Origin of the sequence: Micromonospora sp. NPDC047557 (assembly GCF_043205095.1) — a bacterium.
In the GTDB taxonomy this organism is placed as follows: Bacteria; Actinomycetota; Actinomycetes; order Mycobacteriales; family Micromonosporaceae; genus Micromonospora.
This window is the reverse complement of the sequence record NZ_JBIDDK010000003.1, coordinates 282,015-338,764: the sequence shown is the minus strand read 5'-3', so window position 1 is coordinate 338,764 and position 56,750 is coordinate 282,015. Positions and strand designations below refer to the sequence as shown.

At 72.6% G+C, this 56,750-nt stretch carries 49 protein-coding genes (2 of these 49 cut by a window edge); 23 read left to right on the top strand and 26 right to left on the bottom strand.

Annotated elements, in window-relative coordinates:
- From ACGGAQ_RS12005 to mraZ, 5 genes are all read right to left on the bottom strand, one after another.
- Positions 1-890 carry the 5' portion of a UDP-N-acetylmuramoyl-L-alanyl-D-glutamate--2,6-diaminopimelate ligase gene (locus ACGGAQ_RS12005; protein ID WP_393047535.1) on the bottom strand. Its footprint begins 673 nt before the window's first position, so the window shows 890 of its 1,563 coding nt (coding positions 1-890); the start codon lies at positions 888-890; its stop codon lies beyond the left edge, outside the window.
- A 52-nt stretch (positions 891-942) separates the two neighbouring features.
- Entirely contained in the window at positions 943-3,144 is a 2,202-nt protein-coding gene (locus ACGGAQ_RS12000) for a penicillin-binding transpeptidase domain-containing protein (protein ID WP_393047532.1), read from the bottom strand.
- 3 nt (positions 3,145-3,147) lie between these two features.
- Positions 3,148-3,753, bottom strand: coding sequence for a hypothetical protein (locus ACGGAQ_RS11995; RefSeq protein ID WP_355134883.1), 606 nt, complete (start codon positions 3,751-3,753; stop codon positions 3,148-3,150).
- A 59-nt stretch (positions 3,754-3,812) separates the two neighbouring features.
- The gene (gene rsmH, locus ACGGAQ_RS11990; RefSeq protein ID WP_393047891.1) at positions 3,813-4,853 is read right to left on the bottom strand and encodes a 16S rRNA (cytosine(1402)-N(4))-methyltransferase RsmH; all 1,041 of its coding nucleotides are present in this window, start codon (positions 4,851-4,853) and stop codon (positions 3,813-3,815) included.
- Positions 4,854-5,059: 206 nt separating this feature from the next.
- Entirely contained in the window at positions 5,060-5,491 is a 432-nt protein-coding gene (gene mraZ, locus ACGGAQ_RS11985; RefSeq protein ID WP_007463034.1) for a division/cell wall cluster transcriptional repressor MraZ, read from the bottom strand.
- 356 nt (positions 5,492-5,847) lie between these two features.
- Here mraZ and ACGGAQ_RS11980 point away from each other — a divergent pair, with 356 nt between their 5' ends.
- Genes ACGGAQ_RS11980 through ACGGAQ_RS11965 form a run of 4 tightly spaced genes read left to right on the top strand, consistent with a single transcriptional unit; the run spans position 5,848 to position 9,287 of the window.
- Positions 5,848-7,095, top strand: a complete 1,248-nt coding sequence (locus ACGGAQ_RS11980) for a MurT ligase domain-containing protein (RefSeq protein WP_393047888.1) — start codon at positions 5,848-5,850, stop codon at positions 7,093-7,095.
- Entirely contained in the window at positions 7,085-7,804 is a 720-nt protein-coding gene (locus ACGGAQ_RS11975; RefSeq protein WP_357499092.1) for a glutamine amidotransferase, read from the top strand. Before ACGGAQ_RS11980 ends, ACGGAQ_RS11975 begins: the two co-directional genes overlap by 11 nt.
- The gene (locus tag ACGGAQ_RS11970) at positions 7,801-8,484 is read left to right on the top strand and encodes a TVP38/TMEM64 family protein (protein WP_393047527.1); all 684 of its coding nucleotides are present in this window, start codon (positions 7,801-7,803) and stop codon (positions 8,482-8,484) included. The genes ACGGAQ_RS11975 and ACGGAQ_RS11970 overlap by 4 nt, the downstream gene beginning before the upstream one ends.
- A gap of 2 nt (positions 8,485-8,486) precedes the next feature.
- Complete coding sequence (locus ACGGAQ_RS11965) at positions 8,487-9,287, top strand: aminoglycoside phosphotransferase family protein (protein ID WP_393047524.1); 801 nt, start codon at positions 8,487-8,489, stop codon at positions 9,285-9,287.
- Positions 9,288-9,359: 72 nt separating this feature from the next.
- On the opposite strand, the gene leuS is transcribed toward ACGGAQ_RS11965, so the two are convergent.
- Positions 9,360-12,200 (bottom strand): leucine--tRNA ligase, encoded by a 2,841-nt coding sequence (gene leuS, locus ACGGAQ_RS11960; RefSeq protein WP_393047521.1) that lies wholly within the window; start codon positions 12,198-12,200, stop codon positions 9,360-9,362.
- 402 nt (positions 12,201-12,602) lie between these two features.
- Here leuS and ACGGAQ_RS11955 point away from each other — a divergent pair, with 402 nt between their 5' ends.
- The 3 genes from ACGGAQ_RS11955 to ACGGAQ_RS11945 are packed head-to-tail and all read left to right on the top strand — an operon-like array spanning position 12,603 to position 17,446.
- Positions 12,603-13,655 carry a MoxR family ATPase gene (locus ACGGAQ_RS11955; RefSeq protein WP_234590654.1) on the top strand — a complete coding sequence of 351 codons (1,053 nt, stop codon included), beginning with the start codon at positions 12,603-12,605 and terminating at the stop codon, positions 13,653-13,655.
- Between the two features lies 1 nt (position 13,656).
- The gene (locus ACGGAQ_RS11950; RefSeq protein WP_393047517.1) at positions 13,657-14,955 is read left to right on the top strand and encodes a DUF58 domain-containing protein; all 1,299 of its coding nucleotides are present in this window, start codon (positions 13,657-13,659) and stop codon (positions 14,953-14,955) included.
- A 16-nt stretch (positions 14,956-14,971) separates the two neighbouring features.
- Entirely contained in the window at positions 14,972-17,446 is a 2,475-nt protein-coding gene (locus tag ACGGAQ_RS11945) for a transglutaminaseTgpA domain-containing protein (protein ID WP_393047514.1), read from the top strand.
- Positions 17,447-17,754: 308 nt separating this feature from the next.
- Here ACGGAQ_RS11945 and ACGGAQ_RS11940 read toward each other — a convergent pair whose 3' ends face one another.
- From ACGGAQ_RS11940 to ACGGAQ_RS11900, 9 genes are all read right to left on the bottom strand, one after another.
- Complete coding sequence (locus ACGGAQ_RS11940; protein ID WP_234590673.1) at positions 17,755-18,150, bottom strand: DUF3040 domain-containing protein; 396 nt, start codon at positions 18,148-18,150, stop codon at positions 17,755-17,757.
- A gap of 116 nt (positions 18,151-18,266) precedes the next feature.
- On the bottom strand, positions 18,267-19,526 hold the full coding sequence (locus ACGGAQ_RS11935; protein WP_393047512.1) for a DNA polymerase IV: 1,260 nt from the start codon (positions 19,524-19,526) through the stop codon (positions 18,267-18,269).
- A gap of 62 nt (positions 19,527-19,588) precedes the next feature.
- Positions 19,589-20,761 (bottom strand): alkaline phosphatase family protein, encoded by a 1,173-nt coding sequence (locus tag ACGGAQ_RS11930; RefSeq protein ID WP_393047509.1) that lies wholly within the window; start codon positions 20,759-20,761, stop codon positions 19,589-19,591.
- Positions 20,758-21,528: a methyltransferase domain-containing protein gene (locus ACGGAQ_RS11925; protein ID WP_393047886.1), complete on the bottom strand. Its 771-nt coding sequence runs from the start codon at positions 21,526-21,528 to the stop codon at positions 20,758-20,760. Before ACGGAQ_RS11925 ends, ACGGAQ_RS11930 begins: the two co-directional genes overlap by 4 nt.
- Complete coding sequence (locus ACGGAQ_RS11920; RefSeq protein ID WP_393047884.1) at positions 21,525-21,701, bottom strand: hypothetical protein; 177 nt, start codon at positions 21,699-21,701, stop codon at positions 21,525-21,527. The genes ACGGAQ_RS11925 and ACGGAQ_RS11920 overlap by 4 nt, the downstream gene beginning before the upstream one ends.
- A 97-nt stretch (positions 21,702-21,798) precedes the next feature.
- The gene (locus ACGGAQ_RS11915; RefSeq protein ID WP_393047507.1) at positions 21,799-25,176 is read right to left on the bottom strand and encodes an error-prone DNA polymerase; all 3,378 of its coding nucleotides are present in this window, start codon (positions 25,174-25,176) and stop codon (positions 21,799-21,801) included.
- Between the two features lie 219 nt (positions 25,177-25,395).
- A complete protein-coding gene (locus ACGGAQ_RS11910; protein WP_393047504.1) occupies positions 25,396-26,958 on the bottom strand; it encodes a DNA polymerase Y family protein in 1,563 nt (520 codons plus the stop codon).
- A complete protein-coding gene (locus ACGGAQ_RS11905) occupies positions 26,955-27,680 on the bottom strand; it encodes a hypothetical protein (RefSeq protein WP_355134899.1) in 726 nt (241 codons plus the stop codon). Before ACGGAQ_RS11905 ends, ACGGAQ_RS11910 begins: the two co-directional genes overlap by 4 nt.
- 101 nt (positions 27,681-27,781) lie before the next feature.
- Positions 27,782-28,231 (bottom strand): SAV_6107 family HEPN domain-containing protein, encoded by a 450-nt coding sequence (locus ACGGAQ_RS11900; protein WP_393047500.1) that lies wholly within the window; start codon positions 28,229-28,231, stop codon positions 27,782-27,784.
- A 453-nt stretch (positions 28,232-28,684) separates the two neighbouring features.
- Here ACGGAQ_RS11900 and ACGGAQ_RS11895 point away from each other — a divergent pair, with 453 nt between their 5' ends.
- The 6 genes from ACGGAQ_RS11895 to ACGGAQ_RS11870 are packed head-to-tail and all read left to right on the top strand — an operon-like array spanning position 28,685 to position 33,998.
- Positions 28,685-29,173, top strand: a complete 489-nt coding sequence (locus ACGGAQ_RS11895) for a YbaK/EbsC family protein (protein WP_393047497.1) — start codon at positions 28,685-28,687, stop codon at positions 29,171-29,173.
- On the top strand, positions 29,170-29,940 hold the full coding sequence (locus ACGGAQ_RS11890; protein WP_393047494.1) for a monooxygenase: 771 nt from the start codon (positions 29,170-29,172) through the stop codon (positions 29,938-29,940). The genes ACGGAQ_RS11895 and ACGGAQ_RS11890 overlap by 4 nt, the downstream gene beginning before the upstream one ends.
- Entirely contained in the window at positions 29,937-30,488 is a 552-nt protein-coding gene (locus ACGGAQ_RS11885; protein ID WP_354862773.1) for a GNAT family N-acetyltransferase, read from the top strand. The genes ACGGAQ_RS11890 and ACGGAQ_RS11885 overlap by 4 nt, the downstream gene beginning before the upstream one ends.
- Positions 30,485-31,375: a carotenoid biosynthesis protein gene (locus tag ACGGAQ_RS11880; RefSeq protein WP_393047492.1), complete on the top strand. Its 891-nt coding sequence runs from the start codon at positions 30,485-30,487 to the stop codon at positions 31,373-31,375. Before ACGGAQ_RS11885 ends, ACGGAQ_RS11880 begins: the two co-directional genes overlap by 4 nt.
- Positions 31,372-32,499, top strand: coding sequence for a glycosyltransferase (locus ACGGAQ_RS11875; protein WP_393047489.1), 1,128 nt, complete (start codon positions 31,372-31,374; stop codon positions 32,497-32,499). Before ACGGAQ_RS11880 ends, ACGGAQ_RS11875 begins: the two co-directional genes overlap by 4 nt.
- An 11-nt stretch (positions 32,500-32,510) precedes the next feature.
- The gene (locus ACGGAQ_RS11870; protein ID WP_393047486.1) at positions 32,511-33,998 is read left to right on the top strand and encodes a phytoene desaturase family protein; all 1,488 of its coding nucleotides are present in this window, start codon (positions 32,511-32,513) and stop codon (positions 33,996-33,998) included.
- Positions 33,999-34,014: 16 nt separating this feature from the next.
- On the opposite strand, the gene ACGGAQ_RS11865 is transcribed toward ACGGAQ_RS11870, so the two are convergent.
- Positions 34,015-34,701, bottom strand: a complete 687-nt coding sequence (locus ACGGAQ_RS11865) for a CDP-alcohol phosphatidyltransferase family protein (RefSeq protein ID WP_393047483.1) — start codon at positions 34,699-34,701, stop codon at positions 34,015-34,017.
- A gap of 48 nt (positions 34,702-34,749) precedes the next feature.
- Positions 34,750-35,667 (bottom strand): methylenetetrahydrofolate reductase [NAD(P)H], encoded by a 918-nt coding sequence (gene metF / locus ACGGAQ_RS11860; protein ID WP_393047480.1) that lies wholly within the window; start codon positions 35,665-35,667, stop codon positions 34,750-34,752.
- A gap of 804 nt (positions 35,668-36,471) precedes the next feature.
- On the opposite strand from metF, the gene ACGGAQ_RS11855 reads away from it, so the two are divergent.
- A complete protein-coding gene (locus ACGGAQ_RS11855; RefSeq protein WP_393047477.1) occupies positions 36,472-37,248 on the top strand; it encodes a GntR family transcriptional regulator in 777 nt (258 codons plus the stop codon).
- A 279-nt stretch (positions 37,249-37,527) separates the two neighbouring features.
- On the opposite strand, the gene ACGGAQ_RS11850 is transcribed toward ACGGAQ_RS11855, so the two are convergent.
- Both ACGGAQ_RS11850 and ACGGAQ_RS11845 read right to left on the bottom strand, forming a co-directional pair.
- A complete protein-coding gene (locus ACGGAQ_RS11850; RefSeq protein WP_393047475.1) occupies positions 37,528-39,180 on the bottom strand; it encodes a hypothetical protein in 1,653 nt (550 codons plus the stop codon).
- Between the two features lie 1,430 nt (positions 39,181-40,610).
- The gene (locus ACGGAQ_RS11845) at positions 40,611-41,168 is read right to left on the bottom strand and encodes a helix-turn-helix domain-containing protein (RefSeq protein ID WP_393047473.1); all 558 of its coding nucleotides are present in this window, start codon (positions 41,166-41,168) and stop codon (positions 40,611-40,613) included.
- On the opposite strand from ACGGAQ_RS11845, the gene ACGGAQ_RS11840 reads away from it, so the two are divergent.
- Together ACGGAQ_RS11840 and ACGGAQ_RS11835 are read left to right on the top strand one after the other, a co-directional pair.
- Complete coding sequence (locus tag ACGGAQ_RS11840; protein WP_393047471.1) at positions 41,112-41,501, top strand: helix-turn-helix domain-containing protein; 390 nt, start codon at positions 41,112-41,114, stop codon at positions 41,499-41,501. The genes ACGGAQ_RS11845 and ACGGAQ_RS11840 overlap by 57 nt on opposite strands.
- Before the next feature lie 9 nt (positions 41,502-41,510).
- The gene (locus ACGGAQ_RS11835) at positions 41,511-42,593 is read left to right on the top strand and encodes a polyprenyl synthetase family protein (protein WP_393047469.1); all 1,083 of its coding nucleotides are present in this window, start codon (positions 41,511-41,513) and stop codon (positions 42,591-42,593) included.
- A gap of 112 nt (positions 42,594-42,705) precedes the next feature.
- On the opposite strand, the gene ACGGAQ_RS11830 is transcribed toward ACGGAQ_RS11835, so the two are convergent.
- Positions 42,706-43,095, bottom strand: coding sequence for an Rv2175c family DNA-binding protein (locus tag ACGGAQ_RS11830; protein ID WP_354858258.1), 390 nt, complete (start codon positions 43,093-43,095; stop codon positions 42,706-42,708).
- Between the two features lie 201 nt (positions 43,096-43,296).
- On the opposite strand from ACGGAQ_RS11830, the gene pknB reads away from it, so the two are divergent.
- A complete protein-coding gene (gene pknB, locus ACGGAQ_RS11825) occupies positions 43,297-45,285 on the top strand; it encodes a Stk1 family PASTA domain-containing Ser/Thr kinase (RefSeq protein ID WP_393047466.1) in 1,989 nt (662 codons plus the stop codon).
- On the top strand, positions 45,285-46,151 hold the full coding sequence (locus ACGGAQ_RS11820) for a deoxyribonuclease IV (RefSeq protein ID WP_393047464.1): 867 nt from the start codon (positions 45,285-45,287) through the stop codon (positions 46,149-46,151). Before pknB ends, ACGGAQ_RS11820 begins: the two co-directional genes overlap by 1 nt.
- Before the next feature lie 118 nt (positions 46,152-46,269).
- Here the strand turns inward: ACGGAQ_RS11820 and ACGGAQ_RS11815 are convergent, their stop codons facing one another.
- From ACGGAQ_RS11815 to ACGGAQ_RS11800, 4 genes are all read right to left on the bottom strand, one after another.
- On the bottom strand, positions 46,270-47,298 hold the full coding sequence (locus ACGGAQ_RS11815) for a threonine aldolase family protein (protein WP_393047462.1): 1,029 nt from the start codon (positions 47,296-47,298) through the stop codon (positions 46,270-46,272).
- Positions 47,299-47,336: 38 nt separating this feature from the next.
- Positions 47,337-48,743 carry a class II 3-deoxy-7-phosphoheptulonate synthase gene (locus ACGGAQ_RS11810; protein ID WP_393047459.1) on the bottom strand — a complete coding sequence of 469 codons (1,407 nt, stop codon included), beginning with the start codon at positions 48,741-48,743 and terminating at the stop codon, positions 47,337-47,339.
- A 91-nt stretch (positions 48,744-48,834) separates the two neighbouring features.
- A complete protein-coding gene (locus ACGGAQ_RS11805; protein WP_393047456.1) occupies positions 48,835-49,344 on the bottom strand; it encodes a nuclear transport factor 2 family protein in 510 nt (169 codons plus the stop codon).
- A 234-nt stretch (positions 49,345-49,578) separates the two neighbouring features.
- Positions 49,579-51,210, bottom strand: coding sequence for a glycosyl hydrolase family 18 protein (locus ACGGAQ_RS11800; protein WP_393047453.1), 1,632 nt, complete (start codon positions 51,208-51,210; stop codon positions 49,579-49,581).
- Positions 51,211-51,378: 168 nt separating this feature from the next.
- Here ACGGAQ_RS11800 and ACGGAQ_RS11795 point away from each other — a divergent pair, with 168 nt between their 5' ends.
- Both ACGGAQ_RS11795 and ACGGAQ_RS11790 read left to right on the top strand, forming a co-directional pair.
- Positions 51,379-51,873 (top strand): glutathione peroxidase, encoded by a 495-nt coding sequence (locus ACGGAQ_RS11795; RefSeq protein WP_393047450.1) that lies wholly within the window; start codon positions 51,379-51,381, stop codon positions 51,871-51,873.
- Positions 51,874-52,190: 317 nt separating this feature from the next.
- The gene (locus ACGGAQ_RS11790; protein ID WP_393047448.1) at positions 52,191-52,865 is read left to right on the top strand and encodes an NADPH-dependent F420 reductase; all 675 of its coding nucleotides are present in this window, start codon (positions 52,191-52,193) and stop codon (positions 52,863-52,865) included.
- Between the two features lie 27 nt (positions 52,866-52,892).
- On the opposite strand, the gene ACGGAQ_RS11785 is transcribed toward ACGGAQ_RS11790, so the two are convergent.
- Positions 52,893-54,494, bottom strand: a complete 1,602-nt coding sequence (locus ACGGAQ_RS11785) for a glycosyltransferase 87 family protein (RefSeq protein WP_393047445.1) — start codon at positions 54,492-54,494, stop codon at positions 52,893-52,895.
- Between the two features lie 102 nt (positions 54,495-54,596).
- Positions 54,597-54,797 (bottom strand): hypothetical protein, encoded by a 201-nt coding sequence (locus tag ACGGAQ_RS11780; protein ID WP_393047443.1) that lies wholly within the window; start codon positions 54,795-54,797, stop codon positions 54,597-54,599.
- A gap of 250 nt (positions 54,798-55,047) precedes the next feature.
- Here ACGGAQ_RS11780 and ACGGAQ_RS11775 point away from each other — a divergent pair, with 250 nt between their 5' ends.
- The 3 genes from ACGGAQ_RS11775 to ACGGAQ_RS11765 form a co-directional block, all read left to right on the top strand.
- Entirely contained in the window at positions 55,048-55,272 is a 225-nt protein-coding gene (locus tag ACGGAQ_RS11775) for a GntR family transcriptional regulator (protein ID WP_354858235.1), read from the top strand.
- A gap of 196 nt (positions 55,273-55,468) precedes the next feature.
- Entirely contained in the window at positions 55,469-56,323 is an 855-nt protein-coding gene (locus ACGGAQ_RS11770; RefSeq protein ID WP_393047439.1) for a DUF4397 domain-containing protein, read from the top strand.
- Positions 56,293-56,750: the 5' portion of a class F sortase gene (locus ACGGAQ_RS11765; protein ID WP_393047436.1), read on the top strand. It continues 214 nt past the right edge of the window; the window shows 458 of its 672 coding nt (coding positions 1-458); the start codon lies at positions 56,293-56,295; the stop codon falls past the right edge of the window. Before ACGGAQ_RS11770 ends, ACGGAQ_RS11765 begins: the two co-directional genes overlap by 31 nt.

Here is a 56,750-nt window from a genome sequence, read left to right as displayed (position 1 = left end):
CCCTCGCCGTCGACACCGTCGGCCCACCAGGTCGCGGACGGGTCGCCGGCCGCCGAGTAGCTGACCGTCGCCGGCTTGTAGAGCGGCTTGAGCGCCGGATCGTCGTGGTTGAGCACCTCGACCGCGCACCGGCCGTCGAAGAGCTGCGCCTTGGCGGCGAAGTAGTCGGCGCTGTCGGCGTGGAAGTCCAGGTGGTCGGAGCCGAAGTTCGTGTACCCGCCGACGGCGAAGCGCACCCCGCCGACCCGGCCCATGGCCAGGGCGTGGCTGGAGACCTCCATGACCACGGCGGTGACGCCGCGCTCCCGGGCGGTGGCCAGCATCGCGTGCAGGTCGGTCGCCTCCGGGGTGGTGCGCACGCTGTCGATCACCAGATCACCCAGCCGGGTCTCCACGGTGCCGATCAGCCCGGTGGTGTGCCCGGCGGCGCGCAACCCCGACTCGACCAGGTACGCGGTCGAGGTCTTGCCGGCGGTCCCGGTCACGCCGATCACGGTGAGCGCCGCCGTCGGGTCGCCGTACACCGCCGAGGCCAGCTCGCCGAGCACCGCGCGAGGGTCGGGCACCACCAGGGCGGGCAGGCCGCTCGCCGCCGCCAGCTCGGCGCCGGCCGGGTCGGTCAACAGGGCCACCGCGCCGGCCTCGGCGGCGCCGACGGCGAACTCCGCGCCGTGGCGGCGGGCGCCGGGCAGGGCCGCGTACAGGTCGCCGGGGCGGACCTCCTGGCTGGCGTGGGTGGCACCGGTGACGACCACGTCGGCGGCGTCCGCCGGGAGGTCGACGGCGAGCCGGACGGCGAGGTCACCGAGCCGGACGCCGGTCACGGTACGTGGACGTGGATTGCCGGGCACGGCGTCAGACCCTACCCGGTCGCCCGGTTCCGGCCGCACAGCCGCCCCGGTGGTTCGTCGGCACTCACCGATGATGTCGCCCCTCCGCTGGTCAGCGCGGAAAGACCACGAACTTGGGTGCGGAACCACTCGGGGACGGCGGCACGCGGTAGTGACGCAGCGTGAACTGCATCATGTCGCGGAACGCCGGGTTGGCGATCGCCGCGCCCCCACCACCGGGCGCGTACACGAAGACCGCGATCACGTACCGGGGCTTCTCGGCGGGGGCCATGCCGATGAAGGAGGACACCTCGCCCGGCTGCTTCTTGCCGTCCACCAGACGCCAGCCGGTGCCGGTCTTGCCGGCGACCCGGTAGCCGGGGACCGCCGCCAGGGTGCCGGTGGCGCCCTCGACCGTGGTGACCGCCTCCAGCATGGTGCGCAGCGCCGCCGCGTTCTGCGGGCTGAGCACCGAGCGGGTGACCGGCGCCGGCGCGGGGGTGCGCTTGCCGTCCGGGCCGATCGTCTCCTTCACGAGGTGCGGCTGCACGTACGTGCCGTCGTTGGCGATGGCGGCGTACGCGGCGGCCATCTGCAACGGCGTGGCGTCGACGCTGTGCCCGATCGGCACCGACCCGGCCGACGACCCGCTCCACTCATCGGCTGGCAGCAGCCGGCCGCTGGCCTCGCCGGGCAGGCCCTCGCCGGTGGGCTTGCCCAGCCCGAACCGCTTCTGGTAGTCGATCAGCCGGTCCCGGCCGAGCAGGTCGGCGACGGTGATCGCGCCGACGTTCGACGAGAAGGCCAGCATCCCGGGCACGCTCATCTTGCGGCCGTTGGCCGGGTGGGTGTCGGAGAACCAGGTGTCCCCCATCTTGATGCTGTTCGCGATCGGCAGCGTCGTGTCCGGGGTGATCACCCCCTCCTGCAGCGCGGCGCCGTAGGTGATCGCCTTGTGCACAGAGCCGGGGTCGACCACGAAGCTGGTCGCGGCGTCCTCGCGGGCGACCGGGTCGCTGTCTCCCGGCTTGGCGGCGTTGTAGGTGGGGTCGCTGGCCTGGGCCCGCACCTCGCCGGTGGCGACGTCGATGATCACGGCGGCGGCGGTCGCGCCTCGCTGCCCCGCCATCCCCGCGCTGAGGATCTGCTGGCAACGGAACTGCAGGTCCCGGTCGATGGTGAGGGTCAGCGAGCTGCCCGGCTTGGCCGGGGTCGTCTTGCTGTAGCCGCCGGGGATCGGCGCGGCGAGGTCACCGAGGCCGGCCTCGTACACCCGCTTGCCGTCCTGCCCGGCGAGCAGCTCGTCGTAGCGGGCCTCCAGCCCCTCCAGCCCGACCATGTCCTGGCTGGTGAAGCCGATCAGGTTGGCCGCCAGGTCGTCGCCGGGCACCTCCCGGCGCTCGTCGCGGTGCACACCGATGCCGGGCAGCTCCAGCGCCAGCACCTGCTTGGCCGCCGGGATCTCCACCCCCCGGGCCAGGTACTCGAACCGCGACGGGTTGCCGTTCTCCAGCTTGCGGGGCTTCATCAGGTCGGTGAGCTTGGACACCGGAATGCCGAGCAGCGGCGAGAGCGCCTTGGCGGTGGCGGGCCGGTCCTCGATCAGCGTCGGGTCGGCGAACACGTACCGCGCCTCGACGCTGTGGGCCAGCGGCTCGCCCCGGAAGTCGTAGATAGCGCCGCGCGGCGCGGGCAGCTCGACCGTGCGGGTCCGGTCGGCGACGCCACCACCGGCGTAGGCCGGGGTGTCGACCGCCTGCAGGAAGATCAACCGCACCCCGATGACGACGAAGAGCGCCAGGGTGAGCACGGTGCCCAAGCGCAGCCGCAGCCGCGGGTCGGCGAGCTTTGGCGGGCGCGGCGGCTTGCGCGACGGCCGGCGGGCCGCCGGTCGGTCGGCGCGGCCGGGCGCGCGCGGCGTGGTGCGGCGCCGCGGCGGCGGCTCGTCGCCGGCCGGGCCGCGCGGGGTGCGCGGCGCGACGGTGCGCACGACGCCGCCCCGGCCGGCCGCCGGAGCGTCCCGCCGGCCCGAACGGGCGGCGGCCCGGCCGCCGTCGAGCACCTGCAACGCCGGCCGGAACGGGTCGCCGGACCGGGTGCTGCGCGGGGTACGTCGCTGCTCGGCGGCCCCGCCGCGCGCCGGTGTGCCCTCGCGGACGGTCCGGCCCCTCGGGGTGTACGCGCGGGCGCCGGAGATTCCCCCGATGCCCGGCTCGCCGGCCCGCGACTCCTCGTCGGCGGGCCCGGCCGCACGCGAAGAACCGCGCCGGGACCCCTGGGGGTTCCGGCGCGGCTCGTCCGACCTCGGTGGCACCGGTCAGCCTCCCGCGCCCTGGCTGGTGACCGACGGCTGGCCGGTCGCCGGCTTCGGCACGCCGATGGTCTTGCCGTCCGGCATCCGGATGTACGCCGGCTCACCGGCGTCCACCAGACCCAGCCGACGCGCCTCGGCGGTCAGGTTGCCCGGCGCCTCGTACTCGGTGATCTGCTTGTCCAGCTGCTGCTTCTCCAGGTCCAGTCGGGCCTGCTGCTGCTGCAGCTTCTCCAGCCGGAACGCGTTCTCGTTGATCTTGGTGTTGACCGCCAGGATGCCGAGCACCCCGCCGACCACCAGCACCACGATCAGCGCCGCGAACGGCGCACGCGGCACCGACACCGGCGGCGGCGGCGCCACCCGCAGCCGAGGCGAGCGAGCGGTCGCCGCGACGCTGGCCTTCTCGGCCGGACGCAGCGCAGCGCTGCCCTGGGTCGGGAACTCGCGCGCCCCCCGGGCGCGAGCCTCCCCCTGCCGGTTGACTCGATCGATGCGTGGCGTACCGTTCCCCACGCGCGGGGCTCGCTCCGCCGCGGTCCGGCCCCCCGACCGCGGTGCGCGCTGCCCGCCGCCGGTGACGTCCCGGCGGTCGCGCTTGTCAATGTTCATGTCCCCTCCCCCTCTACATCCGTCCCTCTGCCGTCCCGGTGCCCCTGATCCCCCACGGATCAGGCTGACCCAGTGCCCGGTTGGTGCATCCCCTTCACCCTGCGGCGGGACCGTTCGCGGTCGGTCCGCGCCTGTTCTGTCGCGTTCGGGTCGAGTCGTTCCGCGGCCCGCAACCGCACCGAAGCGGCGCGCGGGTTCGCGGCGACCTCCTCCTCCCCGGGCAGTTCGGCGCCCCGGCTGAGCAGCCGGAACGTCGGACCGGACCCGGGCAGCTCAACCGGGAGGTCGATCGGGCCCTTACTGCGGACCCGATCCGCGAGCGCCGCCTTGGTGAGCCGGTCCTCCAGCGAGTGGTAGGACAGGACCACCATGCGACCGCCCACGGTCAAAGCGTCGAGCGCGGACGGCAGCGCCGTCTCCAGCGCTGCCAGCTCTCTGTTTACCTCGATCCGTAAAGCCTGAAACGTTCTCTTTGCCGGGTGTCCGCCCGTTCGTCGCGCTGGTGCCGGGATGGAGTCCCGGACCAGCTCCGCCAGCCGCGCGGACGAGGTGATCCGGGCGCGTTCGCGCTCCCGGATGATCGCCGAGGCGATCCGGCCGGCGAACTTCTCCTCGCCGTACACCCGCAGCACCCGCGCCAGATCCGGATGGGCGTACGTGTTGACCACCTCTTCGGCGGTCACCCCCCGCGTCTGGTCCATCCGCATGTCCAGCGGCGCGTCCTGCGCGTACGCGAACCCGCGGTCGGGCGCGTCCAGTTGCAGCGACGAGACACCCAGGTCGAACAGGATCCCGTCGATGCCCGGATAGCCCAGCCGCTCCAGCACCTCGGGCAGCTCGTCGTAGACGGCGTGCTCCAGGTGCACCCGGTCGGCGAACCGCGCCAGCCGGACCCGCGCGTGAGCGAGCGCCTCGGTGTCCCGGTCGAGCCCGATCAGGACCGTCTCCGGGTGCGCCTCCAACACCGCCTCCGCGTGCCCGGCCAGGCCGAGCGTCGCGTCGACGTGCACCGTCCGGCCGCCCCGACCCAGCGCGGGGGCCAGCAGCTCGAGACACCGCTCGAGCAGCACCGGCACGTGCGTGCCGCGCAACTCCCCCATGTCGACCCCCACTGGTTGAAACGTCCGTTCTTCTCGCGCGCCTGCCGTGGCGACGGCGCTGCCGTCGTACCGCCAGATCCCCATCCGCTCCCGCCGGACACCGGACGCTCGCCCGATGACTGGATCGTGCGCCTGGCACCGGGGAAGGGGTGCCAGGAACTCGAAAGCGGCTGGAGATCTCGCAGTACGTCGGGCGCCGTTCCGCCCTACAGACCGCCGGGCAGCACCCCCTCCTCAATGTCGGCGAAGTCGTCTTCGCTCTCGGCGAGGTAGGTCTCCCAGGCGACCTTGTCCCAGATCTCCACCCGCGTGCTCGCGCCGATGACCACCAGGTCACGGTCGAGCGCGGCGTACTGGCGAAGGTGTGCCGGAATCGTCACGCGGCCCTGCTTGTCCGGCACCTCGTCGTGCGCGCTGGCGAAGAAGACCCGGCTGTAGGCCCGGGCCGCCTTGTGCGTCATCGGCTGCGCGCGCAACTGCTCCGCGATCCGCTGGAACTCGGGTGTCGGAAAGACATAGAGGCAACGATCCTGCCCTTTGGTGACCACGACACCCCCCGCCAGCTCATCCCGGAACCTGGCCGGAAGGATCAACCGGCCTTTGTCGTCCAGGCGCGGAGTATGGGTGCCGAGGAACATCCGGCCCTACCCCCTCGCCCTTGAGCGGCGTTCGCGGCGCCGCTGACCCCCCGGGCCGGTGAGCCCTCCCGGCCTCACCATTGGGCCCCACCTTACTCCACTTCCCTCCACCTGCAACCAGATTCGCCCGCGTGGCGCGGCCGATTCACGCGCAAAACCGCACGTCACACGGGGTGGAGCGGGGTGGAGGGCCGGAGCCCTCCCCCGGCGTGGTCCGCTTTCCGACATAGATCGACTCCGTCCGGTGGAGCGCGAGCCGCCCACCCGCGCCGATGCCACGGCCGAACGGTTCACCGTCGGCGGCGATCTGGTGAGGCGGGCGGTCCGGTAACCTCGCTCGCGTGACGGACGCGAAAATGCCCCTACGGGCCAAGGTGGCCAGCTCCGTGTCACGGACCGCCGCGGCGCTCTCCCGGGCCGCCGGCCGTGGCGACGGATCGGTGATCGGCGGATGGATCGGGCTGAAGATCGACCCGGAGCTGCTGGCGCACCTGTCGGCCGGACGCGCCATCGCGCTCGTCTCCGGCACCAACGGCAAGACGACCACCACCCGGTTGACCGCCGCCGCGGTCGGCGTGCTCGGCCGGGTCGCCACCAACTCCTTCGGCGCCAACATGCCCAGCGGGCACACCTCGGCGCTGGCCAAGGCCGGCAGCACCCCGTACGCGGTGCTGGAGGTCGACGAGCACTACCTCGCCCAGGTGCTGGAGTCGACCGAGCCGCACGTGGTCGCGCTGCTGAACCTCTCCCGCGACCAGCTGGACCGGGCCAAGGAGGTCGCCATGATGGCGCAGCTCTGGCGCGCGGCGCTGGTCCGGCACACCGACGTACGGGTGGTGGCCAACGCCGACGACCCGCTGGTGGTCTGGGCCGCCACCCCGCCGGGCGACCCCGCCCGGGGCATCAACCCGCCGCACGTGACCTGGTTCAGTGCCGGCCAGCGCTGGCACGACGACTCCTGGGTCTGCCCGGAGTGCGGCTCCACCATCCAGCGCTCGGGCGAGCAGTGGTGGTGCACCGGCTGCCCGCTGCGCCGACCGGAGCCGAACTGGGTCGTCGAGGACGAGGGCGTGCTCGACCCCACCGGCGCCTGGCACAAGGTCTCCCTCCAGCTGCCTGGCAAGGTCAACCTCGGCAACGCGGCGACCGCGCTGGCCGTGGCCGCCGAGTTCGGCGTACGCCCGGTCGACGCGGTGTCCCGCCTCGGCATCGTCACCTCGGTGGCCGGCCGTTACGCGCAGGTCGACAAGGACGGGCGCAACATCCGGCTGCTGCTGGCCAAGAACCCGGCCAGCTGGCTGGAGGCCTTCGACATGGCCGACGACGCGCCGACCCTGCTCTCCATCAACGCGCGCGACCCCGACGGTCTGGACACCTCCTGGCTCTACGACGTCGACTTCGCCCCGCTGCGCGGGCGGCAGGTGCTGATCACCGGCGACCGGGCCTACGACCTGGCGGTCCGACTCGACGTCAACGACGTACCGTTCCAGCACGTGCGCACCTTCGACGACGCGATCCGGTCGGTCCCGCCCGGGCGGCTGGAGGTCATCGCGAACTACACCGCGTTCCAGGACATCCGAGCGGAGTTGGACCGTGTCATCTGAGAGCCTGCGCATCGTCTGGATCTACCCCGACCTGCTGTCCACCTACGGCGACCGGGGCAACGCCCTGATCCTCGCCCGACGGGCCCGCCAACGCGGCATGCCGGTCGAGGTGCTGGAGGTCCGCTCCGACCAGCGGCTGCCCGCGACCGCCGACATCTACCTGGTCGGCGGCGGCGAGGACGGCCCGCAGGCGTTGGGCGCCCAGCGGCTGATCGCCGACGGCGGTCTGCACCGGGCGGTCGCCCAGGGGTCGGTGGTGTTCGGCGTCTGCGCCGGTTACCAGCTGCTCGGCACCTCCTTCTTCGCCAAGGGTGTGCAGTGTCGCGGGCTGGAGCTGCTGGACCTGCAGTCCGACCGCGGCGAGAGCCGGGCCGTCGGCGAGCTGGCCGGTGAGATCGACCCCCGACTGGGCCTGCCCCCGCTGACCGGTTTCGAGAACCACGGCGGTCGCACCCATCTCGGTCCGGAGGTCGCCCCGCTGGCCCGGGTCACCACCGGGATCGGCAACGACGGCGCCACCGAGGGCGCGTGGCGTGGCAAGTTGCTGGGCACCTACTCGCACGGCCCGGCCCTGGCCCGCAACCCGGCCCTGGCCGACCTGCTGCTGCGCTGGGCCACCGGCGCACACCAGCTGCCGCCACTGGACGACACCTGGTCGGACCGGCTGCGCAACGAGCGCCGCGCCGCAGTGGCCCCCGCCCGGGCATGATCCGAGCCGTCCGGCGGCTGCTCCGGCAGCCGTCGGCCGCCCGGTTCGCCCTGCTCGTGCTGCTGATCGGCGGCTGCGGGCTGCTGCTGCTCCTGGTGCCCCGGCCGGATCCGGCGCACCTGCCGGAACTGGCCGACCAGTTGGGCCGCCTCGCTCCGGTGGCGGCCATCCTCGGTGGGGCGCTGCTGCTGGTCGCGCTGGTTCCCCGTACCTTCATCACGCTCGCCGCGGGCGCGATCTTCGGCCCCCTGGAGGGCGCGGCGTACGCCCTGGGCGCCGCGCTGGTGGCGGCGGCGATCGGGTTCACGGTGGGCCGGCTGCTCGGCCGGGAGTTCGTCGCCGAGCGGGTCCGGGGCCGACTGGCCCGCCTCGACGGGTGGTTCGCCCGGCAGAGCGTGGTCGGCGTGGTCACCGTCCGGCTGCTACCGATCGCCGGCTTCGGCCTGGTCAGCTACGGCTACGGCACGACCGGCGCCCGGATGCTTCCGTTCCTGGCCGGCAGCGTGATCGCCGCCGCGCCGACCGCCTTCGGCTACGCCGCGATCGGCGCGGCCGTCAGCTCACCCGGCCACATCAACTGGTACGCCGCCGCCCCGGCCAGCCTCGGCCTAATCGCCAGCGTCGTGCTCGTCCAGCAGTGGTGGCGCGGCGAACGACGCCGCCGCCGGATGCCGGTGTGACCATGTCCCGCCCGACCGGCGGCAGCGCCGAAGAGCTGACCAGCGGCGGCGACGCCGAGGAGACGCTCACCGGCGGCTTCGTCGCCGAGGTGGTCCGCGTCGGCGACACGGTACGACGTACCCCGCCGGCCAACCTGGACTTCGTCGGTGCGCTGCTGCACCACCTGGCCGAGGTGGGCGCGGACCTTTCGCCCCGGCACCTGGGCGTCGACGACCGCGGCCGGCAGGTGCTCAGCTACGTCGCCGGACGGGTGCCGTGGCGGGACCGGGAGGATCCGGGGTTCTTCGCCGACCCGGCGCTGATGCGGCTGGCCGAGCTGATCCGGCGGCTGCACGACGCATGCGCCGGCACCGACCTGGCCGGCGACGCCGAGACCGTGTGTCACCGCGACCTGTCGCCGAAGAACACCGTGTACCGGGACTCTCCCGCCGGGCCGCTGCCCGTGGCCTTCATCGACTGGGACCTGGCCAGGCCGGGCCGCCGGATCGAGGACGTGGCGTTCGCCGGCTGGCACTGGGCCCCGCTGGGCGAGGGCGCCGATCCCGCCGAGCTGGGCCGGCGGTGTCGCGTGCTCTGCGACGCCTACGACGCGGCCGGCCCAGGGCTGCTGCCCCGAGCGGAGCTGGTGGACCTGATGCTCGACCAGATCGAGAGCACCTGGCGCACCATCGACACCAGCACCGACCCCGCCATGCGCCGCCTCCGCGAAGCAGGCACGAGCACGCTGATAGCCCACTGGCACGAGTGGCTGCACACCCACAGCGCCGTGGTACGAGGGTCGATCATGGAGTTGTGGTGGTGAACAAACCCCTAGCCAGGGGATGAACCGGCCACCACAACTCCATGATCGACGCGAGCGGGGCTGGGCCCGGAGTTACACCACCACGGAGACCAGACGGCCCTTCACCACGATGACCTTGCGGGGTTCCTTGCCGGCCAGCGCGGCGGCCACCGCGTCCAGGGCGGTCGCGCGGACGGTCTCCTCGGAGGCGTCGGCGGGGACCTCGATGCGGCCACGGACCTTGCCGTTGATCTGCACCGGATAGGTCAGCGTCTCGGCCACCAGCAGCGCCGGGTCGGCGGTCGGGAAGTCCGCGTACGTCAGCGAGGTGTCGTGGCCCAGCTTGCGCCACAGCTCCTCGGCCACGTGCGGGGCGAACGGCGCCACCATCAGCACCAGCGGCTCGGCCACCTCCCGCGGCGTGGCCGACAGTCGGGTCAGCCCGTTGGTCAGCTCAATCAGCTTGGCGATCGCGGTGTTGAACCGGATGCCGTCCATGTCGCCCCGGACCCCGTCGATCACCTTGTGCAGCAGCCGACGGGTCGCCTCGTCGGCCGGGGCCTCGGTGATCCGCAGCGCGCCGGTCTGCTCGTCGACGATCGCCCGCCAGACCCGCTGCAGGAACCGGTACGAGCCGACCACCGCCCGGGTCTCCCAGGGGCGGGACACCTCCAGCGGGCCCATCGACATCTCGTACACCCGGAAGGTGTCCGCGCCGTAGGCGGCGCACATGTCGTCGGGGGTCACCACGTTCTTCAGCGACTTGCCCATCTTGCCGTACTCGCGGTTGACCGTCAGGTCGCCCAGGTAGTAGGCGCCGTCGCGTTCGACGACCTCCTCGGCCTGCACGTAGCTGCCGCGCGAGTCGGTGTACGCGTACGCCTGGATCATGCCCTGGTTGAACAGCTTGCGGAACGGCTCGAACGACGAGACGTGCCCCAGGTCGAACAGCACCTTGTGCCAGAACCGCGCGTACAGCAGGTGCAGCACGGCGTGCTCGGCGCCGCCGACGTACAGGTCGGTGCCTCCGCAGTCGCCCTCGCCGCGCGGGCCCATCCAGTACCGCTCGTTCTCCGCGTCGACGAACCGCTCGCTGTTGGTCGGGTCCAGGTAGCGCAGCTCGTACCAGCAGGAGCCGGCCCACTGCGGCATCACGTTGGTCTCGCGGGTGTAGCGCTTCGGCCCGTCACCCAGGTCCAGCTCGACCTCGACCCAGTCCCGCCGCCGCGACAGCGGGGTCTCCGGGTTGGAGTCGGCGTCGTTCGGGTCGAACGTCTTCGGGGAGAAGTCGTCCACCTCGGGCAGCTCGACGGGCAGCATCTCCTCCGGCAGGGCGATGGCCGCGCCGGTCTCGTCATAGACGATCGGGAACGGCTCACCCCAGTAGCGCTGGCGGGAGAACAGCCAGTCGCGCAGCCGGTAGGTCACCGCGCCGGTGCCGTGCCCGTTCGCCTCCAGCCAGGAGATGATCGCCGCCTTGGCGTCGGCGACCCCCAGGCCGTTCAGGTCCAGGCCGCGCTCGGGCGCGGCGCTGTTGATGGCCGGTCCGTCCCCGGTGTACGCCTTGCCGTCGAAGCCCTCCGCCGGCTGCACGGTACGCACGATGGGCAGCTCGAAGACCTCGGCGAACGCCCAGTCCCGCTCGTCCTGCGCGGGCACCGCCATGATCGCGCCGGTGCCGTAGCCGGCCAGCACGTAGTCGGCGATGAAGATCGGGATCTGCCCGCCGGTGACCGGGTTGGTGGCGTACGCGCCGATGAAGACGCCGGTCTTCTCCTTGCTGTCGGACTGCCGCTCGACGTCGGTCTTCGCGGCCGCCGCCTTGCGGTACGCCTCGACGGCCTCGGAGGGGCTGGCGTGCCCGCCGGTCCAGGCGTTGATCGTGCCGTCGGGCCAACTGGCCGGCGCCAGCGTGTCGACCAGCTCGTGCTCGGGCGCCAGCACCATGTAGGTGGCCCCGAAGACGGTGTCCGGGCGGGTCGTGAACACCCGGATCGGCTCCCGGGTGGTCGGGAAGTCGATGTGCGCGCCGGTGGAGCGACCGATCCAGTTGCGCTGCATGTGCTTGATCGCCTCGGGCCAGTCCAGGCTGTCCAGGTCGTCCAGCAGCCGGTCGCCGTACGCGGTGATCCGCATCATCCACTGCTTCAGGTTGCGCTTGAAGACCGGGAAGTTGCCGCGCTCGGAGCGCCCGTCGGCGGTGACCTCCTCGTTGGCCAGCACGGTGCCCAGCCCGGGGCACCAGTTCACCGGGGCCTGCGAGACGTACGCCAGCCGGTGGTCGTCGACGACCTGGCGGCGCTCGGCGACGCTCAGCTCGGCCCAGGACCGGCCGTCCGGGGTGGAGCGGTTGCCGCCCTCGAACTCGGCGATCAGCTCGGCGATCGGCCGGGCCCTGCCGGCGTCGCGGTCGTACCAGGAGTTGAAGATCTGCAGGAAGATCCACTGCGTCCAGCGGTAGAAGTCGGTGTCGATGGTCGCCACCGACCGGCGCTCGTCGTGCGCCAGCCCCAGGCGGCGCAGCTGCGACTTGTACCGCTCGATGTTCGCGACAGTGGTGGTCCGGGGGTGGGTGCCGGTCTGCACGGCGTACTGCTCGGCGGGCAGGCCGAACGCGTCGAACCCCATCGCGTGCAGCACGTTGCGCCCGGCCATCCGCTGGTAGCGGGCGAAGCAGTCGGTGCCGATGTAGCCCAGCGGGTGGCCGACGTGCAGGCCGGCGCCGGACGGGTACGGGAACATGTCCAGCACGTACAGCTTCTCCGCCCCGGCCCGGGGGTGGCCCGGGTCGGCCAGCGGACCGGTCGGGTTCGGTGCGTGGAAGGTGCCCTCGCGCGCCCAGGTGTCCTGCCAACGGGTCTCGATCTCGTCAGCCAGGGCCGCGGTGTACCGGAACGGGGGGATGTCGCCCGCCGGTGCGGCTGCCTCACTCATCGTTTCTCCTCGCTTCGCTTCGCTTCGTCTCGGCACCGCCGGGCCGGACCGGCGGCGGGCACAAAAAAGCCCCTCGCGCAGGAGGGGCCGCCGTGCTGTCGCGCGTTCAGCGCATCAGCACGGCCCGGTAAGAAGCAGGAAGACTCCGGCCATGTCCGGCAGTGTACCCCGTCGCCGACGGGACCGGAGGAACCGCCGGCCGCGGTCGGGCCGATCCCCCAACTCGGCGAATATCCGTGCGTAAGCGGCGGACTACCTGCGGGGGTCGGCGATAACGACAAACATGGTTAGCCTGAGAGGCCAGTGAGAATCCTGCGGCAAACGAGGCTCGACGTCGCGAACCCAACGGCGGGTCCAGGTGCTCTCTACAGAGCTGCCGTGACGGCGACGAGGAGGAGGCCCGTGACACAACAGACCTGGGACGAGGTGGGCGGCCTGTTGCCGCACGACGAGTTCCGCGCCGCCAGCGAGGCCATCGTGGCCAACATCGAGCAGGTCATCGAGGGTAAGACCGCCACCGTGCGGCTGGCCCTGGCCGTTCTGCTCGCCGAGGGTCACCTCCTCATCGAAGACGTACCCGGGGTCGGCAAGACCAAGCTGGCCAAGGCCCTGGCGCGGTCCATCGACTGCACGGTGCGCCGGATCCAGTTCACCCCCGACCTGCTGCCCAGCGATGTCACCGGCGTCAGCGTCTACAACCAGGAGACCCACGACTTCGAGTTCCGTCCGGGGGCCGTCTTCGCCAACCTGGTCGTCGGCGACGAGATCAACCGGGCGTCGCCGAAGACTCAGTCGGCGTTGCTGGAGTGCATGGAGGAACGGCAGGTCACCGTCGACGGCGTGACCTATCAGCTACAGACTCCGTTCATGGTCATCGCCACCCAGAACCCGATCGAGATGGAGGGGACGTACCCGCTGCCCGAGGCGCAGCGCGACCGGTTCACCGCCCGGATCGCCATGGGTTACCCCGACGCCGGCGCCGAACTGGCGATGCTGGACGGGCACGGCGGCACCGACCCGCTGAACGAGCTGCGGCCGGTCTCCGACGCGGACATCGTCCGGCAGCTCATCGCCACCGTCCGGCAGGTGCACGTCGCGGACGCCGTCAAGCAGTACGCCATCGACCTGGTCACCGCCACCCGCGAGGCCCCCGACCTGCGCCTCGGCGCGTCCCCCCGGGCGACCCTGCAACTGCTGCGCACGGCCCGGGCGGTCGCCGCGCTGGAGGGCCGCGACTACGTCCTCCCCGACGACCTGCAGGCCCTGGCGGTGCCGGTGCTCGCGCACCGGATCATCCCGACGGCCGACGCGCAGCTCGCCCGGCGCACCACCGACGCGATCGTCTCCGAGCTGGTGCACCGACTGCCGTTGCCACACGACAGGCAACGCAGCCCCTACGACACCCGGCCCGCCACCGGCAACGGTCGCGCGCCCTACGAGCCGCGGAGGCCGTGACGTGCGTGCCGGGCTGCGCGGGTTGACCACCCGCGGGCGCTCGTTCCTCGCGGCGGCGGTCGCGGCGGCGATCTCGGCCGTCATCCTGGGCGAGAAGGACCTGCTCCGGGTGGCCGTGCTGCTGGCCATCCTGCCGCTGCTGGCCGCCGCCTACGTGGGTCGCAGCCGTTACAAGCTGGCCTGCAACCGGTCGCTGGACCCGCACCGGGTCCCGGTCGGGGCCAACTCGCGGGTGGTGCTGCGCCTGCAGAACCTCTCCCGGCTGCCCACCGGCACCCTGTTGCTGGAGGACCGGCTGCCCTACGCGCTGGGCAGCCGGCCACGGGTCGTGCTGGAGCGGCTCGGCGCGCACCAGGCCAGCTCCGTGGCGTACACGGTCCGTGCCGACGTGCGGGGCCGTTACGACGTGGGCCCGCTGGTGGTTCGGATGACCGACCCGTTCGGTCTCTGCGAGCTCACCCGGGCGTTTCCCAGCACCGACCACCTGACGGTCATCCCGCAGGTCACGCCCCTGCCGTCGATCCGGCTCCCCGGGGAGTACGCGGGCAGCGGCGACAGCCGGGCGCGGTCGGTGGCGGTGCACGGCGAGGACGACGCGGCGACGCGGGAGTACCGCCGGGGCGACGACCTGCGCCGGGTGCACTGGAAGTCCACGGCCCGCACCGGCGAGCTGATGGTGCGCCGGGAGGAGCAGCCCTGGGAGAGTCGGGCCACTGTCGTCCTGGACACCCGCGCGTACGGCCACCGGGGCGACGGCCCGACGGCGAGTTTCGAGTGGGCGGTCTCCGCCGCCGCCAGCATCGCCGTGCACCTGCGGCAGGCCGGCTACAAGCTGCGCCTGGTCACCGGCTCGGGGGTCGACGTCGACGCCTCGGAGGGCGGCGGCGACGGTGTGCTGCTCGACCACCTGGCCGAGGTCCGTCTGGACCAGCGGGCCGACGTGACCGGGCTGGTGCAGCGGGTTCGGCAGCGCGCCGATGGTGGTCTGATCATCGGGCTGTTCGGCATGGTCAGCGTCGCCGAGGCCGAGTTGCTGGCCGGGCTGCGGGGCAACGGCGCGACGTGCGCCGGTTTCCTGTTGGACAGCTCCACCTGGCTGAGCCTCCCGGAGAAGGCCCGCGCCGAGGCCGAGCACGCGCACGGCGCCGCGGTGCTGGCCATGGTGCGCAGTGGCTGGCGGGTGGTCGGCGTCGACCACGGCAGCCGACTGCCCGCGCTGTGGCCGCAGGCCGGCCGAGGATCTCAGGGCTTCGCCCTGCGCGCCGCGCTGGCCGAGACGGTCGCCGGCGGCGTGCGATGAACGGAAGGTTCCCCTCATGATCGCCAGCCGGAATACCGGCGCGGTGGCGGCCGCCGCGACGCTGCTCGCCGCCGCGCCGCTGTCGGCCATCTTCCAGACCTGGACGTGGCTCATCCAGTGCGCGATCGCGGTAGCCGTGGTGGCCGGGGTCGCCGCGCTGACGCGGCTCGTCCGCGCACCGCTCTGGGGTCAGGTGCTCGGCATGCTGGCCGCCCTGTTGCTCGCGCTGACCTGGCTGTTCCCCAGCGGCAGCGAGCTGCTGACCTTCCTGCCCACGCCGGCCACGATCGAGCATTTCGGCGATCTGCTCGCCGGCTCGATGCAGGACATGCGCTCGTACGGCGTCGAGGTTCCGGACACCGACCCGCTGCTGTTCATCACCGTGCTCGGCGTCGGCGGGGTGGCCGTGCTCGTGGACGTGCTGGCGGTGGGGCTGCGCCGGCCCGCGCTGGCCGGGCTGCCGATGCTCGCGATCTACTCGGTGCCGGTCGCCGTCTACGTGGACAGCGTCCCCCCGGCGCCGTTCGTGGTGGGCGCGGCCGGTTACCTGTGGCTGCTGGTCACCGACAACGTCGACCGGGTGCGTCGGTTCGGCCGGCGGTTCACCGGCGACGGTCGTGACGTCGACGTGTGGGAGGCGTCGCCGCTGGCCTCCGCCGGCCGTCGGCTCGCCGTGGCCGGCGTGGTGGTGGCCGTGGCGCTGCCACTGGCGGTGCCCGGCATGACCGCCGGGCTGCTCGACACGCTCTCCGGCGGCACGGGCAACGGCAGCGGCACCGGCCGGGGCGCGGGCGGCTCGTCCGGCCGGATCGACCTGTTCGCGTCGCTCGCCGGGCAGCTCAACCAGTCCGAGGTGGCCGACCTGGTCAAGGTGACCACCTCCGAGCCGAACCCGTTCTACCTGCGCTACGCGGTGGCCGACGAGCTGCGCCCGAGTGGTTTCCAGGCCCGCAACCCGAGTGGCAGGCCGGCCAACCGGGATCTGCCGGACCCGACCGAACGGGCCGGCCAAGGGGTGCAGCAGGTCCGCTACCAGGCGACCGTCGAGGTCACCAAGAGCCTCAGCATGTCCCTCATGCCGGTGTACGCCGAGCCGGTGCGCACCGAGGACCTCAACGGCAACTGGTTGTACGACCCCAACCAGCAGGTCGTCTTCTCCAACCGGGAGAACTCCCGGGGTCGCAAGTACTCCTTCGACTACGTCCGCTCGACGTACACGCCTGCGGCGCTGCGGGCCGCTCGGCCGCTGCCCGCCGACCATCCGGTCCGCCGCCAGCTGACCGCCACTCCCGTGCCGGTGCCCGAGGTAGAGGAGCTGGTCAAGGGGTTGACCCAGGGCAAGCGCACCGACTACGACCGGGTGCTTGCGATCTACCAGCACTTCTCGGCGGACAACGGCTTCAGGTACCAGCTCAGCACCGAGAGCGGCAGCAGCGGCCAGGACATCGTCAACTTCCTCACCAACAAGGTCGGCTACTGCCAGCAGTACGCCGCCGCCATGGCCTGGCTGGTCCGGTCGGCAGGCATCCCGGCCCGGGTCGCGTTCGGGTTCACCAACGGCAGCAAGCGCGACGGCGACACGTACACGCTGACGAACCTCAACCTGCACGCCTGGACGGAGGTCTACTTCGACGGGATCGGCTGGGTGCCGTTCGACGCCACCCCGGCGTACGGCGTGCCCGGCTCCACCCGGTCGCCCTGGGCTCCGGACACTGACGCGCCTGAGCCGTCCAGCCCGGAGACGGGCGCCACGGACAGCCCGACCGGCCCGGACTCGTCGGCCGGGCCGGCCGGCCCGGACAACGCCGACCGCGACACCGACTCCGGGCTCTCCCTCGGCGGTGAGAAGCCGGCCGAGCAGCCGCCGGTCTGGCCATGGTGGACGGCGGGCGTGCTGGCCCTGTTGGCGCTGCTGGCGGTGCCGGCGCTTCGTCGCCTGGCGCTGCGTCGGCGGCGGGGCGGCCGGGCGGACGCCACGGTGGCCACCGCGACGCCGGACGACACCCCGTCGGCCGACGGCAAGCCGGTGATGGTGGTCGAGGCGGACGCCACTCGCGCTCGCGCGGACGCGCACGCCGCCTGGGCGGAGCTGCTGGACACGATGGTCGACTTCAAGGTCCGGGTGGACCAGACCGAGACGCCCCGGGCGACCGCGGACCGGCTGGTCCGCGATGCCCTCGCCGACGACACGGCGGCGGTCGGAGCGGCACGGCTGCTCGGCCGGGCGGAGGAGCGGGCCCGGTACGCGCGGGACCCGCTGACCGGCGAACCGCTGCCGCCGGCGCTGCGCGCCGTCCGCGGCGCGCTCGCCACCCGGGCGGATCGACGGACCCGACTGGTCGCCACCGTGCTGCCGCCCTCGGTGCTGTTGCGGTGGCGGATCGCCCTGGCGGACGCTTCCGGCCGCCTGGTGGCGCTGACCGGGCGGATCCGCTACCGGCTGCTGCGCTGGAATCCGCGGCGGATGCTGGCCGAGCGAGCGGCCCGCTGACCGACGTCTGTCACGTTCGGGGCGACGGCCGGCGGCCGTCGCCCCGAATGTTTGTTCGACTCCGGGTCGGCGATGTGGGCGGATCCGAGCCTCTGGAAACGCCACATCGGCGACCTGGCCTGGATCTTCGCGCCCACCGAAGACGCGCGCGGAGAGCGGCGTGCATGCGCGGGAAGCGGCGGGCGCGCGCGGGAAGCGGCGGGCAGTCGGAGAGGGTGGCGGGGCGCACGGATACGACAGTGGTCGCCGGGGCGTTCCCGGCGACCCGCTCGTCGCGGTGTACGGCCCGCCTCAGCGGCGGGACGGGCTCAGCGGTGCCCCTCCGGGCGCTGCCGCCACCTGTCTTCCATCCGGTCCAGGATCGACCGGCGGCGACCGGACCGGCCACCGCGGGGACGACGACTCGTCGTGCCACCCACCACGTGCAGGTCAGGTGACTGCGCCCGCCGGTGCGACTGCACCGCGAACGCGGCCGACGCCAGCATGACGACAAAGCCCGCCACCGCCAGCGGTGGAGTCTTGATCACCGCGCCATAGACCAGTAGAGCCAAGCCAGCGATGATCACGCCGGCAGCGACGAGCAGGCGACGCCGCGCGTGGAAGCGCGGATCGCTGGCGCGCACGGCCGAGGCGAATTTGGGGTCCTCGGCAAGCGACCGCTCGATCTGCTCGAACAGCCGCTGCTCGTGCTCCGAGAGCGGCACGGCACTCCTCCCCGGTCACGTTGGTCGGGCCCACTCGGGCCGACAGACCGTGGCAGCCAACCGGCTGCTTACCCGCAAGTCTACGAGGGGGGTCGCGCGTCGGAAAGCGGGACGACCTACGGGTGGGGCGGATTTTCCTTTCGATGGGCGTCACGGTCGCCCATCAGACTGGCCGGACCTATGACGGACCGCCCGAATCGGGCAGCAGCGGCGTCCGCGGCAGCTTCCGCCTCCCGCCAACCGCGCTCGGGCGCGCCGAGGGTGAGCTGCCGGGGAGCGCCCTGCGCCAGGGCGAGCCCTTCCACCCGGACACCGACGAGCCGGATCCGCTCGCCCGGGTCCAGTGCGGTGTAGAGCGCCCAGACCGTGTCGAACATCTCGCGGGCCGTGTCGGTGGGCACGCCGAGGGTGCGGGAGCGGTTGACGGTGCGAAAGTCGGCCAGCCGCACCTTGAGGGTGACCGTGCGCCCGACCTGGCCGGAACCGCGCAACCGGACGCCGACCTTCGCGCTGAGCGCCAGCAGGGCCCGGCGGATCTCCACCGGGTCGGCCACGTCGGCGTCGAAGGTCACCTCGGCGCCGATCGACTTGTCGACGTGCTCGGGGGTGACCCGCCGCGGGTCACGCCCTGCGGCCAGCTCGTGCAGGTGCGCCGCGGACGCCGCGCCCACCGCCCGGCGGAGCATGCCCAGCGGTGCCGCGGCGAGGTCGCCGACGGTGGCCAGGCCGAGCCGGCGCAGTGTCTCGGCGGCCCGCTCCCCCACGCCCCACAGCGCGTCCACCGGTAGCGGGTGCAGGAAGTCGAGGACCTGCCCCGGAGGCACGACCAACAGGCCGTCGGGTTTGGCCCGGGTGGAGCCCAGCTTGGCCACGAACTTGCTCGGCGCCACCCCGACCGAGCAGGTCAGCCCCTGCTCGTCGACGACCCGACGCCGGATCAGCCGGGCGATGGTCGCCGGGGAGCCGAACAGTCTGCGGGCCCCGGTCACGTCGAGGAACGCCTCGTCGAGGGAGAGCGGCTCGACCAGCGGGGTGACGTCCCGGAAGATCTGCATGACCGCCCGGGACGCGGCCGTGTACGCGGTGAAGTCCGGAGGCAGGTAGACCGCGTGGGGGCAGCGGGCGCGGGCCTGGCTGGTCGGCATCGCGCTGCGGACCCCGTACCGGCGGGCCTCGTAGCTGGCCGAGCTGACCACGCCGCGCGGCCCCACCCCGCCGACGACGACCGGCCGGCCGCGCAGCTCGGGCCGGCGGCGCACCTCGACGGCGGCGAAGAAGGCGTCCATGTCGACGTGCAGGATCGGGCTGGCGGAGTCATCGGCGTCCGGCCCGAAGCGCGGATCGTCGCCCCGGGGCAACGACTGGCTGCGACCCATCCCGGCAGGTTAACCCGGGGGTACGACAGCACCACCGGCCGACCGGCCGGACCGCACGCCGCTCAGCCCCGCACGACCAGCAGCGGCACGGTCAGCTCGGCGGCGGTGTCCGCCCCGTGGTACGCGACCAGCTTCGACGCCATCGGCCGCTCGGTTCGGCTGGCCATGACGGCGTACGTGTCGTTGCAGGTCACCACCACGTCGCCGATCCGTTCCAGGTGCTCCTCCGGCACCGGCCCGAACCAGCCGGTGGCCACCACCTCCGCCCGGGTACGCACCCGCGCCGCGTCGCCGAGCACCCCCGACCAGGCGGCCGCCACGTCGTCGACCGCGCCCGGCTCGACGTGCAGGTAACGCACCCGGGCCTCGCCGGCGACCACCCGGACCCCGTCGCGCAGCCGTGGGTCGGTGTCCAGGTCGAAACGGTGCGTCAGGGGCACGTCGAGCTGCCCGTGGTCGGCGGTCACCAGCAGCGCCGCGTCCGGTGGCAGCCCGTCGACCAGCCGGGCGAGCAGGTTGTCCACCTCGGTGGCGGCGACCCGCCAGGGCACGGAGTCGACTCCGCTGAGGTGCCCGTGCCGGTCCAGGTCGGCGTGGTAGCCGGAGACCAGGGTCGGCCCCGGACCGACGGACAGCGCGGCCAGCATGGTGGCAGCCACCTCGTCGGCACCGGCGGCGCCCCGGAAGTCGCCGCCCCGGTTGGCGGCCACTGTCAACCCGCTACCGCCGAACTCCGGCCGGCTCACCACGCTCACCGCCACCCCGGCCGCGCGGGCCCGTTGGAGCTGCGTGGGCACCGGCTGCCAGCGCAGCGGCGACGGGTCGGCGGCCCAGTCGGTGTGGGTGAGCACCCGGTCGGTGCCGGGCACCCGCACGGTGAAGCCGAGCACCCCGTGCGCTCCGGCCGCGACGCCGGTGCCCAGCGTCACCAGGCTCGTCGGGGTGGTGGACGGGAAACCGGCGATGAGCGGTCGACCCACCGTCGCGGCCAGCCCGGCGAGGGTCGGCGCGTGCGGCGCCGCGGTCGGCACCTGGTACCAGCCGAGCCCGTCGATCAGCAGCACGGCGATCCGGCGTACCCCGGCCAGGGCGGGGGCCAGCCCGAGCGGGTCGGTCGACCCGGGAACGCCCAGCACGGCGAGCGCGCTGGGCAGCACGTCGGCGAGCCGGTCCCCGCTGTGCGCCGGGCCGAGGACGGCCAGCGGCGGCAGCCCACCACCCGGCGCGACGGTCATGCCGGCCGGCGGGCGAACAGGTGCAGCTGGGCGGCCAGGTCCCGGTACGGGGACTGCGCGGCCAGCGCCAGTTCCAGCTCGACCAGGGCCGCGGACTGCCCGTCGGCGACCGCGGCTGGCAGCAGGTCGGCCAGTACGCGTACCCCGTGGATCTCCTCGACCGCCAGCCCGGCGGCGGTGAGCAGCGCGGCGGCGCCGAGGGCGTCGTAGCGGCGGCGCAGTGTGTCGCGCGGCCCGGCGGTGCCGGCCGGGTCGGCGGCCAGCGCCGCCGCGACCTCCAGATGGCCGTTCATGGCGCGGCCCAGCACGGCGGCGGCCCGCCCCGCGACCAGGACGCTCGCCGCGCCGGCGGGGCGCAACGCGCTGGCCAGCGCGGCGACCACCGGCGTGGGGTCGTCGACGACCTCCAGGACGGCGTGGCAGAGCACCAGGTCGACGCTGGCCGGCTCGACCAGCCCGGCCAGGGCGTCGCCGTCGCCCTGCACGGCCGCGATCCGGTCGGCGACCCCGGCCTCGGCGGCCCGACGGGTGAGCGCCGCGAGGGCGTCCGGGCTCGCGTCGACGACGGTGACCCGGTGCCCGGCGCGGGCCAGCGGGACGGCGAACCCGCCGGTGCCGCCGCCCACGTCCAGAACCGTCAGCTCGGCGTCGCCGCGCCGGTCCAGCTCGGCGCGGAGCACCGACCAGATCACTGCGGTACGGGGGGTCAGCGGCGGCCCGGCGAACCGGCCTCGGGTCTGCTCCACCCGGTCGAGCCTAGTGGTCAGGACTCGGTGCCCTCGACCGCGTCCTCGGCCCGGGACCGGCGCTCGTTGGCCACCGGACCGTTGGTCACCTCGTACTCGCGGGGGTCGGTGAGGTGCGACGGCATCCAGCCGGAGCCCAGCCGGGTCCTCCGGGAATTGGCGATTCCGCCGCCGGTGTACGTGTGGTTCCCCATCACTTGTCATTCCCCCTCACGGATCACGGGCCGCTCTGCCCGCTCAGGACGAGTCTCCCGCCCGGCGACGCCGAAAACCGTAATGTGGATCACTGGATCAGCGGAAGTCACGGGACGCGGGGCTGACCGGCGGCTCGATCGCGTCCAGCCGGTCGGCGACCAGGTTGGTCACTCCCTCGTGCCGTTGCAGCCGCCCCCGGACCACAAGCGCGGCGCTGGTGCGGGCCACCCGCCGGTAGCGCTGCCACAGCCCCGGTGAGCAGGTGACATTCAGCATCCCGGTCTCGTCCTCCAGGTTGAGGAAGGTCACCCCGCCGGCGGTCGCCGGGCGCTGCCGGTGGGTGACGATGCCGCCGACCCGGATCCGCTGACCCGGCTCCACCCGACCGAGCCGGGCGATCGGTACCGCGCCGAGCACGTCGAGCTGCCCCCGGATGAACCGGGCCGGGTGGCTCTCCGGCGACAACCCGGTGGCCCACACGTCGGCGACCAGCCGATCCACCGCCTCCATGCCGGGCAGCGTGGGCGCCGCCGCGCCGGTCACCGTGCCGGGCAGCCGGCCCGGGCGGTCCTGGGCCGCCGCGCCGGCCGCCCAGAGCGCCTCCCGCCGGGTCAGCCCGAAACAGGCGAAGGCGTCCGCGGTGGCCAGCGCCTCCAGCTGCGCGGCGGTGAGACCGACCCGCCGGGCCAGATCCGGCATGTCGCGGTACGCCCCGCCGGCCGCCCGCTCGGCCTCGATCCGCTCGGCCACCTCGGCGCCGAGGGTACGTACGCTGGACAGCCCCAGCCGGACGGCCGGGCCGCCCAGCCCCCAGGCGTGCGGCGGCTCCCCCGGCCCGCTGCCCCACCGGGTGTCCGGGGTGGACTCCAGCACCGCCAGCGCCCCACTGGCGTTGATGTCCGGGCGGCGGACCTCCACCCCGTGCCGGCGGGCGTCGTCGACCAGGGTCTGCGGGGAGTAGAAGCCCATCGGCTGGGCGTTGAGCAGCGCCGCCAGGAACGGCGCCGGGTGGTAGCGCTTGAGCCAGGAGCTGGCGTACACCAGGTAGGCGAAGCTCATCGCGTGGCTCTCCGGGAAGCCGTAGCTGGCGAACGCGGTGAGCTTGCGGTAGACGTCGTCGGCCAGCTCACCGGTGATGCCCCGCTCGGCCATCCCGGCGTAGAGCCGGTCGGCGATCCGGGTCATCCGCTCGACCGAGCGTTTGGCGCCCATCGCCCGGCGCAGCTGGTCGGCCTCGGCGGCGTCGAAACCGGCCAGGTCGATGGCGAGCTGCATCAACTGCTCCTGGAACAGCGGCACACCCAGGGTCTTCTCCAGCGCGTTGCGCATCAACGGGTGGGCGAAGGTCACCGGCTCCTGACCGTTCTTGCGCCGGATGAACGGGTGCACCGAGCCGCCCTGGATCGGGCCGGGCCGGATCAGCGCCACCTCGACCACCAGGTCGTAGAACTCGCGGGGCTTGAGTCGGGGCAGGGTGGCCATCTGGGCGCGACTCTCCACCTGGAACACCCCGACCGAGTCGGCCCGGCAGAGCATGTCGTAGACCTCCGGGTCGTCCAGCGTCATGTCGCCGAGGTCGAGCCGGGACCCGATCATGTCGTAGCCGTAGTGCAGCGCGGAGAGCATGCCGAGGCCGAGCAGGTCGAACTTCACCAGGCCGACGGCGGCACAGTCGTCCTTGTCCCACTGCAGGACGCTGCGACCGGGCATCCGCCCCCACTCCACCGGGCAGACCTCGATCACCGGACGGTCGCAGATCACCATGCCGCCGGAGTGGATGCCCAGGTGCCGGGGGAACGTCTGCAGCTCGTTGGCGTACTCCACCACCTGCTCGGGGATGCCCTCGACGTCGACCGTGGCGACCGAGCCCCACCTGTCGATCTGCTTACTCCAGGCGTCCTGCTGACCGGGTGAGAAGCCGAACGCCTTGGCCACGTCCCGTACCGCCGACCGGGGCCGGTAGGAGATGACGTTGGCGACCTGGGCGGCGTGCTCCCGGCCGTAGCGGGTGTAGACGTGCTGGATCACCTCCTCCCGACGGTCGGACTCGATGTCCACGTCGATGTCCGGCGGACCGTCCCGCTCCGGGGCGAGGAACCGCTCGAAGAGCAGCCGGTGCCGGACCGCGTCCACGTTGGTGATCCGCAGCGCGTAGCAGACCGCCGAGTTGGCCGCCGAGCCCCGCCCTTGGCAGTAGATGTCCTGCTCGCGGCAGAACGAGACGATGTCGTAGACCACCAGGAAGTAGCCGGGGAAGCCGAGCTCCTCGATCATGTTCAGCTCGTGGTCGAGCTGCGCGTACGCCGTCGGGTGGGCCTGCGGCGGCCCGTAGCGCTCCCGGGCCCCGTCGGCGGTCAGCTTGCGCAGCCAGCTCATCTCGGTGTGCCCCGGCGGCACCGGGTACGCCGGCAGTTGCGGCGCGACCAGTTGCAGGTCGAAGGCCAGCTCGGCGCCGAACTCGGCGGCCCGCGCCACCGCGCCCGGGTACGCGGCGAACCGGGCCGCCATCTCCGCGCCGCTGCGCAGGTGGGCGGTGGCCGCCGCGGGCAGCCAGCCGTCAATCTCGTCGAGGCTGCGTCGGGCCCGGACGGCGGCGACCGTGGTGGCCAGCCGACGCCGGCCGGGGCTGGCGTAGTGCACGTTGTTGCTGGCCACCGTCGGCAGCCCGGCCGCGGCGGCCAGCTCGGCGAGCGCGTCGTTGCGGTCGGCGTCGACGGGATGCCCGTGGTCGGTCAGCTCCACCGCCACCGTCTCCGCGCCGAAGAGCGCGGTCAGCCGGTCCAGTTCGCGGGCCGCCGCGTCCACCCCCTCGGTGAGCAGCGCGCCCGGCACGTGCCCCTTGCGGCAGCCGGTCAGCACCAGCACGTGGTCGCGCAGCTCGGCGGCGACCTCCTCCAGGTCCCCGTAGATCGGGCGGCCCTTCTCCCCGCCGCGCAGTTGGGCACGGGCGATGGTGGTGGCCAGCCGGGCGTACCCCTCGTGGCCGTGCGCGAGCACCAGCAGGTGCGCGCCGTGCGGGTCGGGTTCGCCGTTCTGCGGGCCGGGCAGCCCGAGGGACAGCTCCGCGCCGAAGATGGTCGGCAGGCCCAGCGTGCGGGCCGCCTCGGCGAAACGGACCACCCCGTAGAAGCCGTCGTGGTCGGTGACGGCGAGCGCGGTGAGCCCCAACCGGGCCGCCTCCTCGGCCAGCTCCTCGGGATGGCTTGCGCCGTCGAGGAAGCTGAAGTTGGTGTGCGCGTGCAGCTCCGCGTAGGGCACCACGCCGTCGGGGCGGGGCAGCTCCGGCGGCTGGTACTGCTCGCGCCGGCGACTCCAGGCCGGGGAGTCCCCACCGTCGGCGTCCACGGCGAGCGGGTCCACCACGTGCAGGTGCCGCTCCTCGCGCGATCGCCCGCCGCCGGAGCCGCCGCTGGCCCGGCCGGAGAGCACCCGCTCCAGCTCCGACCAGGGCATCTTCGGGTTGTGAAAGCTCATCCGGCCGCTCCGCCCGCTCGGATCGCGCCACCCGCGCCGCCCGCTTCTGCCGGCCTAGCGGCGGTGGCACGACCGACCAGCCGCCCGGCGGTGCGCGACCCCGCCAGCGGCAACAGCCACCGTGAGCGGTATGACTGTGAGTCATATTTATGACTCACAGTCATACCGCTCATCAGGACATCTGCCTCCCGGCCAACGCCGGTCATGGGCCGACCTGACTCAGTCATAGATCGCCTCCACCAGCCACTGCCCGGACTCCACGGCGAGCAGCAGAGCGGTGCCGTCGGCGAGGCTGACCTGGAACCGTGCCCGGCGGCGAGCCTCGGCCGGCGCCCACCAGCGCTCGTCCACCGGCCACGGCCCGGCCCAGCCCACGATCTCCGCCGGTCGACCGTCGCCGACCACCAGCCGGGCGGGAACAGCGCTCACCGCCAACCGCGCACTGATCACCACCGGCTCACCGGCGGCGTCGTGCACGGTCGCGGCGAGCGGGCTGGGCAGCACCACGGCGGGCGCGGGCGGCGGCAGCCGGCCCGGCCACGGCGGAACTTCGGGGCGGGCGGGGAGGCGTTCGTCGCCCCACGGCACCAGGCGTACCTGGTCGGCCGGGGAACGCCCACCGCCGAGCACCGCCGTGACCACCGCTTCCGGGCCGAGGATGCCCTGCACCCGACTCAATGCCCGCTGCGCCCTCTCCCGCTCCTCGCCCGTCTCCCCCCAGAGGCCGGTCTGCAGGCCGGCCTGGGCGATCACCCCGTCCGGGATCAGCCGCAGCCGGATGATGCCGGCCGTCGGCCGGGCCGGTCGGGCACCGGCGCGGCCGTTGCTGCCGGAGAGCCAGCCGTCGAGCTGCCAGCGCACCCGGTCGGCGATGGCGGCGGCGGTGAGCAGGCCGTCGTGCCGCCACACCCGGTGCAGCTCCTGCCCGTGCTCGGTGACCGCCTCGATGCCGAGCCGGGTGCAGGCCAGCCCGTGCCCGGCGAGCCGGTCGTGCAACTGCTCGGCCAGCGCGCGGGCGGCGAACGCCGCCGCGTCGACCCGGTCGATCGGCTCGTCGTACGCGGAGGTCACCGTCAGGTCGGTCGGCGGCTGCCGGACGGCGAGCGGGCGGTGATCCCGGCCGGCGGCCAGCCGGTGGGCCAGCGCGCCGTCGAACCCGAACCGGGCCAGCACGTCGCCGGCCGGTAGCGCGGCGAAGTCGCCGAGGGTCCGCACCCCCAGCCGGCGCAGCAGATCGGCCAGTGCGGACCGACCGAGCGCCTCGACCGGCATCCCGGCCAGGAAAGCCGGTGTTCCGCCCGGCTCCACCACCCGGCCGGCGCGGGCGGCCAACCCCGCGGCGAACACCCCGTCGGCGATGCCCACCTGGCTCTCCACCAGACAGGACTGGGCGACGTGCTCGATGAGCCGCTCGGCGGCCGCCTCCTCGCCGCCGAGGTAGCGACTCGGGCCCCGGGCGGCGACCGCGCAGGCGCCCGGACGGACCACCTCGACGCCGGCGACCAGTTCCTCCAGCGCGGCGACCACCGGCTCGAACGCCCGGGCGTCCCGGCCGGGGTCGTACTCCACGACGGTGAGCTGCGGGCAACGGCCCTGCGCCTCCCGTTTGCGCAGCCCTCGGCGCACGCCCTCGGCGCGGGCCCGCTCGGAGCAGGCGACCACCCGGTTGGCGTGCAGCACGGCGACCGGACCGGTGGCCGGCACCCCGTCGACGATCTCGGCGGCGAGCACCGGCCAGTCCGGGCACCACAGCAGCAGGGTCCGGATCGGCGAGCCGGTCACCCCGACCCGACCAGGGCGAGCGGCACGGACGGACGGCCCACTGTCGACCGCACCGCCCGGGGAATGACCCGGGTGAGCTCGGCACCGGGAAGCCAGACCTTGATCTCCTTGGGGCGGGCGGCCGCTCCGCGCCCGCGCGCCGAGACGGTGACCTCCCGGCGACGCAGCCGCCCCCGACCCTGGCCGAGCCCTTCCCAGACCCCGCGGACCACCTGCAACGTCACGTCCGCGCCGTCCCACCGGCCGTACGGAACGAGCACGCTGCCGCGCTGCCGGGCCCGCGCGGCCAGCCGGGTGGCGACCGAGGCGGAGACCGCGGCGGGTACGGCGGTGACCACGACGTCCACCCCGTCGATCAACGCGGCGACCACTGTGGCCCACTCGGGGCCGGGATTCGGCACCAGGGCCAGCCGGTCCAGGGCGATGCCCAGCTCGGCTGCCGCACCCGCGCCGAACGTCGGCACTCCGACCACTGCGCACCACGAACCGGCCCGGGACGCCTCGGCCAGCAGGGCCAGCACCAGCGAGGTGCCGCCACTGCGTCGGGGCTGACCGGCGGCGACCGCGATGGTGCTGCCGCGGCGCAGGCCCCGGTTGGGCAGCAGGCCGGTCAGCTCGGGCGCCACCGGTAGCACCCGGTGGCCGCCGACCGGATCGGGTGCGCTCGCCGGGCGTACCAGATCGGCCAGTGCGGCGGAACCGACCACCATGCGGCCCGCCATTGGACCAACTCCCCCGTCGTTGCTGTGGAACAGATCAGGACCGACGCACCGTGACGCCGGCCGCCCGGCTTCCCTTCCAGGCGGTCGGCGTCACGGCGGGCTCATGCGGCGAGGCCGTCCAGGGCCGGTTGGTGTGCCACGCCGAGCGCGCTCTCCACCACCGTGACGAACTGTTCGGCGGCGCGGAGCAGATCGTCGGCCTCCCGGGCGCTGACCACCCGGGGGATGCCGGCTTCGGCGGCGGCTCGCTTGCTGGCCCCGGCGGCGAAGAACCGGGCCCACTCGTCGAGCTCGGGGGCGACGGCGCAGAGCAGGACCCAGACGCTGGTGATCCGGTTGCGCCGGCTCGGGGCGGGCCGGGCCCGGGCGGCGAGCAGGGCGGCCGCCGCACGCAGCGCCGCCAGGTGGGCGGCCGCGTAGCGTAGACCGTCAGGTCGGGTCTGGCCGGCCTCGACCAGCCCACGGCGGGCCAGGGTGAGGAGCTGGGCAGGGGTGCGGTGCGGCAGCACGTGCGCCGGCACCGTCGGTGCCTGAGCCGGGTTGGTCGGCATGGACTGTCTCCTCCACATGGCCGGGGCGTCGGCCGGGGCAGTGGTGCCGCCGACGAGACGCCGAGGTCGGGTGGTGCGGAGGAAGACGCACCGGGGGTGGCCGGCCGGGTGTGGATGCTTCCCCACACCACACCCGGCCGGCGTACCGGCGGGTTCGTCGCCCGCCGCCCGGGGGTCGTGGGCGGCGGGCGACGCTCCTGCCTGACGGGACCGGGCTCGCGACTGCCCGGAAACCCAGGTGCGGCCCGCGAAGCCACACCGCCCGGAGCTGGCGCCGCGAAACACCGCGCTCCGGCTGGTTGGAACGGGCGTTCGAGGCAATCGAACACTCGTTCTAACTGCTCCTGACAGTACACCTCCCCTCCGACGAAAATGCAACGTGTGACGCGCCGAGGCTCGCCGTCCGTACGCACCGGAGTGAACCGGCGCCGGCGGACCGGGAAGAATGTCCCCATGCAGCCACACCCGAACGTACGGGCGGTGCAGGACGCGCTGGACGGCGCCGGTGCGCGCGACGGCGCCGGCCAGCCCAGCACGGTCCGCCTGCTGCCCGACGCGGTGCACACCGCGGCAGCCGCAGCCGACGCGCTCGGCGTCGAGGTCGGCCAGATCGCCAACTCGCTGATCTTCGACGCGGACGACTCGCCGCTGCTCGTGCTCACCTCCGGCGCGCACCGGGTCGACACCGCCGGCCTCGCCGCGTCCATCGGCGTCACCCGGCTGCGCCGGGCCACCCCGGAGTTCGTCCGGAAGCACACCGGGCAGCCGATCGGTGGGGTGGCCCCGCTCGGGCACCCGCAGGCGCTGCGCACCCTGGTGGACACCGCGCTGGCGGCGTACCCGCAGATCTGGGCCGCGGGCGGCGTACCGCAGGCGGTCTTCCCGACCACCTACGCCGAGCTGCTGCGCGTCACCGCCGGCGTCCCGGCCGAGGTGGCGTGAGCGAGCCGCGCGAGCGAACCGGCCGGCACAGCAGCGCCGTACCGGAGCTGGTCACCCTGCACGTGTGGCGGACCTCCCGCGGCGCGCTCCCCCGGGCGCTGACCCGGATGGCGGTGGACCCGCGTCGACTGCGGGCCCTGCCGGGCGTCCGGTTCGGCAAGCTGCTGGGGACGGGGACCGGCACCGGCTTCGGGCCGGGTGACGCCGACCTGACCCGGTGGGCGGCGCTGACCGTCTGGGACTCCCCCGCCGCGGCGGCCGGCTTCGACGACTCGCCGGTCGGACGCGCCTGGGCGCGGATCGCCCACGCCCAGGCCCGAGTCGACCTGCGCCCGCTGAGCAGCCGGGGCGAGTGGTCCGGCCAGCGACCGTTCGGCGAGCCGCCGGGCGGCCGGGTCACCGGCCCGGTGCTGGCGCTGACCCGGGCCCGGTTACGGGCCCGCCGGGCGGCCACCTTCTGGCGGGCGGTCCCGCCGGTGGCCGCCGCCCTGCGCGACGCGCCCGGGTTGCTGGCCCGGTTCGGCGTCGGTGAGGCCCCACTGGGATGGCAGGGCACGGTGAGTGTGTGGCGCGACCCGACGGACCTCGTGGCGTTCGCGTACCGTCACCCGGAGCATCGGGCGGCGATCATGCGAACCCCCACCGCGGGCTGGTACGCCGAGGAGCTGTTCGCCCGGTTCGAGGTACGTGACGTGGTCGGCGACCGGACGGTCCTCGGGTGGGTCGCCGACGGCGACCAGGCGACAGTGAAAGGTGGACGGGCATGAGGTTGGTGCGCTGGACGCCGGACGATCTCGTCCGACGGCTGGACGACGTGGTGGCCGTCTACGGCGAGGCGATGGGGTACCGCACCGACCTGCTGGAGGCCCGGCGCGGCTACATCGCCACCCACGTCCGCCGGCCCGGGTTCCGGGCCGTGGCCAGCCTGACCAGCGAAGGTCACCTCGCCGGCTTCGGGTACGGCTATCTGGGCGGTCCGGGCCAGTGGTGGCACGACCAGGTGCACCGGGCGCTGGACGCCCCGACCCGCAAGCGCTGGCTCACCCACTGCTTCGAGGTGGTCGAGCTGCACGTCCGCCCTCCGGCGCAGGGGCACGGGCTGGGCGCCGGGCAGTTGCGGGCGCTGCTCACGATGGCCGAGGGCGACACCACACTGCTGTCCACGCCGGAGGCCGAGGAGCAGACCTCGCGGGCCTGGCGGCTGTACCGGCGGTTCGGCTTCGTCGACGTGCTGCGCGACTTCCACTTCCCCGGTGACGAGCGGCCCTTCGGCGTACTCGGTCGAGACCTGCCGCTCGAGCCCGCCGCGTCATGACCCGGCGGATCTCCTGGACGCTGCTCGCCGTCCTGGTGCTCGCCCAGATCTGCTACCCGCTGACCACCGGCCCCACCCGGGCCGGGCTGACCGTGGCCACGGTCGTGCTCGGCTGGCTGCTCTCGGTCGGCCACGCGCTGCTCAGCCGGGGGCCCCGGGTGGCGGCGGCGCTGGTCGCGGTGGCCACCGGCGGCGGGTTCGCGATCGAGGCGATCGGGGTGGCCACCGGTGTGCCGTTCGGCAGCTACGACTACTCCGGTGAGCTGGGCCCCAAACTGGCCGGGGTGCCGTTGATCATCCCGTTGGCCTGGACCTGGATGGCCTGGCCGGCCTGGCTGGCCGCGGTCCGCCTGACCGGCGGCAGCGGCACGCCGACCGGCAACGGCACGTCGACCGGCAACGGCACGCCGCCTGGCCACGGCACGCCGACCGGCCGGTGGGTGGGCCGGATCGCGCTGGCCGCGGTGGGGCTGGCCGCCTGGGACCTCTTCCTCGACCCGCAGATGGTCGCCGAGGGCTACTGGGTCTGGCGGGACGCCACCCCGGCGCTGCCCGGCCTGGCCGGCATCCCGGTCAGCAACTACCTGGGCTGGCTGCTCTTCGCGGTGCTGCTGATGAGCGCGCTGCGCCCGCTGGCCGGCCCGGCCGCCGAGCACACCGACCGGCGGGACCACCCGATGCTCGCGCTGTACCTGTGGACGTACTTCTCCAGCATCCTGGCCCACGCGGTCTTCCTGGACCTGCCCGCGTCGGCGCTCTGGGGCGCGGCCGGCATGGCGGTCACCGCCGTGCCGTTGGCGGTGACCCTGCTGCGCGCCCGCCGGCCCCACCACGCGCGCCGAGACGACCACCAACCGCACCGCCCCGGCGTCGACGCGACCAGATGACCGTCCTCTTCGCCCTGCTGCTCGCCGTCGCCGCGCTGACCGGGCACACCTGGGTCAACGCCGCCCGATGGCTGCGCCGACCCACCGATCGGCCGGATGACGTCGACGAGCCGGTGGCCGTACTGCTGCCGCTGCGCGACGAGGCCACCCGGGTAACGCCCTGCCTGCGCGCCCTGCTCGCCCAGCGTGGTGTGCCGGCGCTGCGCATCGTGGTCCTCGACGACGGGTCCACCGACGGTACCGCCGAGGTGGTCCGCGCGGTCGTCGGCGACGACCCGCGGGTCACCCTGCTCAGCGGGGTCGCCCCGCCGCCGGGCTGGCTGGGCAAGCCGCACGCCTGCTGGCAGTTGGCCACCCGGGCCGACCCGGCGGCCACCGCGCTGGTCTTCGTCGACGCCGACGTGGTGCTCGCCCCGCACGCCGTGGCCGCGGCGGTCACCGAGCTGCGCGCCGCCCGCGCGACGCTGCTGTCGCCGTACCCCCGGATCGTGGTGGCGACGGTGGCCGACCGGCTCGTGCAGCCGCTGTTGCAGTGGTTGTGGCTGACCTTCCTGCCGCTGCGGGCCATGGAGCGCTCGCGGCGGCCGTCGCTGGCCGCGGCGGGCGGGCAGTTCCTGGTGCTGGACCGGGCCGGCTACACCGCCGCCGGCGGGCACGCGTCCGTCGCCGACAAGATCCTGGAGGACGTCGAGCTGGCCCGGGCCGTCAAGCGCGCCGGGAGGCGGATCGCCCTGGCCGACGGCTCCCGGCTGGCCACCTGCCGGATGTACGACGACTGGCCGCAGCTGCGCGACGGGTACTCGAAGTCGCTGTGGGCGTCGTTCGGGCACCCCGGCGCGGCGGCCGCCGTGGTGACGCTGCTGCTCCTGCTCTACACCGCCCCGCCGCTGGTCGCGCTGGTCGGGCTCGTGGCCGGCGCGGCGCAGGTGGCCGCCGTGGGCCTGGCGGGCTACCTGCTCGGGGTGGCCGGGCGGGTGCTCACCGCCCGGGCGACCGGCGGCCGGTGGTGGCCCGACGCGCTCGCACACCCCGTGTCGGTCGTGGTCCTCGGCTGGTTGACGCTGCGGTCGTACCATCTGCGAAAGCGACGCCGCCTGACCTGGCGGGGCCGCCCGGTCAGCTAGGAGGGCGCGGCATGGCGCGGATCGTGGTCGTCGGCGCCGGGGTGGGTGGCCTGGCCACCGCCGCCCGGCTGGCCGCAACCGGGCACCAGGTGACCGTCTTCGAGGCCGCGGACACGGTCGGCGGCAAGCTCGGCCGGTACGCGCACGACACTCCGGCCGGGATGTTCCACTTCGACACCGGGCCGAGCCTGCTCACCCTGCCCGAGGTCTTCCACGACCTGTTCGAGGCGACCGGGGCAAAGCTCGATGAGTACCTGGACCTGACGCCGCTGGACCCGATCGTCCGGCACGTCTTCGCAGGTGGCGGCCCGACCCTGGATTCGTGCACCGACCCGGTGGAGTTCGCCGCGCGGATCGGGGCCGCCCTCGGCGACCGGGCGGCGGCCGACTGGCAGCGGCTGTGGCGCCGGGCCGCACGGGTGTGGGAGGCGTCCTCGCGGGACATCCTGCGCCGTACCGTCGACTCCCCCCGCGACCTCGCGTCGCTGGCCTGGCGGGTGGGCGACCTGGCCGCCATCGCCCCGGGCCGCACCCTGCGCGGGCTGGGCCGCCGGCACCTGTCCGACCCGCGGCTGCGGATGCTGCTGGACCGGTACGCCACCTACACCGGCGCCGACCCGCGGCGGGCCCCGGCGGCGCTGGTCGCGGTCCCCTACGCCGAGCTGACCTACGGCGGGTGGTACCTGCGCGGCGGGCTGGGCACGCTCGCCGACGCGCTGCTGACCCGCTGCCTGGACCTCGGCGTGGTGGTGCAGACCGGCACCACTGTCACCCGGATCGACGCCGCGGGCGGCCGGGTGCACGGCGTACGCCTCGCCGGCGTCACCGCGCCGGTGCCCGCCGACGTGGTGGTGGCCAACGTCGACGCGCTCACCGTCTACCGCGACCTGCTGCCACACGCGCGCCGGCTGGCCGGCCTGACCGATCGCAGCCTCGCCGGTTTCGTGCTGCTGCTCGGCGTCTCCGGCAGCACCGGCCTGGCGCACCACAACGTCTTCTTTCCGCGCGACTACGACGCGGAGTTCGACGCGGTCTTCGGCGATCCGGGGCGGGGCGTCCGGGCCCGACCGGCGGCCGACCCGACGGTGTTCGTCACCGTGGCCGACGATCCGATGGTCCGCCCCGCCGGGCACGAGGCGTGGTTCGTGCTGGTCAACGCCGCCCGGCAGGGCACCGCCGGTGGCGCTGTCGACTGGCGACGCCCGGGGCTGGCCGACGCGTACGCCGACCGGATCCTGGATGTCCTGGCCGAGCGCGGCGTCGACGTGCGGGACCGGCTGCTGTTCCGCGAGGTGCGCACCCCCGCCGACCTGGACGCGACGACCGGGGCGCCGGGCGGCGCGATCTACGGCACCGCCGGTGGCCTGCTCCGCCCGGCCAACCGGGGCCCGGCGCACGGGCTGTGGCTGGTGGGCGGCTCCAGCCACCCCGGCGGTGGCCTGCCGATGGTGACCCTCTCCGCGCAGATCGTCGCCGACGAGATCGGCCCCGCCTGGTAAGACCCGTCGGGGCCGCTCAGCCGGCGTCGAGCAGCGCGCGGCGGACGGTGGACAGCAGCTGCCCCAGCCCGAAGCCGGCAAGCAGCACCCACACCGCGGTCGCCATGGTGATGGTGCCGGCGGCGAGCTCCGGCTCGATCAGGCCGGCCAGCCCGGCCACCACCAGGCCCGCCAGCGCGACCGAGACCCGCGTGGGTCGTTCGCCGACGGTCACCGCGCCGATGTCGCGCATCCCGGCGGAGACCGCGCGGGCCCGGACGTACTCGTGCAGCCAGGACAGCGCCCCGGCTGCGACGACCAGCGCGCCCGGCGCGCCGACCAGCCAGAACGCCAGCAGCCACGCCACCTCGCCGAGCCGGTCGGCCAGCGAGTCGTAGACGTAGCCGAGCCGGGTGGTGCGGCCGGTGGCGACGGCCACCGCACCGTCCACGCTGTCGGCCACCGCGGCGAGCAGCACGAACAGCGCGCCGAGGAACGGGCCGTCGCCCGGCCGGGTCGCCAGCAACGGTACGCAGAAGCAGAGCAGCACCCCCGCCACGGTGACCGGGGTGGGGCCGACCCGCAGCCGGCCCAGCACATACCCGACGTGGTATGCGAACCGCAGCCAGGCACGCACCACCGGCGCGGCGACCCGCGGGTCGAACCCGCCGTGCAACCGCGCCCACGCCGTGGCGTACTGGTCCCAGTTCAGCTGTGTGCCCACCTGAGGATCAACCGTCGTGCCGGGCGTCAGGTGTCGCAGAGTCCGCGTTCACACCCGCGCGCCAGCCTTGAGGTTCTGCCAGACCTCTCGGGTGGCGGTGGACCGGTTGAGGGTGATGAAGTGGATTCCCGGAACGCCCTCGTCCAGCAGTCGACGGCACATGTCGCTGGCCTGCTCGATGCCGAGCCGGCGCACCGCCTCCGGGTCGTCGGCCACCCGCTCGAAGCGCGCCGCCAGCGCCGGCGGGAAGGGCGCCCCGGACAGCTGCACGGACCGCTCGATGGTGCCGATCTGGGTCACCGGCATCACCCCGGCCAGGATCGGGGTGTCGCAGCCGGCGGCGGCCACCCGGTCGCGCAGGCGCAGGTAGTCGTCGGCCTCGAAGAACATCTGCGTGATCGCGAACTCCGCGCCGGCCCGGCACTTGCGGACGAACTGTGCGGTGTCGCTGGCCACGTCGGGTGAGCGGGGGTGCTTGTACGGGAAGGCCGCCACACCGACGCTGAAGTCACCGGAGTCGCGCACCAGCCGGACCAGGTCCTCGGCGTAGTCGACGCCCTCGGGGTGCCGGACCCACTCGCCGCTCGGGTTGCCCGGCGGGTCACCGCGCACGGCCAGCACGTTGCGCACCCCGACCCCGGCGAGCCGGCCGATCACGTGCCGCAGCTCGGCAACGGAGTGGTTGACAGCGGTCAGGTGGGCCATCGGCAGCAGGGTGGTGTCGGTGGCGATCCGCTCGGTCACCGCCACTGTGGTGTCCCTGGTCGAACCGCCCGCGCCGTAGGTGATCGACACGAACGAGGGGCGCAGCGACTCCAGCTCGCGGATCGCCTGCCAGAGCAGCCGCTCCCCCGCCTCGGTCTTGGGCGGGAAGAACTCGAACGAGAAGGTCGGCTGGCGGTCACGGATGAGCTCCCCGATCGCCGGCTGCGGATTGGGGAGTACCGAGGGAAGACCGAGCGCCACGACCCGACTCTAGCGGGAGACGCCACCGGGACCCAGGAGCTTCCCACCGCCGTACGGGAGTCGGTCGACCCCGGCCGTGCGGCGCGGCCAAGCCATCTGCGGCGGACTCCACGAACTCAGGTCGGATAAACAGCGAACGTCTGGCGATGGCATCACCTCTGCTGTCGAGCTGGTAACAGTCGATCCAGCACCAACCGTCGTAGGTAACCCAGTCAAGCCTTCTGATGACCCGAACGGTTATCGGGCTCATGAATTGAACGCTGACCTTCCGATCAAGCCGGAGAACGTCACCGGCCTTCACGGCTGCTTCCTCGCTCGCCAGAGCTTCAGGGTCAGTCCAGCGGCCCTGAGCTTTGGACAGCCATCCTGCCGGCAGCGTGGGCAGGTCTTGCGGATGTGCAGATCCACTATGAAGCCGGCCATGATCACGGGGAACGGTGGCTCCGGCCTGATCTCCTCAAGCATCATGGCGATCGTCTCGTTGGTTGCGTCGCTTCACGGCCGGCCGCACGCTGGTGGGATCACCCTGCTTCCGTGGCGGCGCAGGAGGGTCGCACGCCACGGGCTGATAGGCCGAGCGCTCGACGACGTCGACCGACTCGTCAGGACGTTGGAACCACTTCCATCGACGCATGCGCTGCCTCCCGAGACTCCTTGGGTGGCCGACACGCAGTGCCTACCCCTAGATCACTCAGCGTGCCGACCACACTGCAACCGTAGGCCTGTCTAGGCAACCTGTCTAGACAGGTAATGTCGTGTCATGGCGAGCAAGCGGTCGGAAAGATCGGGAGTACGGTGACGGGCGTGCCTACCCCGCACCCACAGCCGCGGCGCTACCGGCAGGTTGCCGACGAGCTACGCCACCGGATCGAGGCCGGCGTCATCGCCCCCGGCTCCTTGCTGCCCAGTGAATCGACCTTGATGGCCGAGTTCGCAGTCGCGCGCGGGACCGTTCGTGAAGCCCTGGCGCTGCTGCGGGCAGAGGGCTTGGTGATGACAGAGGTTGGACGAGGCACCTACGCCCGTCCGATCATGCCCGTGCGTCGACTCGCTTCCGAGAGGTACCGCAAGGAGCTGGAGCAGGTCCGCAGCGGCGAGCTTGCAACGTCCTTCACTGCTGATCAGCAGATCGAGTGGTCTGCCTACAGCCTCGATAGGAGCTTCTTGGAGGTGCCGGCTACCGAGTCCGTGGCCGAACTGTTCGGGGTGGAGCAGGGGACGATGCTATTGGAGCGCCACTTCCTGTTCCGCACTCACGGCGTGCCGCAACAGATGTCCGTCTCGTCGCTGCTGCTCGACATGGTCGCCGGCACCCCGGTAGCCGACCCGGAGAACGAGCCCTGGCCAGGTGGCAACACGTCCCAGCTCCTCAGCCTCGGGCACACCGTCACTGGCATCCGTGAGCGGCCGCGATGGAGGATGCCGACGCCGGATGAGGTTGAGGCTCTCCAAATCCCTGGAGGCGTTCACGTCGTGGTGATCACTCGACAGACGTATGTCGGTGAGCGCGTGGTCGAGGCGGCGCACATCGTCAGGCGTGCGGATCTGGTGGATCTGGATTACTGGATCGACCTCACCTGAACCGATTCCGCTCCTGAGTTGAGGCAATTTCCAACCGGGCGCGGGGAACGGCAGCGGCGCGCACCCGGGGGTCTGACAAGGGAAGTCATCGTACCCCCGGGGGTAGGAAAGACGTGGGGCAGCGGAATCCGGCCGACGTACGGCCGGGTGGCTGACGCTATGGGTGTCAGCACGCGGTCGGCTCAGGACTGAGGCAACCTCTGTGCAGATCGCGAAGGAGGCGCCAGGCGATGGAGCCGGCCATGAGCCGGCTTCATCTTCTGATCTTGCACCGCTCTGCTAACCGCTGACCTCACCTTCGATTGTGTTGCTCATGCTGCGCATGTAGATGTGCTCACCGTCGATGCACTCCCACCGGCCGTCCGGATCAACCCCGGTACCGATGGCTGCTCGTACCTGCTCAAAGTTGGCAAGGCGGATTCTTGGGGCGTAAAACTGAACGCGGCCGACGTCGAAGCGGTTATCGCCAAACTTCATACCGAATGAATCAAACCGAGCCAATAGAGCTCCGCCCTCTGGCGTGAAACTCTCGTCGGCAACGAGCTCTTCCAACTTGTCGTGATGGAACTGCATCTTGACCGTGTGGTACGGCCACTGCGCTCTGCCGTGCCGTACGAACTCAACCAGCGTTTCAAGCTCTTTAAGGTCTTTCCGGGTAAGCCCCTCGGGGATGGGGAAAAGTTGCCCAAAATGCTTTTGCAGCTCGTCGAGCGCAGTGATGAGGCGCACAAGCAAATCTTCATCTCGAAAGATTGGCTCCATGACTTCACATTCGCCAAACGGAATTCCCATGCGTAGCACCATGCGGTTGCCGGGTTGCACGGCGGCGATGAAGTCCGCTACCGGCCGGGTCGCCCAAGGGAACAAGCCAATCGGCGAAGACACCTGAAAGTTCAGCGACGGGCCACTTGCCCGCACATCGGGATGTTCAAGGAGGAACCTAGCTGTGAGCAGGCCAGAAGGATCAGCCCCGGTGATCGTATATCCGCGTGCCCCGCCCACCCGCTGAGAGAGCTGGACAGTAATGGAGGCAGCGATCTTGCCGCCAGGGGTTAGGACATCAAGAGTGCAGGGGATAGGTAGTCCGCTGTTGTCCTCTACGGACTTGATCTGAATCTCTTTGGTTTCAGGCGCCCGGTCCCAGCCGAACGCAAGTCGGGTCTCTTCCGAGGCATCAACGTTGAACTCCTGAACGAACTTTCCTGGAACGGTCACGTCTCCGCCGAAGTCCATTACGTGCCTCAAGTCACGTTCGACTTCGGCTGCTTCCGGGTCGTCTGGCGAGAATGCGAAGACGGGCTTTAGACTGATTGGATCATCTTGAGCCGCTCCGGGATACCGCTCCCGGAAAATGAAGGTCATCCCATCGGGCCCGGAAGCGAAGTCAGCGATCCAGTAGGGTGAGAGATCGCGGGATCTTTGAGTAAGGATGCCAAATCGGCCCGCCAGGTCCGGTAGGCCTGACGCGAGAACGGCCTTCTCCTTGTCGAACTCGCGCGCCAGCTCTAGTAGCCGATACTCGCCACCCTCGACCATCCGTCGAAGGTCCTCTCGCGATGCAAAGTGCCCGTCCAGCCAATCCACTCCCCACCACTCTAGTTGAATTGCAGGGAACTTTCGCTTCAGCTCTTCGAACCACTTCTCCTCCTTCGGAGAGTGATTCAGTGGCAGGATTAGAACCCAGCGATTCGGCTCATGCGCCGCTGCGGCGCGCAGTGAAGCTTCGATTTTTCGTTGCTGTCCCTTCGTTAGCCTCTCGCTGTAGGACTTGATCTCAAAGATGACAAGCCCGTCCTGGGTGCGAAGCGTGCTGTCGCGTCCGCCATCTCCGCCGGAACCATCCATCGCTTCCGCGCCCGGATAGGTGCTGCGGAGCAACGCCTGAACCGCGCGTTCAAACTTCCTCGGGTCTAGACGGTGCCACTGGATCATGACGGTGCTCCCGGCGCACAGGCGTTCGAAGGCTGAGTGGACACTTTACCGGGGAGTGCTGCTGCGATCACTGACTGGCAGTGTGTTTGAGGAGGGCGATAGCTCGCCTGCTTTGGGCAGGGCATTCGGCCGGTAGGTGGGCCGATGGGCAGAATTGACAGTTAACGGTCCAGTTGCGACATAAGCGTTCACCCAGCAAGCGGTGGAAGGGTCGCCGTCAGTGGCATCGACGAGCAGCCCTGGACGTGATCTGTACTGAGCGGGGTAGCGGCGGTGCTGACTGCCCTGACTGGACTGCTCGCAACCCTCGCCCGGTAACGCCGTGAGGGAGGGTGGCCCGGCCGCCCCTCCCTGCGTGTCACTCGCCCCGACGCGATGTCGGGAGGCCCAACGGTGGCGGCCACTCTCCATAGGTATTCGTGCTATCCCGTGAGGATGTTGACCAGGACACCTGCGGGGATCGATGCAGCCACGCCAGCAAGGAACCACCAGAGCTGCGCCCGTTGACCGCGTTTGTCCCTTAGCTGTATGAGGGCAACCAACTCCGCGAAGCCCTCGTCCTCGCCCGCCGTACCCGCCCCCTCAGCAGGTGCGTTTAGTTCGGCTCGTCGCTGCCGTCGTATCCGGCTGGTGCGTGATGGCGTGTCTGTGACGGCAGAGCTGGGCCAACGCTTGGGGAGTTGATCACCTCTCCAGACGTCTTCGTCTTCCTCTAACCAGCTACTTCCTACCCGCGAGGTAAGTTTCGACCATTCTTGAAGAAGGTGTTCTAGCCCGGCCTGCCGCTGTCGTTTTTCTGCCCACCAGAGCCTGCCCGCAAGGCCGATCAACAGCAAGTCAGCTAGAGCTGCCAAAAGCGACCATGGCTGCGGAAGGCCGTACGCCCCGGCTCCTGCCCCTGCCGCTGCCGCGATCAACACCTTGGGCACGTTCCTCATGCCCACTATTCAAGTGCCTTACGTCCGCGGATTGTGACGGCTAGCGGACAGTAGCGTTGAGTGCCTGGCAGAGCCTCCGCGGGGTGATCCCGAGGCGGAGGCCACGCGCTCCCGGGTCGCCCCGTGGTCCGCCAGCATCCCCACGGCCAGGCGGCGGGTTTCCGCTACCGGGCGGCGGACCCTCCGGGGAGTGGTGAGGGTCTGCTCAGGTTCCGGGGCTGCGGGCCCGATAGGGCCGTCCGTAGGGCCGTCCGCGGATTCCTCCGGGGGTGTCGGCAGAGGCCGGCAGCTTTCCGGGCCTTCGGGGCCGTTTCCCGTTGCTGGGCAACAACTTCCGCCGAAACAATGGCGACACCCTTCCCGGACCGGGCCAACACCTCAATCGTCAGGAGCAGGGCCACGGCGGGCCAGGCGGAACTACCCGGGCCACCGGGTCAGGGTCGGCAACTGTGACGTTGGCGGCCAGGGAAGCGGCTACGCCGACCAGGAACGTCAACCAGGCGGACCACCGGGACCGCCTACCGTCCCGAGGGCCAGGGCGGCAACCAGAATCATGGCGGAAACCCGGGTAGCCACGTTGGCGACCCGGCGCACGACCAGGCGGCCAAGCTGAACCAGCTTCGCTAGGGCCTGCTGCACGGTGCGGACGGATACGCCCGCGTACCCAGCAATCGTCGCCACGGACGGCCAGGCGTCCCCGTCGCGGTTGCTGTGAGCGGCGATAGCGACCAACACAAGCCGCTCATTGGGGCGGAGGTCACGGGATGCCAGCAGCGCCACCTTCACTGCGGCAGCACCGCCAACGGCGGGGAAGGCCGTCGTACCCCAGGGGTAGGAACCGTCGTACCCCAGGGGTAAAAATGAGTGGCGCGGGAGGGGCGGTGGGGGCGGCCCCGGGGGTCCGGCGCGGGGGTCACGCAGCCGAGAGGTGCACCGGTCCCGTCCCGTCGGACGGGTGGGTGTCACCGCGCCGACGCCCCGCCGGGAGGACCCGTGACCTCGTCCCCACCGCCGCACCGCACCCAACTCGGGCCGCTGCTGGTCCGGCATCGGCTGGCCCGGGGGTGGAGCCAGCGGCGCACCGCCGCCGAGTTGTGCGCCGCCGCGGGCGTGCCGACGTTGAGCCGCCACGAGGTGTCCCGGTGGGAGCGGCAGCGACGCGTACCCGGCGGGTTCTGGCTCGGCTGGCTCGCCGTCGTGCTGGACATACCGGCGGCGGTGCTCACCGAGGCGGCCGTGCGCACCCGGCGGACCGGCCCGCCCACGGCCGGCGGGTCGGGCCGACCCGGCGCGGACGGTGCGCGGCCGGCCGGGCGGACAGGTCCGGGCCGTACCGGCGGGAGTACGCGTGGCGGTGGAGCGCGAGCCGCGGCGACCGGCTAGCGTCGTGGCGTGACCCACGCTGCTCCCGTGTCCCCCGTCGACCGTGCCGGCCTGCGGGAGCGGGTCGACAAGGCGCTCACCGAGTTCCTGGCCGGCCAGCGGGCCCGGTTGACCCGGGTGGACGAGGCTCTCGTCCCGGTGGCGGAGGCGATCGAAGCCTTCGTGCTCGGTGGCGGCAAGCGCCTGCGCCCGGCCTTCGCGTACTGGGGGTTCCGGGGCGCCGGCGGGGTGGACGGCGACCAGGTCCTCACGGCCCTCGCGGCGCTGGAGTTCGTGCAGGCCAGCGCCCTGATCCACGACGACCTGATGGATCGTTCCGACACCCGGCGCGGCGAGCCGGCGGTGCACCGGCGGTTCGCGACCCGACACCGGGCGGCCGGCTGGGGCGGCGACCCGGACGGGTTCGGCGACTCCGCCGCGATCCTGCTCGGTGACCTCTGCCTGGTGTGGTCCGACGAACTGCTGCACTCCGCCGGCCTGGACCTGCGGGCGGTGGCCCGGGCCCGGCCGGTCTTCGACGAGATGCGCACCGAGGTCACCGTCGGGCAGTACCTCGACGTGCTGACCCAGGTCACCGGGGACACGTCGGTGGAACGGGCCAGCAAGGTCGCCCGGTACAAGTCGGCGAAGTACACCGTCGAGCGTCCGCTGCTGCTCGGCGCCGCGCTGGCCGACGCGGGCGAGGACATCCGGACGACCTACTCGGCGTACGGGTTGCCGTTGGGCGAGGCGTTCCAGCTCCGCGACGATGTGCTGGGGGTCTTCGGTGACCCGGCGCAGACCGGCAAGCCGGCCGGGGACGACCTGCGCGAGGGCAAGCGCACCTATCTGGTGGCGGCGGCCGTGGAGGCCACCGACGACGCGGGCCGGGAGCTGCTGCTCAGCCAGCTCGGCGATCCGGGCCTGGACGAGCAGGGCGTGGCCCGGCTACGCGAGCTGATCGACGCGAGCGGGGCGCTGGCCCGTACCGAGCAGCGGATCGTCACGCTCACCGACTCCGCGCTCGCCGCGCTGACGGCCGTCGACCTGGACACCGAGGCCCGCCAGGCCCTGGTGGACCTGGCCATAGCGGCAACCCGCCGAGCCGACTGACCCCGTCTCGCTCCCTCCCGGGGCGCGTCGATCATGAAGTTGTTGCCCACGCGCGCGGCGTGTCGTGGCAACAACTTCATGATCGGCGGTGGATCTGGAGGCCCGGGAGGGTCTAGAAGCCGAGGGCTTGGGCTCGGCGCTTGACCTCGCGGGCCTGGTCGCCGGAGAGGGCCGCGGCCGGGGTGTTGCCGGGAAGCGTGTCGTCCGGCTCGTAGAGCCAGCGCAGCGCCGCCTCGTCGTCGTAGCCGTTGTCGGCGAGCAGGTTGAGCACGCCGGGCAGGTGCTTGAGAACTGTCTCGTTGGCCACCAGCTCCGCGGGTATCCGGCGGATGCCGTCGCGGCGGACCGCCAACAGCTCCCGGTCGCGGATCATCTGGTGCACCTTGCTGATCGACACGTCGAGCCGCTCGGCGACGTCGGGCAGGGCGAGCCAGCCCGCCGGGTCGGTGGGGCCGGCGAGCTCGGGGCCGGGTACGGCCTGGTCGGGTACGGATTCGGTCACCCGATCACCCTGCCACGCCGCGGCCGGCGAGGGCCACCGGCACCCCGCACGGCCAGTCCGCTCCCGCCAACGGGCACCGTCGGTGAGCAGCGGATCAGGGCCACCACCGAGGTGGCGATCACGACGGGACGGACCAGGGACGACTCCGGGCTGTAGCATCCTGTTCAACTCTCACCCCCTGGACACATAGACTCCCTGCCGATGGACACACAGGTCGCCGACACGTTGCTGGGCTCGCTGATCGACGGGCGCTACCGCATTCGCGGTCGCGTGGCCCGTGGCGGCATGGCGACCGTGTACACCGCCACCGACGAACGCCTCGAGCGCACCGTCGCAGTCAAGATCATTCATCCGACCCAGGCGCCCGAGGCACGGGCCCGGATCGCCAACTTCGTGGCCCGGTTCACCGACGAGGCGAAGACCATCGCCCGGCTGACCCACCCGAACGTCGTCGCGGTCTACGACCAGGGCACCCACGCCGGTCTGCCGTATCTGGTGATGGAGTACGTCCGCGGCCGTACGCTGCGCGACGTGCTGGCTGAGCGACGCCGGCTCAACCCGGACGAGGTGCTGGCCATCGCCGAGCAGATGCTCGCCGCGATCGCCGCCGCGCACCGGGCCGGCCTCGTGCACCGCGACGTCAAACCGGAGAACGTGCTGGTCGCCGAGGCGCCCACCGGCGGCGTCGCCAACCTGGTGGACAGCGTCGTCAAGGTGGCCGACTTCGGGTTGGCCCGCGCGGTCGAGGCCAGCGCCGACGAGGAGCAGGGCAACCAGCTGATGGCCACCGTGGCGTACGTCGCCCCGGAGCTGGTCACCGAGGGTCGGGCCGACCCGCGCACCGACGTCTACTCCGCCGGCATCGTGCTGTTCGAGATGCTCACCGGTCGGGTGCCGTACGACGGGGACCGTCCGGTGGACGTGGCCTGGCAGCACGTCGACCGGGATGTGCCCGCGCCCTCGACGCTGGTGCCCGGCCTGCCGTCGGCCCTCGACGCTCTGGTCCAGCGGGCCACCCGGCGTGATCCCGCCGCCCGGCCCGCCGACGCCGGCGCGCTGCTGGCCGAGGTTCAGGTCGCCCGGGACCGCCTGGGTGACGTCAACAGCACCAGCACCGCCGTACTGCGTCGGGTGACGGACGAGCCACCGGTCTCCCAGCCGACAATGATGGTCGCCACGGTTCGCCCGGCCGAACGGCCGACCTGGGCCCGGCTGCCGGAGGGCGCCAGTCAGGGGCCGGGCCGGCGGCGGGCCGCACCGGAGCCGTCGGAGGGTCTGGGAGGCCGGCTCGCGGCGCTGCGCACCACGGTGCTGGGCAATCCGCAGGGCCGGCTGGCCGTCGCCGCCGTGGTGGTGACGCTGGGCCTGGTGGCCGCGCTGGGCGGCTGGTGGTTCGGCGTCGGCCGCTACACGTCCGCCCCGCAGCTGGTCAGCCTGAGCAAGGCCGACGCGCAGGCCCAGGCCGAACGCGCCGGCCTGACCCTGGCGTACGGGGAGCCGCGCTACGACGAGAAGGCTCCGAAGGACAGCGTGCTCGGGCAGGACCCGGCCTCGGCCAGCAAGATCGTCAAGGGTGGCACGATCACCCTGACCCTCTCGCTGGGTCCGGAGCGCTTCCCGGTACCGGACGTGATCGGCAAGGAGTACGAGCTGGCCGAGGCCGATCTGGTCAACGTCAAACTGGTGGTGGCCAAGGGCACCGCCCGCTACGACGACACCCTGCCGGCCGGCGTCGTCCTGGACAGCTCCCCGAAGGTGGGGGCCGAGGTCAAACCGGGCACGAAGATCACCCTCATCCTGAGCCGAGGCCGGGCGCCGGTGTCGGTGCCGAACCTGGTCGGCAAGAGCCTCACCGATGCGCGGGCCACCCTGAGCGGGCTTGGCCTGGTGCCGGTGGAGACCTTCAAGGACTCCGACAAACCCAAGGACGAGATTCTCAGCCAGAGTCCGGCCGACGGCGCGGGCGTGGAGAAGGGCACCCAGGTCAAGCTGGAGATCAGCAAGGGTCCGCCGCTGGTCGTCGTGCCCCGGGTGATCGACCTGCCCTGCCCGCAGGCCAAGCAGTTGCTGGAGAGCCAGGGCTTCCCGGTGACCGTCGCGTTCAACCCGAACGCCACGGTCCGGATCCAGGCCCCGGGTGAGAATTCGCAGGTGCCCCCGGGCACCCCGGTCACCATCACGTGTTTCTGATGCCGACGCTTCGTTCGCGGCCGGTGGGCGCGCACACTCCGACCTCCGGTGGGTTGGCGAAGGCCGCCCTGCCGTACGTCGACGCGACCGGCGCCGAGGCCGTGCAGGTGTACGTCTCCAACTCGCGAGGATGGGCGCTGCCCCCGGGTGACCCGGCGCAGGACGCGCTGTTCCGCGAGGGCTGCGCCGAGCGGGGCATCCCCGCGTTCATCCACGCCTCGCTGCTGGTCAACCTGGGCTCACCCACGCCGGCCACGGTCGAGAAGTCGGCGCAGACGCTGGCGCACGCGCTGCGCCGGGGTGTGGCGATCGGCGCGCGGGCGGTGGTGTTCCACGCCGGCAGCTCGGTCGACGAGGGGTACGCCGAGGCGGCGATGCGGCAGGTCCGTCGTGAGCTGCTGCCCCTGCTCGACTGGGCCGCCGAGGCCGGTGGGCCGATGCTGCTGGTCGAGCCGAGCGCCGGTGGCGGCCGCTCGCTCGCCTCCCGCGTGGAGCAGCTCGGGCCCTACCTCGACACGGTGGACCGGCATCCCATGCTCGGGGTCTGCTTCGACACCTGCCACGCCTGGGCCGCCGGGCACGACCTGGCCGCCGAGGGCGGGATGACCGCGACCCTGGACACGCTGGTGGCCACCGTGGGGCCCGACCGGTTGCGGCTGGTGCACGCCAACGACTCGAAGGATCTGTGCGGCTCGACCCGGGACCGGCACGAGAACATCGGCAAGGGCACCATCGGCGAGCCGGCCTTCGCGGAGCTGATGGCCCATCCGGCCACCGCCGGTGTCCCCGTGGTGGTGGAAACCCCCAGCGAGAAGCAGCTCGGCCACACCGCCGACATAGCAACCCTCACCCGCCTACACCCCTGACCCCCCACCCCCACCCGGCCCCGGGCCCTCCGGGCCCCCGCCCCCAGGGGTGATCAAGAGCTTTGCGTCAGAATCCGGTCTCCGGATGACGCAAAGCTCTTGATCAACAGGGGGTGGGTCAGGCGGCCAGGATCTTGGTCAGGGCGGTGGCCGCTCGGTCGATCGCGGTGTCGTCGACGCCCAGGTGGGTGACCAGGCGTGCGGTACGGGGGCCGAGCACCGAGACCAGTACGCCCTCCGCGCGTGCGGCGGCGGCCAGGGCGCGGGCGTCCAGCGCGTGCTTGGTCAGGTCCAGCGGGACGAGGTTGGTGCGGACCGCGGTGGCGAGCACCCCGAACGGCGCGACCGCCTCGGCGAGCCGGGCCGCCTTCGCGTGGTCCTCGGCCAGCCGGTCGACGTGGTGCGCGAGGGCGTACCGGCCGGCGGCGGCGAGGATGCCGGCCTGGCGCATGCCGCCGCCCATCCGCTTGCGGATCAGCCGGGCCCGTTCGATCTTCTCCGCGCTGCCCACCACCAGCGAGCCGACCGGCGCGCCGAGCCCCTTGGAGAGGCAGACGGACAGCGTGTCGAAGAGCCGGCCGTACTCGGTCAGGGGCACCCCGTCGGCGACGTGCGCGTGCCAGATCCGGGCGCCGTCGCAGTGCAGCGCCACCCCCGCGTCGTCGGCGACACCGCGCAGCTCCCGCAGGGTGGCCAGCGGTATCACGCCGCCACCGCCGCGGTTGTGGGTCTGCTCGACGGCGATCGCGCGGGTGGGCACGGCGAAGTAGCCGTCCGGACGGATCATCCGGGCGACCAGCTCCGGGTCGATGTCCGCGCCGACAGCCGGCCAGGTCCGCGAGGAGATCCCGCCGTACGCGGCGGCGGCGCCGATCTCGTACGTGACGACGTGCGCGTCGGCGTCGCAGAGCAGCTCGTCACCGGGCGACACCAGCAGTTGCAGGGCGATCTGGTTGGCCATCGACCCGCTCGGGGCGAAGAGCGCCGCCTCGTGCCCGAACAGCGCGGCGACCTCCGCTTCGAGGGCGTTGACGGTGGGGTCCTCGCCGTAGACGTCGTCACCGACCTCGGCGGCGGCCATCGCCTCCCGCATCCCGGCGGTCGGCCGGGTCACCGTGTCGGAACGCAGGTCAACAAGATCAGCCACGGTCATCCCTTCGGTTGCCGACGGCCGAGCCGACGAGCTCAGCCACGCAGCATCTCCGCCACGAGGAAGGCCAGCTCCAGCGACTGCTGGGTGTTCAGCCGAGGATCGCAGGCGGTCTCGTACCGGTCGGGCAGGTCGAGGTCCTCGATGCCCTGGGCGCCGCCGAGGCATTCGGTGACGTCCTCACCGGTCAGCTCGACGTGGATGCCACCGGGGTGGGTGTCCAGGCCACGGTGCACCTCGAAGTAGCCGAGCACCTCGTCGACGATCCGGTCGAAGTGCCGGGTCTTGTAGCCGTTGGACGACTCGTGGGTATTGCCGTGCATCGGGTCGCACTGCCAGACCACCTTGGCCCCGGAGGCGGTGACCTTGGCCACGATCGGCGGCAGGGCGTCGCGGACCCGGTGGTTGCCCATCCGGCTGATCAGGGTGAGCCGGCCGGGGATGTTGTCCGGGTTGAGCTTCTCGCACAGCTCTATCGCCTCGTCCGGGGACGTGGTCGGGCCGAGCTTGACGCCGATCGGGTTGGCGATCCGGGAGATGAAGTCGATGTGCGCGCCGGTGATCTGCCGGGTGCGCTCGCCGACCCAGAGGAAGTGCCCGGACAGCCCGTACGCCCGGCGGTCGGAGACCCGGGTGAGCGCCCGGTCGTACTCCAGGGCGAGGGCCTCGTGAGAGCAGTAGAGGGTGACGGTCCGCAGCGCCTCGTCGTCGGTCATCCCGCAGGCCCGGATGAAGGCCAGCGCCCGGTCGATCTCCCGGGCGATCGCCTCGTAGCGCTCCCCCGCCGGGGAGGTCTTCACGAAGCCCTTGTTCCAGTCGTGCACGGCGTGCAGGTCGGCGAGCCCACCGGCGAGGTACGCCCGCAGCATGTTCATCGCGGCGGCCGAGTTGGCGTAGGCCCGGATCATGCGCTGCGGGTCGGCGACGCGGGCGGCCGGGTCGGCCTCCAGCGAGTTGATCATGTCGCCGCGGTAGGCGGGCAGGCCACGCGCGTCGGTCGGCAGCGAGCGGGGCTTGGTGTACTGGCCGGCGACCCGGGCGACCTTGACCACCGGCAGCGACGCGCCGTAGGTGAGCACGATCGCCATCTGGAGCAGGGTGCGGGCGTTGGCCAACAGGTGGCTCTCGGTGTTGTCGGCGAAGGTCTCGGCGCAGTCACCGCCCTGGAGCAGGAACGCCTTGCCCTCGCAGACCAGGGCCAGCTTCTGCCGGAGCTGGTCCACCTCGTAGGGCGCGACGACCGACGGCACGGTGTCGAGCACCTTGCAGACCTCGGCGACGGCGGCCGGATCGGACCACGGTGGGGTCTGCTCGCGGGGCAGCTCCCGCCAGCGGTCCAGACCGAGGGCGGCGTCCTCGGCGGAGTCGACGGTCGGACGGCTGGTCTGCAGGCCCGGGCTGCCCACCGCGGGATGGCTCAGCTGATGCCACTCATGGCGCATGAGAGAAAGCGTACGGCGACCGGGGGCGTACCCGGGCGGCGAGGGGGACGGTTCCGGCAGATGGGAGATCAATCCCACCGATGTCGGTCAGTCAGGACACCGGTGAGGCGCCGACCCCGTTCGGCGACGGGCTGGCGGGGTTACCGCCCGGCGCCTCCCCGGCGATGCACCAGTCGCCGCCGTCGCGGGTGACGGTGAACACCAGCGGGCGGGTGACCTTGCTCTTGCCGGCGGTGACCGAGACCGAGACGCTCACCTCCTGGCCGCGCGGGCCGGACCGGACGTCGGTGATGGCCGCCTCGGGCACCTCGAAGTGGTCGGCGAAGTCGCCGTTGGGGCCGGTGGCGGCGAGGTCGAACCCGTCGTGCAGCAGCTCGCAGAGCTGGCTGCGGCCGGCGGCGACGTCCTTGGCGGTCATCGCGTCGAGGTACGCCTGCACGCGCTCGCGGGACCGGGTGCCGGCCTCCTCGGCGGGGGCACGCTCGGGCTTGGCGGTCGACTCGTCCTTGTCGCCGCCGCCGATTCCGCAGCCGACCAGGGCGGCCGGGAGCAGCACCAGCCCGGTGGCGGCGGCCGCCAGCCTGCGGTGGATCGGGCGCATGACCACCTCCGTCGACGGGGAATCGAGACGTGCCGAGCCGCGAGTCTGCCACATCGGGCCCGACCTGCCCAAGGCCGACGGCCCGGCCGACCCGCCTGAGGCCGGCGACCCGGCCGACCCGCCCAAGGCCGACGGCCCGGCCGACGCTGGGCGTCGACCGGGCCGGTACGGCACGGGCGGGGAGAGGCGGTGCGGGCCCCTCCCCGCCGTGTGGGTGGTGCGTCGACCGTCGGCTCAGCCGAGGCCGCCCTTGATGGCGCCGATGAGCTCGCCGTTGCTGGTGTCGCCGGAGAGCTCCCAGAAGAACGCGCCACCGAGGCCCTGGTTGTTCGCGTACGTCATCTTGCCGTTGATGGTCGACGGGGTGTCGTAGCTCCACCAGTTGCTGCCGCACTTGGCGTACGCGGTGCCGGCGATCGTGCCGGTGGCCGGGCAGCTGTTCTTGAGGACCTTGTAGTCCTCGATGCCCGCCTCGTAGGTGCCCGGTGCCGCGCCGGTGGCGCTGCCGCCCGGTGCGGCCTGCGTGACGCCCGTCCAGCCCCGACCGTAGAAGCCGATGCCGAGCAGCAGCTTGTTGGCCGGGATGCCCTTGCTCTTGAGCTTCTGGATCGCCGCGTCGGAGTTGAAGCCCTGCTGCGGGATGCCGGTGTACGAGGTGAGCGGCGAGTGCGGCGCCGTCGGGCCCTGGGCGTTGAAGGCGCCGAAGTAGTCGTACGTCATCGGCATGAGCCAGTTGAGGTTGCCGATGGCGCCGGCGTAGTCGGTGGCGTCGATCTTGCCGCCGTTGCTGCCGTCCGCGGTGATCGCGGCGGTGACCAGGGCGCTGGACCCGAACCTCGACCGCAGGGCGCCGATCACGTTCTTGAACGCGTTGGGGCCGCTGGCGTCGCACTGCAGGCCGCAGGCGTTGGGGTACTCCCAGTCGACGTCGATGCCGTCGAAGACGTCCGCCCAGCGCGGGTCCTCGACCAGGTTGTAGCAGCTATCGGCGAACGCGGCCGGGTTCTGGGCGGCCTGGGTGAAGCCGCCGGACCAGGTCCAGCCGCCAAACGACCAGATCACCTTGAGGTGCGGGTTCAGCTGCTTGAGCTTGCGCAGCTGGTTGAAGCTGCCGCGCAGCGGCTGGTCCCAGGTGTCGGCGACGCCGTCCACGCTCTCCGCCGCCGTGTACGCCTTGTCGTAGTCGGCGTAGCTGTCACCAATGGTGCAGCGACCGCCCGTGGTGTTGCCGAAGGCGTACAGGATGTGGGTCAGCTTGGCGGCCGAGCCGCTGGTCTGGATGTTCTTGACGTGGTAGTTGCGCCCGTAGACGCCCCACTCGGCGAAGTAGCCGACGACCTTCTTGCCGCCCGTGTTCGGCGGTGGCGTGGTAGGCGGAGCGGTCGTGGGCGGTGCCGTGGTGGGCGGTGCGGTCGTGGGCGGCGCCGTGGTGGGCGCTGCCGTGGTCGGCGGGCTGGTCGGGGTGCCGCCGCCGCACGGTGCGCCGTTGACGGTGCAGTTCAGCGGCGCCTTGTAGGCGCCGGTGCCGTTGTAGCCCCAGCTGAACGAGGCGCCCGGCGCGAGCCCGCCGGCCCAGCTCTTCTTGACGGCGACGTAGTGGTTGCCGCTGCTGGTGACGTCGGCGTCCCACGCGCTGCTTATGGTGGTGCCTGACGGCAGGTCGAACTCGATGCGCCAGGTGGCGACCGTGGCGCTGGAGCCGTTGGTCACGGTCACCTTCGTCTCGTGACCGGTCCCCCAGTCCTGCGCCTTGGCGAACGTGGTGGTGACCGAGCCGGCGCCGAACGCGGTCGTCATCGGCACCGCCGCGACGGTCACGGCGACCACGGCACCGGCCCAGAGGGCCCGGCGGAGCGATCTTTTCATGAGGCGTCTCCCGAACTGTTAGGAAACTTTCCAAAAGAGATGGTGAGACGGTACTCACGCCGTCATCAGTTCGTCAAGATGTCCATGTTTCGATTTCTCCTGGTGCGTGGACTGCGCCCCGTCGCGCCCCTCCCCGGCGGCTCGTCGCCCGGCGCGTAGCCTCGGCTCATGACCGTCTTCGACATCCCGATCGACGCCCTCAGCGGCGGGCCCGCCGACCTCGCCCAGTACCGGGGCCGGGCAATGCTGGTGGTCAACGTCGCCTCCCGGTGCGGCCTCACTCCGCAGTACGCCGGCCTCCAGACCCTCGCCGACACCTACGCCGAGCGTGGCCTGGTGGTGCTGGGCGTGCCGTGCAACCAGTTCGCCGGGCAGGAGCCGGGCACCGCCGCTGAAATCAGCGACTTCTGCCAGGTCAACTACGGGGTGACTTTTCCGCTGACCGAGAAGGTCGACGTGAACGGGCCCGACCGGCACCCGCTCTACGCCGCGCTGGTGGACACTCCGGACGCCGACGGGCACACCGGGGACGTCCGCTGGAACTTCGAGAAGTTCCTGGTCACCCCGGACGGCACGGTCGCCGCCCGCTTCGCCCCCACGGTCGAACCCACCTCCGAAGACCTCCGCGCGGCGATCGAAAAAACCCTCCCCACCCCCGCCTGACCCACCCACCCCCCTGACCCCCCGGCGATGATCAAGAGGTTTGCGTCAGCGGCGAGCCTCCACCTGACGCAAACCTCTTGATCACCAGGTGAGGGGGGCGGCGGCGCGCGGACCGACCACCGTCGGGTGGCACATTCCTGCGGGACCGGTCGGCGGTCAGCGTGCGCAGTACGGTGTGCAGAACCGGCTCGCGGCGCAGCCAGGCGTCCGCGCCGGCACTCGCCGGCCGGCCGCGCAGCCGCTCGGCGTCGGTCAACCGGAATAACCCACCGTGCCGGTCGGGAATGCGTCGTGGGTGGACGAAGTTGGGAAGAAGCATGACAACCGTGGGACTGATCGGCAGCGGCAACATCGGCGGCACCCTGGCCCGGCTGGCGGTGGACGCCGGCTACGACGTGGTGGTGAGCAACTCGCGCGGGCCGGAGACGCTCACCGGCCTGGTCGACGAGCTGGGCGCGCGGGCCAGCGCCGGCACGACGCAGGACGCAGCACAGATCGGTGACCTGGTGGTGGTCAGCGTGCCACTCAAGGCGTACCGGGCGGTGCCCGCGCAGCCGCTGGCCGGCAAGGTCGTCATCGACACCAACAACTACTACCCCGAGCGCGACGGGGCCTTCCCCGAGCTGGACGCCGGTGAGATCACCAGCAGCGAGCTGCTCCAGCGGCACCTGCCGACCTCACGGGTGGTCAAGGTCTTCAACAACATCTACTTCAAGGCCCTCGCCGCGCTCCCCCGGCCGTCCGGGGCGGCCGACCGCAGCGCTCTCGCGATCGCCGGTGACGACGCCGCCGCGAAGGCCGAGGTGACCGCCTTCCTGGACCGGATCGGCTACGACGCGGTCGATGTCGGACCGCTGGCCGAGGGGTGGCGTTACCAGCCGGACACCCCGGCGTACGGCGTGCCCTACTCCGCCACGCCGACCGACTGGCAGAGCCCCGCACCGGGTGACGCCGAGAAGCTGCGCGCCGCGCTGGCCGCCGCCACCCGCTGAGCACCGCCGCCGTCCTGGGACGACCGCCTACCGGGTGGCCGTTTCCAGGGCGGCGGCGAGTTCGTCGTCGTAGCTGGCGATGGGCTGACCGTCCACGGCGTACGCCACGAGTCTTCCCTGCGCCATGCTCGCCGACCGGAACGAGAACGTCCGCGTACCGGGGTAGGCCGCCAGCAGGGGAATGTCCCGGGGCGCTCCGCCCGGGGCGGAGTAGTACGCCAGCCGGGCCACCCGCGGGGAGACCACACCGTTGACCCGGACCTTCGTCTTCTCCGCCCGCGTGCCGAAGGTGACCGGCGCGTCGGTGGCATAGGCGGCGCACTCGGCCGGGCTTCGACAGACGAAGAAATACCGCGGATTGACGACGTCGCCGAGGGTGTACGCCTTGAAGGTCGGGTCCGCTCCGGCGGGCAGCGGTTGCACGGCGAAGAAGGCGAGAGCCACCGCGGCCGAGACGCCCACCCGCAGCCAGGCCCGGCCGGCGGCGGATCGCCGGTTGCTCCGGGCGGTCGCGACCGCGACACCGCCGAAGCCGGCCAGGCACAGCAGGCACACGCCGACGGCACGGGCGTTCTCGAACAGGAACTGCACGCCCGGCCGCGTCGACACCGGGCCGAGGACGGCCCCCAGCGAGACGACCATGGCGGCGAGCAACGCCGCACCGGCCACCCGCTGGGTGATGCCGGACGCGCCGACCAGCAACATCGCGGCGAGCACCGGCCACACCTGATGGTGGGTCCAGGACACCGGGGACGCGGCCACCGTGGCGCAGCCGACGAGGACCGCCGCGTGCCCCGGGCGGCCCTGCCCGGCCAACTGCCGGGCGCGCAGCAGCGCCGCCGCGCAGATCACCGCCACCAGCCCGGCCCAGAGCACGGGCAGCGCCCCCTCGTCGACCCCGATGCGCAACAGCATCCCGTGCACCGACTGGTTGCCCAGCGAGGCCAGGTTGCCGATCCGTGAGGTCTGCCGGACCGCCTCGGTCCAGTAGGTCCAGCTCTCGCCGGGCAGCACGACCGCCGCCAGCCCGGCACAGGCTCCGAACGTCGCCACCGCGCGGCCGGCGTCGCGGTAGCGTCCGGTGGCGAGGAAGTACGCGACGAACAGCAGCGGGGTCAGCTTGATCGCCGCGGCCACCCCGACGAGCACCCCGCGCAGCCGGGGTGGGACGACGCCCATCCCGTCGAGCAGCGCCAGCAACACGATGAAGATGCTGACCTGCCCGAAACGCAGGTTGCTCTGCACCGGCGCCGAGAGCATCAGCACCGTGGCGGCCACCGCGACGAGCAGCGGGCGGTGCGACCGATCAGTGCTCAGCGCGACGCCGACCAGGCCGGCGATGGCGACGACCGCCGCGCACGTCGCCACCAGCCAGACGCCCTGGAGTACGCCCTCGCTGACGGCGGTGATCGGGCCCAGCACCAGGGCGGCGAACGGCGGATAGGTGAACGGCCCGCCGTTTCGGGCACGGTACTCGTACAGCGGCCGGCCGGCGTGCAGATCGGACAGTGCGCCGTAGTAGATGTGCAGGTCGCTGAGCCGGTCGCCGCGCCTGAGCACGAGCACACAGGACACCAGCGCGACGACGACGAACGCCGCCCACGCCAGCGCCACCCGGCGATCCCGCATCGCCCGAGGATAGGCGAACGCGAGGCCGTGCGACGGCCCCGTCAACCGTTGGCCGCGCAGTCCAACGCCGACGAGCACGGCCTCGACTGTCGGGCGAGGGCGCTATTTCTGGAAGAGCACCGACGCGACGTCCGCCACGACTCCGAGAGCCCAATCCAACTGCGGACAATCGTGCTGACCTTGACACTCCAGGCAGCCGCCCGTCTGCCAGGGCCGATCATGCGCTCGGGACCAGTGCGCGTCGAGGACCCGCTCCGCCATGAAGAGTTCGGTCGCCCTGGACACCGGCTCGTCGATCGCCATCGTCCGCACCTTTCCCGAGGTCACGAGATGCACACCCTGGAGGGCGGAGGCCATGCGTCGCGCCCTCCAGGGTGGAGGGATCGAAAACCTCGGGGTGCTGAAGTCCAGAAGCGTCCGACCGCTGTCTCACTGTATCCACTGTCTCACTGTAGTCAAGTTCTCACTGTGCTCAGTCGAGTCGCGTCGTCACTTGTCCTGCCCAGGTCCCGGCTGGAAGCATGATCTTCGCTGAAGTCCAGGAGAGCCGATCATGCCTACCAGGCCACCGCACTACCTCCGCGTCGCCGACGACATCGCGCGCAGAATCAACTCCGGGGAGTACCCGCCCGGCCATCAACTGCCCTCGGTCTCGGAAATTGGCGAGATTTACAACGTGGCACGGTCGACCGCCTACCGGGCCGTACGCGAACTGCACCAGCGAAACCTGGTCTACGGCCAACAGGGGCAGGGCGTCTTCGTCGCCGAAGCGGAGTAGTCGGCGGCGAGGGTCCGACCGCGTCTGCCCGGCTTCCTCGCAGTGCGGTAGCGGCACCAACCCCGCGTCCAGAGTCGCCAAGCGGCGCGGCGCGGCGGGAAGAAACATCGCGCGGACAACTTGCGCCGGAGTCCCACACACGGGACTCTGTCCGTGGGTTGCCGCCCGCTCACCGAACGTGCCTTCCGGAGGCGACATGCACACGCTCCGTACCACGTCCCGCCGGCTGCTGGCCGGCGCTGGCGCGCTCCTGCTCGGCACCGCCCTCGCCGCCGCCGCTGCGGCCCCGGCCAGCGCGGACACGGTCGGATACGTCCGGCTCGCCCACCTCTCCCCCGACACCCCGGCCGTCGACGTCTACCTGGCCGCCCCCGGCGCCGCGAAGCCGAGAGTGTTCCCGGGCGTCGGCTACGGCGTGGTCTCCGACTACCTCCAGCTGCCCCCGGGCCGGTACGCGGTGGCGATGCGCGAGGCCGGCACGCCCGCCAGCGAGCCGCCGGTGCTCACCACCGAGGTGGCGGTGACAAGCGGCGGCGCGTACACGGTGGCCGGTGTCGGTCGGCACGCCGACCTGGGGCTGCGGGTGCTCACCGACGATCTGAGCGCTCCCGCGCAGGGCCGGGCCAAGGTGCGCGTCGTGCAGGCGTCGGTGCGCACGCCCGTCCTCGACGTGGCCGCCGCCGACGGGCCGACGATCGCCGACGGCGTGCAGTTCGCCACCACCACGGACTACCAGCAGGTCGAGCCGGGCACCTGGAAGCTGCGGCTCACCGGCGCGGGCGGCCCGAGCACCGACGCCGAGGTGCGGCTCACCGGCGGGGCGGTCTACTCGCTGCTGGTGCTCGACGACAAGCAGGGCGGGCTCACGGCCGAGCTGCGCCGCGACGCCGAGGGCGGCACTGTCGTACCGGCGGGCGGTGTGGACACCGGCGCGGGCGGCACGTCCGACGCCGGGTTCGGCGCGTACCCCCTGATGGCCGGCGGGTTGGCCGCGGTGGCCGGCGCGGCGAGCCTGCTCCTGTGGCGCCGGCGGCGGCGCACGACCTGGTGAGCATCGGGCCCGCCGCCGCGATCCGGCGGCATCGCGACCGCCGGGCGCCGCTGGCCGCGCTGGTCGCGGCCGGCGCGGCGGTCTGCCTGGCCGCCGGCACCGGGGTCGGGCTGGCGACGACCGGCCCGCCGCTGCCGGCCGCGAGCTGGCACCCCGGCTGCGCCGACGGCTGCCCGTCCGTGGCCGCGACGCCGCGACCACAGGGTCCACCCACGCGGGTACGCGTGCCGCGCATCGGCGTCGACTCGGCGCTCACGGTGCTGGGCCTGGACCGCGCCGGCGTCCTCGTTCCGCCGACCGAGTTCGACACGGCCGGCTGGTATGGCGGCGGCCCGGCGCCCGGCGACACCGGCCCGGCCGTACTCGCCGGGCATCTGGACTCGCGCAGCCGCCCGGCGGTCTTCGCCCGGCTCGACGAGCTGCGTCC

What these genes read in the sequence shown, in the direction of transcription:
- ACGGAQ_RS11770 (WP_393047439.1), top strand. Translation starts at nt 55,469, where the DNA reads ATGCACACGCTCCGTACCACGTCCCGCCGGCTGCTGGCCGGCGCTGGC.
- ACGGAQ_RS11780 (WP_393047443.1), bottom strand. Translation starts at nt 54,797, where the DNA reads ATGGCGATCGACGAGCCGGTGTCCAGGGCGACCGAACTCTTCATGGCG.
- ACGGAQ_RS11850 (WP_393047475.1), bottom strand. Translation starts at nt 39,180, where the DNA reads ATGATCCAGTGGCACCGTCTAGACCCGAGGAAGTTTGAACGCGCGGTT.
- pknB (WP_393047466.1), top strand. Translation starts at nt 43,297, where the DNA reads ATGGACACACAGGTCGCCGACACGTTGCTGGGCTCGCTGATCGACGGG.
- ACGGAQ_RS11895 (WP_393047497.1), top strand. Translation starts at nt 28,685, where the DNA reads ATGCAGCCACACCCGAACGTACGGGCGGTGCAGGACGCGCTGGACGGC.
- ACGGAQ_RS11905 (WP_355134899.1), bottom strand. Translation starts at nt 27,680, where the DNA reads ATGGCGGGCCGCATGGTGGTCGGTTCCGCCGCACTGGCCGATCTGGTA.
- ACGGAQ_RS11790 (WP_393047448.1), top strand. Translation starts at nt 52,191, where the DNA reads ATGACAACCGTGGGACTGATCGGCAGCGGCAACATCGGCGGCACCCTG.
- ACGGAQ_RS11800 (WP_393047453.1), bottom strand. Translation starts at nt 51,210, where the DNA reads ATGAAAAGATCGCTCCGCCGGGCCCTCTGGGCCGGTGCCGTGGTCGCC.
- ACGGAQ_RS11885 (WP_354862773.1), top strand. Translation starts at nt 29,937, where the DNA reads ATGAGGTTGGTGCGCTGGACGCCGGACGATCTCGTCCGACGGCTGGAC.
- leuS (WP_393047521.1), bottom strand. Translation starts at nt 12,200, where the DNA reads ATGAGTGAGGCAGCCGCACCGGCGGGCGACATCCCCCCGTTCCGGTAC.
- rsmH (WP_393047891.1), bottom strand. Translation starts at nt 4,853, where the DNA reads ATGGGGGAGTTGCGCGGCACGCACGTGCCGGTGCTGCTCGAGCGGTGT.
- ACGGAQ_RS11920 (WP_393047884.1), bottom strand. Translation starts at nt 21,701, where the DNA reads ATGGGGAACCACACGTACACCGGCGGCGGAATCGCCAATTCCCGGAGG.
- ACGGAQ_RS11785 (WP_393047445.1), bottom strand. Translation starts at nt 54,494, where the DNA reads ATGCGGGATCGCCGGGTGGCGCTGGCGTGGGCGGCGTTCGTCGTCGTC.
- ACGGAQ_RS11980 (WP_393047888.1), top strand. Translation starts at nt 5,848, where the DNA reads ATGCCCCTACGGGCCAAGGTGGCCAGCTCCGTGTCACGGACCGCCGCG.
- ACGGAQ_RS11935 (WP_393047512.1), bottom strand. Translation starts at nt 19,526, where the DNA reads ATGGGTCGCAGCCAGTCGTTGCCCCGGGGCGACGATCCGCGCTTCGGG.
- ACGGAQ_RS11915 (WP_393047507.1), bottom strand. Translation starts at nt 25,176, where the DNA reads ATGAGCTTTCACAACCCGAAGATGCCCTGGTCGGAGCTGGAGCGGGTG.
- ACGGAQ_RS11875 (WP_393047489.1), top strand. Translation starts at nt 31,372, where the DNA reads ATGACCGTCCTCTTCGCCCTGCTGCTCGCCGTCGCCGCGCTGACCGGG.
- mraZ (WP_007463034.1), bottom strand. Translation starts at nt 5,491, where the DNA reads ATGTTCCTCGGCACCCATACTCCGCGCCTGGACGACAAAGGCCGGTTG.
- ACGGAQ_RS11965 (WP_393047524.1), top strand. Translation starts at nt 8,487, where the DNA reads ATGTCCCGCCCGACCGGCGGCAGCGCCGAAGAGCTGACCAGCGGCGGC.
- ACGGAQ_RS11820 (WP_393047464.1), top strand. Translation starts at nt 45,285, where the DNA reads ATGCCGACGCTTCGTTCGCGGCCGGTGGGCGCGCACACTCCGACCTCC.
- ACGGAQ_RS11805 (WP_393047456.1), bottom strand. Translation starts at nt 49,344, where the DNA reads ATGCGCCCGATCCACCGCAGGCTGGCGGCCGCCGCCACCGGGCTGGTG.
- ACGGAQ_RS11900 (WP_393047500.1), bottom strand. Translation starts at nt 28,231, where the DNA reads ATGCCGACCAACCCGGCTCAGGCACCGACGGTGCCGGCGCACGTGCTG.
- ACGGAQ_RS11775 (WP_354858235.1), top strand. Translation starts at nt 55,048, where the DNA reads ATGCCTACCAGGCCACCGCACTACCTCCGCGTCGCCGACGACATCGCG.
- ACGGAQ_RS11870 (WP_393047486.1), top strand. Translation starts at nt 32,511, where the DNA reads ATGGCGCGGATCGTGGTCGTCGGCGCCGGGGTGGGTGGCCTGGCCACC.
- ACGGAQ_RS11810 (WP_393047459.1), bottom strand. Translation starts at nt 48,743, where the DNA reads ATGCGCCATGAGTGGCATCAGCTGAGCCATCCCGCGGTGGGCAGCCCG.
- ACGGAQ_RS11930 (WP_393047509.1), bottom strand. Translation starts at nt 20,761, where the DNA reads ATGACCGTCGCGCCGGGTGGTGGGCTGCCGCCGCTGGCCGTCCTCGGC.
- ACGGAQ_RS11880 (WP_393047492.1), top strand. Translation starts at nt 30,485, where the DNA reads ATGACCCGGCGGATCTCCTGGACGCTGCTCGCCGTCCTGGTGCTCGCC.
- ACGGAQ_RS11845 (WP_393047473.1), bottom strand. Translation starts at nt 41,168, where the DNA reads ATGCCGGACCAGCAGCGGCCCGAGTTGGGTGCGGTGCGGCGGTGGGGA.
- ACGGAQ_RS11970 (WP_393047527.1), top strand. Translation starts at nt 7,801, where the DNA reads ATGATCCGAGCCGTCCGGCGGCTGCTCCGGCAGCCGTCGGCCGCCCGG.
- ACGGAQ_RS11945 (WP_393047514.1), top strand. Translation starts at nt 14,972, where the DNA reads ATGATCGCCAGCCGGAATACCGGCGCGGTGGCGGCCGCCGCGACGCTG.
- ACGGAQ_RS11795 (WP_393047450.1), top strand. Translation starts at nt 51,379, where the DNA reads ATGACCGTCTTCGACATCCCGATCGACGCCCTCAGCGGCGGGCCCGCC.
- ACGGAQ_RS11995 (WP_355134883.1), bottom strand. Translation starts at nt 3,753, where the DNA reads ATGAACATTGACAAGCGCGACCGCCGGGACGTCACCGGCGGCGGGCAG.